The organism is Acinetobacter sp. R933-2 (assembly GCF_030325485.1).
Taxonomy (GTDB): Bacteria; Pseudomonadota; Gammaproteobacteria; order Pseudomonadales; family Moraxellaceae; genus Acinetobacter; species Acinetobacter sichuanensis.
This window is the reverse complement of record NZ_JACAIJ010000020.1, coordinates 1-57,671: the sequence shown is the minus strand read 5'-3', so window position 1 is coordinate 57,671 and position 57,671 is coordinate 1. Positions and strand designations below refer to the sequence as shown.

Annotated in this window: 56 protein-coding genes, 4 tRNA genes and 1 riboswitch; of the genes, 38 read left to right on the top strand and 22 right to left on the bottom strand. The window is 37.7% G+C overall.

The genetic code is table 11. The features are described 5' to 3' along the window. The first annotated feature begins 47 nt into the window (after window positions 1-47). The 6 genes from HX005_RS17575 (at window position 48) to HX005_RS17550 (ending at window position 5,866) form a co-directional block, all read left to right on the top strand. A complete protein-coding gene (locus HX005_RS17575; protein ID WP_286378336.1) occupies window positions 48-1,442 on the top strand; it encodes an ammonium transporter in 1,395 nt (464 codons plus the stop codon). 137 nt (window positions 1,443-1,579) lie between these two features. Then, window positions 1,580-2,050, top strand: a complete 471-nt coding sequence (gene nrdR / locus HX005_RS17570; protein WP_107008544.1) for a transcriptional regulator NrdR — start codon at window positions 1,580-1,582, stop codon at window positions 2,048-2,050. A 21-nt stretch (window positions 2,051-2,071) separates the two neighbouring features. After that, entirely contained in the window at window positions 2,072-3,166 is a 1,095-nt protein-coding gene (gene ribD / locus HX005_RS17565) for a bifunctional diaminohydroxyphosphoribosylaminopyrimidine deaminase/5-amino-6-(5-phosphoribosylamino)uracil reductase RibD (RefSeq protein ID WP_286378335.1), read from the top strand. Further along, window positions 3,163-4,461: a DNA adenine methylase gene (locus HX005_RS17560; RefSeq protein WP_286378334.1), complete on the top strand. Its 1,299-nt coding sequence runs from the start codon at window positions 3,163-3,165 to the stop codon at window positions 4,459-4,461. Before ribD ends, HX005_RS17560 begins: the two co-directional genes overlap by 4 nt. Before the next feature lie 86 nt (window positions 4,462-4,547). Continuing rightward, window positions 4,548-5,207: a riboflavin synthase gene (locus tag HX005_RS17555; RefSeq protein ID WP_107008541.1), complete on the top strand. Its 660-nt coding sequence runs from the start codon at window positions 4,548-4,550 to the stop codon at window positions 5,205-5,207. Between the two features lie 113 nt (window positions 5,208-5,320). Next, a complete protein-coding gene (locus HX005_RS17550; RefSeq protein WP_286378333.1) occupies window positions 5,321-5,866 on the top strand; it encodes a VTT domain-containing protein in 546 nt (181 codons plus the stop codon). Window positions 5,867-5,931: 65 nt separating this feature from the next. Here the strand turns inward: HX005_RS17550 and HX005_RS17545 are convergent, their stop codons facing one another. From HX005_RS17545 to HX005_RS17530, 4 genes are all read right to left on the bottom strand, one after another. Continuing rightward, on the bottom strand, window positions 5,932-6,150 hold the full coding sequence (locus HX005_RS17545) for a hypothetical protein (RefSeq protein WP_286378332.1): 219 nt from the start codon (window positions 6,148-6,150) through the stop codon (window positions 5,932-5,934). A gap of 136 nt (window positions 6,151-6,286) precedes the next feature. Then, window positions 6,287-6,910 (bottom strand): cell division protein BlhA, encoded by a 624-nt coding sequence (gene blhA, locus HX005_RS17540; RefSeq protein WP_107008538.1) that lies wholly within the window; start codon window positions 6,908-6,910, stop codon window positions 6,287-6,289. A 37-nt stretch (window positions 6,911-6,947) separates the two neighbouring features. Then, window positions 6,948-7,355 (bottom strand): DNA polymerase III subunit chi, encoded by a 408-nt coding sequence (locus HX005_RS17535; protein WP_107008537.1) that lies wholly within the window; start codon window positions 7,353-7,355, stop codon window positions 6,948-6,950. Then, window positions 7,348-8,802, bottom strand: a complete 1,455-nt coding sequence (locus HX005_RS17530) for a leucyl aminopeptidase (protein ID WP_107008536.1) — start codon at window positions 8,800-8,802, stop codon at window positions 7,348-7,350. The genes HX005_RS17535 and HX005_RS17530 overlap by 8 nt, the downstream gene beginning before the upstream one ends. A gap of 147 nt (window positions 8,803-8,949) precedes the next feature. On the opposite strand from HX005_RS17530, the gene lptF reads away from it, so the two are divergent. From lptF to HX005_RS17510, 4 genes are all read left to right on the top strand, one after another. After that, window positions 8,950-10,050 carry an LPS export ABC transporter permease LptF gene (gene lptF, locus HX005_RS17525; protein WP_107008535.1) on the top strand — a complete coding sequence of 367 codons (1,101 nt, stop codon included), beginning with the start codon at window positions 8,950-8,952 and terminating at the stop codon, window positions 10,048-10,050. Continuing rightward, on the top strand, window positions 10,050-11,120 hold the full coding sequence (gene lptG, locus HX005_RS17520; RefSeq protein ID WP_286378331.1) for an LPS export ABC transporter permease LptG: 1,071 nt from the start codon (window positions 10,050-10,052) through the stop codon (window positions 11,118-11,120). Before lptF ends, lptG begins: the two co-directional genes overlap by 1 nt. A gap of 124 nt (window positions 11,121-11,244) precedes the next feature. Continuing rightward, entirely contained in the window at window positions 11,245-12,792 is a 1,548-nt protein-coding gene (gene gpmI, locus HX005_RS17515) for a 2,3-bisphosphoglycerate-independent phosphoglycerate mutase (RefSeq protein ID WP_286378330.1), read from the top strand. Between the two features lie 19 nt (window positions 12,793-12,811). Continuing rightward, a complete protein-coding gene (locus HX005_RS17510; protein ID WP_107008532.1) occupies window positions 12,812-13,984 on the top strand; it encodes a S41 family peptidase in 1,173 nt (390 codons plus the stop codon). 7 nt (window positions 13,985-13,991) lie between these two features. Here the strand turns inward: HX005_RS17510 and HX005_RS17505 are convergent, their stop codons facing one another. The 3 genes from HX005_RS17505 to gacA are packed head-to-tail and all read right to left on the bottom strand — an operon-like array spanning window position 13,992 to window position 17,654. Next, window positions 13,992-15,401, bottom strand: a complete 1,410-nt coding sequence (locus HX005_RS17505) for a sigma-54-dependent transcriptional regulator (protein ID WP_286378329.1) — start codon at window positions 15,399-15,401, stop codon at window positions 13,992-13,994. A gap of 17 nt (window positions 15,402-15,418) precedes the next feature. After that, window positions 15,419-16,996 carry a sensor histidine kinase gene (locus tag HX005_RS17500; RefSeq protein ID WP_286378344.1) on the bottom strand — a complete coding sequence of 526 codons (1,578 nt, stop codon included), beginning with the start codon at window positions 16,994-16,996 and terminating at the stop codon, window positions 15,419-15,421. 22 nt (window positions 16,997-17,018) lie between these two features. After that, window positions 17,019-17,654 carry a response regulator transcription factor GacA gene (gene gacA, locus HX005_RS17495; protein WP_107008530.1) on the bottom strand — a complete coding sequence of 212 codons (636 nt, stop codon included), beginning with the start codon at window positions 17,652-17,654 and terminating at the stop codon, window positions 17,019-17,021. 255 nt (window positions 17,655-17,909) lie between these two features. Between gacA and HX005_RS17490 the strand changes: the two genes are divergently transcribed. Both HX005_RS17490 and HX005_RS17485 read left to right on the top strand, forming a co-directional pair. Next, window positions 17,910-18,953 (top strand): serine hydrolase family protein, encoded by a 1,044-nt coding sequence (locus HX005_RS17490; RefSeq protein ID WP_373431887.1) that lies wholly within the window; start codon window positions 17,910-17,912, stop codon window positions 18,951-18,953. A 104-nt stretch (window positions 18,954-19,057) separates the two neighbouring features. Continuing rightward, window positions 19,058-19,816: a hypothetical protein gene (locus tag HX005_RS17485; RefSeq protein WP_286378328.1), complete on the top strand. Its 759-nt coding sequence runs from the start codon at window positions 19,058-19,060 to the stop codon at window positions 19,814-19,816. 115 nt (window positions 19,817-19,931) lie between these two features. Here the strand turns inward: HX005_RS17485 and thrC are convergent, their stop codons facing one another. The 4 genes from thrC to xerD form a co-directional block, all read right to left on the bottom strand. Then, on the bottom strand, window positions 19,932-21,071 hold the full coding sequence (gene thrC / locus HX005_RS17480; RefSeq protein WP_107008527.1) for a threonine synthase: 1,140 nt from the start codon (window positions 21,069-21,071) through the stop codon (window positions 19,932-19,934). A gap of 132 nt (window positions 21,072-21,203) precedes the next feature. Beyond that, window positions 21,204-22,508 carry a homoserine dehydrogenase gene (locus tag HX005_RS17475; protein WP_107008526.1) on the bottom strand — a complete coding sequence of 435 codons (1,305 nt, stop codon included), beginning with the start codon at window positions 22,506-22,508 and terminating at the stop codon, window positions 21,204-21,206. Window positions 22,509-22,637: 129 nt separating this feature from the next. Continuing rightward, window positions 22,638-23,447, bottom strand: a complete 810-nt coding sequence (locus HX005_RS17470) for a DsbC family protein (RefSeq protein ID WP_286378327.1) — start codon at window positions 23,445-23,447, stop codon at window positions 22,638-22,640. Window positions 23,448-23,568: 121 nt separating this feature from the next. Continuing rightward, a complete protein-coding gene (gene xerD / locus HX005_RS17465; RefSeq protein WP_107008524.1) occupies window positions 23,569-24,486 on the bottom strand; it encodes a site-specific tyrosine recombinase XerD in 918 nt (305 codons plus the stop codon). A 172-nt stretch (window positions 24,487-24,658) separates the two neighbouring features. Between xerD and HX005_RS17460 the strand changes: the two genes are divergently transcribed. The 6 genes from HX005_RS17460 (at window position 24,659) to ftsW (ending at window position 30,287) form a co-directional block, all read left to right on the top strand. Next, window positions 24,659-24,928: a FeoA family protein gene (locus HX005_RS17460; RefSeq protein ID WP_107008523.1), complete on the top strand. Its 270-nt coding sequence runs from the start codon at window positions 24,659-24,661 to the stop codon at window positions 24,926-24,928. Continuing rightward, window positions 24,925-26,784: a ferrous iron transporter B gene (gene feoB / locus HX005_RS17455; RefSeq protein ID WP_286378326.1), complete on the top strand. Its 1,860-nt coding sequence runs from the start codon at window positions 24,925-24,927 to the stop codon at window positions 26,782-26,784. The genes HX005_RS17460 and feoB overlap by 4 nt, the downstream gene beginning before the upstream one ends. A gap of 30 nt (window positions 26,785-26,814) precedes the next feature. Next, window positions 26,815-27,066 carry a DUF6587 family protein gene (locus HX005_RS17450; protein WP_107008521.1) on the top strand — a complete coding sequence of 84 codons (252 nt, stop codon included), beginning with the start codon at window positions 26,815-26,817 and terminating at the stop codon, window positions 27,064-27,066. 76 nt (window positions 27,067-27,142) lie between these two features. After that, complete coding sequence (locus tag HX005_RS17445) at window positions 27,143-27,526, top strand: hypothetical protein (RefSeq protein WP_286378325.1); 384 nt, start codon at window positions 27,143-27,145, stop codon at window positions 27,524-27,526. Between the two features lie 196 nt (window positions 27,527-27,722). Continuing rightward, entirely contained in the window at window positions 27,723-29,069 is a 1,347-nt protein-coding gene (gene murD / locus HX005_RS17440) for a UDP-N-acetylmuramoyl-L-alanine--D-glutamate ligase (RefSeq protein ID WP_286378324.1), read from the top strand. 21 nt (window positions 29,070-29,090) lie between these two features. Beyond that, the gene (gene ftsW / locus HX005_RS17435) at window positions 29,091-30,287 is read left to right on the top strand and encodes a putative lipid II flippase FtsW (RefSeq protein WP_286378323.1); all 1,197 of its coding nucleotides are present in this window, start codon (window positions 29,091-29,093) and stop codon (window positions 30,285-30,287) included. 39 nt (window positions 30,288-30,326) lie between these two features. Here the strand turns inward: ftsW and HX005_RS17430 are convergent, their stop codons facing one another. The 9 genes from HX005_RS17430 to HX005_RS17390 all read right to left on the bottom strand — a co-directional run bounded on the left by HX005_RS17430 (window position 30,327) and on the right by HX005_RS17390 (window position 39,402). Further along, a complete protein-coding gene (locus HX005_RS17430; RefSeq protein WP_286378343.1) occupies window positions 30,327-30,554 on the bottom strand; it encodes a zinc-ribbon domain-containing protein in 228 nt (75 codons plus the stop codon). Window positions 30,555-30,626: 72 nt separating this feature from the next. After that, on the bottom strand, window positions 30,627-31,547 hold the full coding sequence (gluQRS, locus tag HX005_RS17425; RefSeq protein ID WP_286378322.1) for a tRNA glutamyl-Q(34) synthetase GluQRS: 921 nt from the start codon (window positions 31,545-31,547) through the stop codon (window positions 30,627-30,629). A 3-nt stretch (window positions 31,548-31,550) separates the two neighbouring features. Beyond that, window positions 31,551-32,078, bottom strand: coding sequence for an RNA polymerase-binding protein DksA (dksA, locus tag HX005_RS17420; RefSeq protein ID WP_107008516.1), 528 nt, complete (start codon window positions 32,076-32,078; stop codon window positions 31,551-31,553). 208 nt (window positions 32,079-32,286) lie between these two features. Then, window positions 32,287-33,096, bottom strand: a complete 810-nt coding sequence (cpdA, locus tag HX005_RS17415) for a 3',5'-cyclic-AMP phosphodiesterase (RefSeq protein WP_286378321.1) — start codon at window positions 33,094-33,096, stop codon at window positions 32,287-32,289. Window positions 33,097-33,106: 10 nt separating this feature from the next. Continuing rightward, window positions 33,107-33,727: an NUDIX domain-containing protein gene (locus HX005_RS17410; protein ID WP_107008514.1), complete on the bottom strand. Its 621-nt coding sequence runs from the start codon at window positions 33,725-33,727 to the stop codon at window positions 33,107-33,109. Between the two features lie 79 nt (window positions 33,728-33,806). Continuing rightward, window positions 33,807-35,693, bottom strand: a complete 1,887-nt coding sequence (thiC, locus tag HX005_RS17405; RefSeq protein WP_286378320.1) for a phosphomethylpyrimidine synthase ThiC — start codon at window positions 35,691-35,693, stop codon at window positions 33,807-33,809. A gap of 141 nt (window positions 35,694-35,834) precedes the next feature. Further along, window positions 35,835-35,944, bottom strand: a riboswitch (TPP riboswitch). A 110-nt stretch (window positions 35,945-36,054) separates the two neighbouring features. Next, window positions 36,055-37,095, bottom strand: a complete 1,041-nt coding sequence (locus tag HX005_RS17400) for a hypothetical protein (protein WP_286378319.1) — start codon at window positions 37,093-37,095, stop codon at window positions 36,055-36,057. Window positions 37,096-37,150: 55 nt separating this feature from the next. After that, window positions 37,151-38,182, bottom strand: coding sequence for a hypothetical protein (locus tag HX005_RS17395; RefSeq protein ID WP_286378318.1), 1,032 nt, complete (start codon window positions 38,180-38,182; stop codon window positions 37,151-37,153). Window positions 38,183-38,322: 140 nt separating this feature from the next. Further along, on the bottom strand, window positions 38,323-39,402 hold the full coding sequence (locus HX005_RS17390; RefSeq protein WP_286378317.1) for a hypothetical protein: 1,080 nt from the start codon (window positions 39,400-39,402) through the stop codon (window positions 38,323-38,325). A 421-nt stretch (window positions 39,403-39,823) separates the two neighbouring features. Between HX005_RS17390 and phoU the strand changes: the two genes are divergently transcribed. After that, the gene (gene phoU, locus HX005_RS17385; RefSeq protein ID WP_107008510.1) at window positions 39,824-40,546 is read left to right on the top strand and encodes a phosphate signaling complex protein PhoU; all 723 of its coding nucleotides are present in this window, start codon (window positions 39,824-39,826) and stop codon (window positions 40,544-40,546) included. 601 nt (window positions 40,547-41,147) lie between these two features. Here phoU and HX005_RS17380 read toward each other — a convergent pair. Next, window positions 41,148-41,423: an oxidative damage protection protein gene (locus HX005_RS17380; RefSeq protein ID WP_107008559.1), complete on the bottom strand. Its 276-nt coding sequence runs from the start codon at window positions 41,421-41,423 to the stop codon at window positions 41,148-41,150. A gap of 29 nt (window positions 41,424-41,452) precedes the next feature. Continuing rightward, window positions 41,453-42,883, bottom strand: a complete 1,431-nt coding sequence (argH, locus tag HX005_RS17375; protein WP_286378316.1) for an argininosuccinate lyase — start codon at window positions 42,881-42,883, stop codon at window positions 41,453-41,455. A 94-nt stretch (window positions 42,884-42,977) separates the two neighbouring features. Here argH and HX005_RS17370 point away from each other — a divergent pair, with 94 nt between their 5' ends. The 19 genes from HX005_RS17370 to HX005_RS17280 form a co-directional block, all read left to right on the top strand. Next, entirely contained in the window at window positions 42,978-44,027 is a 1,050-nt protein-coding gene (locus HX005_RS17370; RefSeq protein WP_286378315.1) for a sensor histidine kinase, read from the top strand. Between the two features lie 43 nt (window positions 44,028-44,070). Continuing rightward, window positions 44,071-44,808: a LytR/AlgR family response regulator transcription factor gene (locus tag HX005_RS17365; RefSeq protein WP_107008509.1), complete on the top strand. Its 738-nt coding sequence runs from the start codon at window positions 44,071-44,073 to the stop codon at window positions 44,806-44,808. Between the two features lie 93 nt (window positions 44,809-44,901). Continuing rightward, window positions 44,902-45,825 carry a hydroxymethylbilane synthase gene (gene hemC / locus HX005_RS17360; RefSeq protein ID WP_107008556.1) on the top strand — a complete coding sequence of 308 codons (924 nt, stop codon included), beginning with the start codon at window positions 44,902-44,904 and terminating at the stop codon, window positions 45,823-45,825. Then, window positions 45,825-46,604 (top strand): uroporphyrinogen-III synthase, encoded by a 780-nt coding sequence (locus tag HX005_RS17355; protein ID WP_286378314.1) that lies wholly within the window; start codon window positions 45,825-45,827, stop codon window positions 46,602-46,604. Before hemC ends, HX005_RS17355 begins: the two co-directional genes overlap by 1 nt. Beyond that, window positions 46,601-47,443, top strand: a complete 843-nt coding sequence (locus HX005_RS17350; RefSeq protein ID WP_286378313.1) for a hypothetical protein — start codon at window positions 46,601-46,603, stop codon at window positions 47,441-47,443. The genes HX005_RS17355 and HX005_RS17350 overlap by 4 nt, the downstream gene beginning before the upstream one ends. A gap of 3 nt (window positions 47,444-47,446) precedes the next feature. After that, window positions 47,447-48,643 carry an SPFH domain-containing protein gene (locus tag HX005_RS17345; protein WP_286378312.1) on the top strand — a complete coding sequence of 399 codons (1,197 nt, stop codon included), beginning with the start codon at window positions 47,447-47,449 and terminating at the stop codon, window positions 48,641-48,643. A 9-nt stretch (window positions 48,644-48,652) separates the two neighbouring features. Then, window positions 48,653-49,084 carry an acyl-CoA thioesterase gene (locus HX005_RS17340; protein ID WP_107008505.1) on the top strand — a complete coding sequence of 144 codons (432 nt, stop codon included), beginning with the start codon at window positions 48,653-48,655 and terminating at the stop codon, window positions 49,082-49,084. A gap of 250 nt (window positions 49,085-49,334) precedes the next feature. Next, window positions 49,335-49,661 (top strand): H-NS histone family protein, encoded by a 327-nt coding sequence (locus HX005_RS17335; protein WP_107008504.1) that lies wholly within the window; start codon window positions 49,335-49,337, stop codon window positions 49,659-49,661. A gap of 162 nt (window positions 49,662-49,823) precedes the next feature. After that, window positions 49,824-50,567: a type II secretion system protein N gene (gene gspN / locus HX005_RS17330; RefSeq protein WP_107008503.1), complete on the top strand. Its 744-nt coding sequence runs from the start codon at window positions 49,824-49,826 to the stop codon at window positions 50,565-50,567. 2 nt (window positions 50,568-50,569) lie between these two features. Further along, window positions 50,570-51,430, top strand: a complete 861-nt coding sequence (locus tag HX005_RS17325) for a type II secretion system protein N (RefSeq protein ID WP_286378311.1) — start codon at window positions 50,570-50,572, stop codon at window positions 51,428-51,430. A gap of 41 nt (window positions 51,431-51,471) precedes the next feature. Beyond that, window positions 51,472-53,685 carry a type II secretion system secretin GspD gene (gene gspD / locus HX005_RS17320; protein WP_286378310.1) on the top strand — a complete coding sequence of 738 codons (2,214 nt, stop codon included), beginning with the start codon at window positions 51,472-51,474 and terminating at the stop codon, window positions 53,683-53,685. Between the two features lie 118 nt (window positions 53,686-53,803). Next, a complete protein-coding gene (locus HX005_RS17315; protein ID WP_286378309.1) occupies window positions 53,804-54,526 on the top strand; it encodes an FHA domain-containing protein in 723 nt (240 codons plus the stop codon). Window positions 54,527-54,625: 99 nt separating this feature from the next. Then, on the top strand, window positions 54,626-55,294 hold the full coding sequence (locus HX005_RS17310) for an HAD-IA family hydrolase (protein WP_286378308.1): 669 nt from the start codon (window positions 54,626-54,628) through the stop codon (window positions 55,292-55,294). A gap of 121 nt (window positions 55,295-55,415) precedes the next feature. Further along, complete coding sequence (gene trpE, locus HX005_RS17305) at window positions 55,416-56,909, top strand: anthranilate synthase component I (protein ID WP_286378307.1); 1,494 nt, start codon at window positions 55,416-55,418, stop codon at window positions 56,907-56,909. 98 nt (window positions 56,910-57,007) lie between these two features. After that, window positions 57,008-57,083 (top strand) — tRNA-Thr (locus HX005_RS17300). 54 nt (window positions 57,084-57,137) lie between these two features. Then, window positions 57,138-57,221: transfer RNA gene (locus HX005_RS17295), tRNA-Tyr, on the top strand. 36 nt (window positions 57,222-57,257) lie between these two features. Beyond that, a tRNA-Gly gene (locus HX005_RS17290) sits at window positions 57,258-57,333 on the top strand. A gap of 12 nt (window positions 57,334-57,345) precedes the next feature. Then, window positions 57,346-57,420, top strand: a tRNA-Thr gene (locus HX005_RS17285). Between the two features lie 144 nt (window positions 57,421-57,564). Beyond that, window positions 57,565-57,671, top strand: a 107-nt coding sequence (locus tag HX005_RS17280) for a GTP-binding protein (protein WP_087553676.1), incomplete at its 3' end; no start/stop codon positions are given.

Sequence of the window (57,671 nt, the reverse complement as noted above, 5' to 3'; positions counted from 1 at the left end):
TTTGCTGAGTAACACATAACTCAGAAAAACTTGGTTGGGGGATACGAATGAAAAAAATGCTACTTGCGCTCAGCCTGTCTGGCGCACTCCTTGGTGGATCAGTTGCGTGGGCTGAAGAAAACGTAACTGAACCCACTTCTACAGCAGTGGCTGAACCAAGTTCAAATGCTGCAACAACAACGATATCAACAACGACAGCAGAAATTACACCTGTTGCACCTGTAGAAGCAACCGCAGAACCTACTTTAAATACAGGTGATACTGCTTGGATTTTGGTTTCTACAGCACTTGTTTTACTCATGACTATTCCGGGCTTAGCACTCTTTTATGGTGGTATGGTTCGTAAAAAAAATGTTTTGAGTACAATGGCACATAGTTTAATGGCGGCAGCAATTGTCAGTCTGGTTTGGGTCGTTGTAGGCTATTCATTGGCTTTTAGTGGCGGCAATGCTTTCATTGGGAACTTAGATAAAGCCATGCTTTCAGGCATTACAACTGATGCGTTAAGTGGCTCTATTCCTGAAATTCTTTTTGTTATTTTCCAAATGACTTTTGCAATTATTACCGTGGCAATTATTAGCGGTTCAATTGCAGAACGTATGAAGTTTAGTGCTTATATTGCATTTATTACGGTGTGGGTCATTATTGTGTACGCACCAATTGCCCATTGGGTTTGGGGTGGTGGTTGGTTAATGAATGATGGCGCGCTTGATTTTGCAGGCGGTACTGTGGTTCATATTAACTCAGGTGTTGCAGGTTTAGTGACGGCTTATCTACTGGGTAAACGTATTGGACTGGGCAAAGAGTCTATGGCTCCCCATAACTTGACTTTAACTGTACTTGGTGCAAGTTTGATTTGGGTTGGTTGGTTTGGTTTCAATGGTGGTTCAGCATTAGGTGCAAATGGTTCAGCAGCTTATGCTTTAGTGACAACTCAAGTCGCCGCAGCCGCAGCAGCAATCTCATGGTTATTGGTTGAAAAAATCGTTCGTGGTAAAGCATCTGTTTTAGGTGGTGCATCTGGTGCAGTTGCAGGTCTTGTGGTGATTACACCAGCAGCAGGTTTTGTGACAGTAAGCGGTGCTTTGATCATGGGTTTAATTGGTGGTGTTGTTTGTTTCTGGGGAATTTCAGGACTGAAACGTTTACTCAAAGCAGATGACTCTTTAGACGCATTTGGCTTACATGGCGTTGGTGGTATTGTGGGTGCAATTTTAACCGCAGTTTTTGCCAGTGAATTTATCATGGGCGAAAAAGTCCCTACCAATATGTTGCATCAACTTTGGGTACAAGTTGAGGGTGTTTTAGCAACGATTGTATATTCAGCAGTGATGACATTCATTATCTTAAAAGTCATTGACTTGGTGATTGGAATCCGTGTTGGTACAGATGATGAACGTATGGGACTTGATTTAAGTCAACATGGCGAACGTATTGAATAGTTTAAAAAGTTATACTATATATTGTGTAAAACAGCTCATTTGAGCTGTTTTTTTTCTATATATTGAGGAAAGCTCAACAAAATTCCTATTTTTTGATACACTAAATAAAATTTTAAAATGTGTTCAATTAAACCACTATGCATTGTCCATTTTGCAACGCTGCTGATAGTAAAGTGATCGATTCGCGTTTGGCGGCTGAAGGCTGTCAGATTCGTAGACGTCGTGAATGTATCAAATGTGCAGAACGTTTTACCACTTTCGAAACGTATGAAGTGGTGATGCCGCGTGTTATTAAATCTGATGGTAAAAGTGAACCTTTTGATGAGTTAAAATTACGTCGCTCATTGATGCATGCATTACAAAAGCGTCCAGTAACTCAAGAGCAAATTGAAACGGTACTCAGTGACATTCAACTCAAAATTCGTAGATTGGGTGAGCGTGATGTGCGTTCACGTACGATTGGTGAAATTGTCATGCAGTCTTTATTTTCCTTAGACCATGTTGCTTATGTACGTTTTGCATCGGTTTATCAAGATTTCCAAGATGTCGAAGCTTTTCGCCAACAAATAGAATTGATGCAGCATCGCGATCAAGAAAAATCTGATTGATCAGGCAGACATGAGAAGATTATGAATACAACGGTTGAAGCATTACAACAACATCAATATTGGATGCAAAAAGCGATTGCATTAGCACAACAAGGTCAATATTCAACCCGTCCAAACCCTAATGTAGGTTGTGTCATTGTCAAAGATGGGCAAATGGTCGGAGCAGGCTTTCATCCTCAAGCAGGTCAGCCACATGCTGAAGTTTTCGCTTTACGTCAGGCAGGAGATTTGGCACGAGGTGCAACAGCTTATGTCACCTTAGAGCCTTGTGCACATTATGGACGTACACCACCATGTGCTAAAGGTTTGGTTGAAGCGGGTGTGGCAAAAGTTATTGTGGCTTGTTCAGACCCAAATCCTTTGGTGGCAGGCAAAGGTGTTCAAATTTTAAAAGATGCAGGAATAGAGGTTGAAGTCGGCATTTGTGAGAAAGAAGCTGCTGTTTTAAATCGTGGATTTTTAAAAGCAATGTCTACAGGCATGCCTTATGTACGTTTAAAAGTAGCATCTAGTTTAGATGGGCGTACTGCAATGGCATCAGGTGAGTCCAAATGGATTACGGGCAGTGAGGCACGTCAAGATGTACAACATTGGCGTGCGATTTCTGGGGCAGTGATTACGGGAATTGATACGATTTTGGCAGATGACCCACAAATTAATGTGCGTCATTTACCCGATATTGAAATTGATAGTATTGTTCAGCCTCAACGTATCATTTTAGATCGACAAGGTCGTTTACCTTTGACTGCCCAAATTTTGCAACAACCTGATACTGTGATGGTCATGGGACCATTTCGTGAGGAATTGGCTCAACTGGGTGTGGTACAATTAGAGATTCAATCTTTATTCAATTTATTGAAAACTTTAAAAGATTTTCACATTTATGATGTCATGATTGAGGCAGGCGCGACTTTATCGACTGCTTTTTTACAAGCGCATCTTGTCGATGAAGTCATTAGCTATGTTGCACCGACATTTTTAGGTCAATCTGCACGTGCGATGTTCAATGCTTCTTTTGAGCAGATGGCACAACAACTCCGCTTTAAACTTGAGGATGTCACTCAGTTGGGTCAAGACATTCGCTTAAGATTAATTCCTTTGCAAGAGTCAGTATGAATTCAGAGTCTTCGATATATCACAAACGTCGTCATGCTGCACGTACGACGGATGAATATCTTTTCAATCAGCTCGTCCCTTATTTAGGTAATAAACGCCGATTGTTACATCTGATTTTAGAGGCACTTGAGCAAACAGGAACTTTAAATCAAAAAGGTAAAAGAGCCCCAATTTTTGCTGACTTTTTTGCTGGTAGCGGTGTTGTTTCGCGTTTAGCAAGACAAAATGGTTATCGTGTGATCGCAAATGATTGGGAGCCTTATAGTCATGCACTTAATCATGCAATTTTGGCATGTACTGATGCACCCGCATTTAAAGAGTTAGGTGGCTATCAAAAAGCCATTGATTATTTAAATCGGTTACCTGAAGTGAAAGGCTGGGTGACACATAACTTATGTCCACGCAATGATGAAATTTATGATCCTGCGCGTGATCGTTTGTTCTTTAAACGCCGTAATGGGATGCGTATAGATGCCATTCGCCAACAAATAGCCACTTGGCAAGCACAAGGTGCGATTGATGATGTAGAAATGAGTGCTTTGCTTGCACCTTTGCTTTATTCGGCAAGTTTTGTTAGTAATACCAGTGGTGTATTTAAAAGTTTCCATCATGGTTGGGGGGGTAAAACCCAAACCGCTTTAGAACGGATTGAGTCTTTATTGTGGTTAACGCCAAGCCGTTTTAGTGAAGTAGGTGACAATAAGCAAAAAACACCAATGGCAGAAATGTGGTGTGTAGATGCACAGCATTTGGCAAATCAAATGAGTGGCTTTGAGGTGGATGTTGCATATTTAGATCCACCTTATAACCAACATGCTTATAGTAGTAATTATCATGTGTTAAATTCTTTAACATTATGGGATCAGGTCGATTTACCTACACCAGATACCAAAGGTTTTAAGAGTGGTATTGACCGTGCTTGGCGTAAAGAACGTCCAAGTCAGTATAATTCTTCAAAGCATGCACAAGACGCATATGAAAAATTATTATCTACGATTAATGCACGCTATATTTTAACCAGTTATTCAACTGATGGTAATATCGAAGCCAAAGACTTACTCAAAGCCAATTTGGCACGAGGAAAGGTGACATTACTGACCCAAGATGTACCGCGTTATCGGGTGAGTAAGCAGCGCCAGTCAGAACGCGCACGTGTGTTAGAATTTATTGTAATTACAGATACACACGCAAAATCTGGTCCACCATTACGTCAATTGTTAAGTCAGCTTTATCATTTTGCTGAATTAGGTGGTGTCGATACATCAGGTGTTAGTACTCAGTTAGCACTTTGGTAAATTTCTACTTTTAACAAGTCGGAAAATACATAGTGTGAAACGCGATAGATTAAAAACTTAATGATGAAAAGTTTAGGGTAGTATTTATGTTCACAGGCATTATTGAAAGTTTAGGAAAAGTAGAAAGTCTGCAAAATGTAGGTGGTGATGTACGTTTACGTATTCATACTGACTTAGATATGTCTGATGTTCATTTAGGTGATTCTATCGCGACCAATGGAATTTGCTTAACTGTGATTGATTGGGGCGAAAATTGGTATGCTGCGGATGTTTCGCGTGAAAGCCTAAATCGTTCAACCTTAGCCCAGTGGAAAGTTGGGCAAGCTGTAAATGTTGAAAAGGCGATGCTACCAACAACACGTTTTGGGGGGCATATCGTCAGTGGTCATGTGGATGTTGTTGGTGAAATTACAGTGGTGCGTTCAGATGCACGTTCATTGTATTTTGAAGTGACCACACCTGTTGAAATTGCAAAATATTTAGCTGAAAAAGGTTCAATTACTGTAGATGGAATTAGCCTAACCATTAATCATTTACGTGGTAATATTTTGAGCCTTAACCTTATTCCACATACAGCAGAACGTACCAACATTGGGACATGGAAAGTCGGTACTAAAGTGAACTTAGAAGTAGATGTTTTAGCACGTTATATTGAACGTTTATTGTTAGGCGATAAAGCTGCTGAAGTAAAAACTGAATCAAAATTGAGCATGGAGTTTTTGGCTCAAAATGGCTTTTTAAAATAATCAAATACGCCCTCATAAATCAGAAGTCTAATTTATTTTAGGCTTTTTTTTTATTTACATCGTGAAACTAGACGAATATATTGCAATTACTTTATTGAGAAGAGAATTGAGTATTGCTTGATTTTTTAATGCATATAGAACAATTATTGCCTGTATTGCTTGATCAATATGGTTTGTGGATTTACGCCATTTTGTTCCTGATTATTTTTGCAGAAACAGGCTCCGTATTTATGTTTTTTTTGCCGGGAGACAGTTTACTGATCGCCATAGGTGCTTTGTGTTCAACAGCAGAAGCTGTGCATTTAAGTTATATGGGGGTTTTGTTGATTATTGCTTCAATTCTTGGCTATATCGTCAATTACTATACAGGTAAAGCATTAGGTTTTCGTTTTTTTAAAAAGCACCCTAAAATTTTTAAACCTGAATATATAGAAAAAACCAATCAATATTTTTTAAAACATGGTGGAAAAACCATCATGATGGCACGTTTTATTCCCTTTGTTCGTTCATTTGCACCGTTTGCCGCAGGTGCGGGGCATATGAAAATGAGTAATTTTATGTTTTATAACGTGGTTGGTGGTTTTATTTGGATTGGACTATTATTGGGGATAGGTTATGGTGCAGGTAATCTAATTTCCTATACTGTTGATTTATTTTAATTATTTATTATATAAAATGAGAAAAATAGCCAAGCTCAAATTTGTATTGAACTTGGTTAAAATCATTAATGTTTGGTGATGGTGAGTGTTGTTTGTTCAAACCAAGAGTTTTTTGCTTGGATTTGATCAATTGAAAAAATACCTTTTTGAGATTCACGTACTAAATATACAGAGATCGAATGAAAATCTGCGCGGCTAATCAGTAAGTCTTGAGCAGAAACAGTCCATTTCTCACCTGAACTGAGTACCGCAATTTGCTTCGAGATTTGGTTGAGCATGTCCATATTCTTTTCCTCGTTATTCAGTTTTGAGATATTCAAAAACTGTTTTTATCGTAAAGAGATTTAAAACATGACTATGATGTGACATTAATATGTCAATTTAGTGACATTGAAAATAAAAATAATGAACATGCGATGTTTAAACTTGATCTGAAAAATGAGTATTTTTTAAAATATACGCAATTTCTTCATCTGAAGCTGCTTTTAACTTTGCTCTAAAGTCGTTGACGGCTTGTTCGATAAAGGTTTCAGCTTCTAGTTCCAAACGTAAGCGCACACTTTCAAGTTCAGACATCATCTCTTGATCAGCGACTTTAAAATGATTATTGGCATAATCAGTTGCAGGTGTTTTTGGGTTTTCAGTATAACGTTCAGTATATAGCTCTGTTTCAATTTGAATTTGTTCTTGAATTGAAGCAAGTGTTTGAATTTGTTGTTGTGTTTGTTTTAGTTCATCTTGAATTAATTGTTGATTATATTGCTCTTGTTGCGCACGTTTTTCAGCTAAAGATTGCTCTAAAGCCAATTGCTTACGAATACGTGCTTCTTCGATCAGTTGTGCTTTGAGGTCAGCATAGGCTTGTTCAACTTTAAGCTGAGCGACTTGCATCGCACGTTTATCATTGTCCATCCATGCTTGAATTGGGGACTCAGGAGTGAGTAAATCACAGACACGACTGAGGTCATCTAAATACGTTTGGCGCACGACTTCAGGGGTATCTAGCCAACGTTTTTTAAAATCTTGACCAACATTTAATGCCACAACGCATCTCCTTTTCGGCGCTTTAAAATGACTTTCTTTATAATTTAAATGTTTGAGGAGCAAAGCCTAAACGTCGATAAGTTTTATACTTTTCACGTCCTATCTGCTTAGCAGGCTCATCATTTTCAATTATTTCAATAATGTGACTAAATTGTCCAACTTGATCAAGTGCTTGATTGTTAAAATTAAACACTATCCATTCAGCTTGGGTTGGCAAATGTGCAGAAATACAAATCGGTGCATCTTTTTGGTCAATGCCATGTGCTAGAAAACTAGCAGGGTCAAATGTCCAAAGTAGCTCATCAAGTTGCTGTTGAACCTCAGGATCTGGACAATAAATCCAAATTTTTGCATGCTGTTTTGAGATCTTGCGGCAGAGACGACAAGTGCTTTGCACTCGTCGTTCTGGGCTTTTTTCAAAAAGATAAAAGCTAATTTTAGCCATTGGCTTTAACACGATTGGCAATGAATTGCATTAATAGCGGTACAGGACGACCTGTTGAGCCTTTTGCTGCACCAGATAGCCATGCAGTTCCTGCAACATCTAAATGTGCCCAACGGTATTCACGTGTAAAACGTTGTAAGAAACATGCCGCTAAAATTGCACCTGCTTGTGGACCTGCACCACTGATATTACCGATATCAGCAAAGTTTGAATCTAGCATATCTTGATAATCATCAATGACAGGTAAACGCCAAACACGGTCAAAGCTTTCTTCACCTGCAAGATTAATTTCTTGAGCAAGTTCATTATCTGGGGTAAATAAACCACTGAGTACTTTACCCAAAGCAACGACACATGCACCTGTTAACGTTGCGATATCAATCACCACCGCAGGATTAAAGCGTTTTACATAGGTTAAAGCATCACATAACACTAAACGACCTTCAGCATCAGTGTTAAGAATTTCAACAGTTTGCCCACTCATTGTTGTCACGATATCGCCTGGGCGAGTTGCATGACCTGATGGCATATTTTCTGCCGCAGCAATCGTACCGACAACATGAATTGGAAGATTTGCTTCACATAAGGCACGTAATGTCCCAAGCACAGATGCAGCACCACACATGTCATATTTCATTTCATCCATGCCAACGCCTGGTTTAAGTGAAATACCACCTGTATCAAAAGTAATCCCTTTACCCACTAAAACAATAGGTGCTTGATCTGGATTGGCTTTATATTCAAGGGTAATGACACGTCCTGGACGTTCCGAACCTTTACTTACAGCAAGGAAAGAGTGCATGCCTAAATCAGCTAACTGCTGTTCTTCAAGTACAGTAACTTTTAAAACATCAGGGAACTCAGCAGCAAGCGCACGTGCTTGATCTGCTAAATATTCAGGAAAACAAATATTGGCAGGACAGTTACCCAAGTCACGAGCAAGATTTTGACCTTGTTGTACTGCCTCAATTAAACTAATTTGTGCTGCATCAAGACTGGTATGTGTCGAAACAAGCTCAATATCAGTTAATGAAAATTCATTTTTTTTACTTTTGAATTCATCATAAGCATAAGCTGCTTGAGTTAAATTTAATGCAAAAAGATAATGTAATTCATTTGGCAAAACAGAAATATCAATACTGATTTGTTTGAATTTTTTTTGTGATGCTTTGATAATGATTTGTGCGATTTTTGCTAATTTTGCAGCTTTTAATTCACTCGCTTGATCAACTCCGACTAAAATGCTGTAAGCATTCTGTGTGACTTGACCAACCAAGGTTAAAGTTTCTGCAACACTTGCTTTAAATTGTGCCGCGCTAATTGCAGTATCTAAATCTTTGATTTGATAGTTAGATTTTACTTCTGATAAGTTGTCTGAACTTGCCAAAATAAAAAGTGCTTGGCTTGATGCACTGCTTGTTACTGAAGTATTAATGCTTAATTTCATATGCGATCTATATGCCTTTAGAGACGTTTGAAAACATTAAACCATTGAAACACTACCAATGATAGAATTTCAATGTGGTTTTATATTTTTAACATTCGGGTAAAATACTAAAACGCATATTCACCCAACTCACTTTGGAAGATTCCCTTGATTATAAGACGTTATCTCGTCAAACAAGTTGTTTCAACATCTTTAGTTGTTGTCGCACTGCTCACACTCATTATGATGGGTGGACGTTTGATCAAGTATTTTGGTGTTGCAGCACAAGGGCGCTTAGATGCCACAATTTTATTTAGTATCATTGGCTACCGTTTACCTGAATTTTTAACCCTTATTTTACCACTGGGATTTTTCATTGGTTTAATGCTGGTTTTTGGTCGTTTATATGTAGATCATGAAATGGCGGTACTCAATGGGAGTGGTGTCAGTAAAATTCAGCTTGCGCGCTTATTGATTCCTTTAACGATCATTTATTTATTTGTACAAAGTGTACTGATGATCTGGATGTCACCATGGGGCATTCGTGAATATGAAAAACTGGTTTCAACACAAGCTGTTCGTACAGGTTTCGATCTCGTCCGACCCAAAGAATTTATTTCATCAGGTCCTTATACCATCTATGCAGGTTCATTATCTGACGATCGTAAAAATTTAAAAGATATTTTCTTTTATCAACGTGCTCAAAAAGAGGGTAAACCTGATGTCATGATTTTGGCAAAAGAAGCAACGCGTGTTGAAGTTGCTGATGATACGGCAAACGTTGTGGATTTATTGCAAGGTCGTCGTTACGAGATTTTCCCAGGTACAGCAAAATATACACAAGCTGAATTTCAGTCCTATCGTCTACGTTTAGAAAATGACAAAGAAGCTAAGTTTGAAAGTAACGAAGTCGAAGCTTTATCTTTCTCTAAACTGCTCAAAAATACCGATGATCCTGTTGTTGCGAGTGAGTTGGGGTGGCGGATTTTTGTACCATTTAGCATGATTGTGGCATTGATGTTAGCCACAGCGTTGTCTGAAGTGAGTCCACGACAAGGGCGCTATTTAAAGTTATTTCCTGCTTTGCTGATTTTTGCGAGTTTAATTGTTGCACTCATGGCAATCAAAACCCGTATGAGTAAAGGTGAAATTGGAATTTGGGCATATCCTGCTGTTTTACTATTTTATGCAATTGGCGCAGCACTATTTTCCCGTAAGCAAAAATTAGCACCTAAGATTAAGAAACAAATTCAGCGAGTGAAATCATAATGTTAGCACGTAAAATTGTCGCCAAGCATGTGGTCAATACAACAGCGCTCGCAATGTTGGGTGCAACAGCTGTATTGTCAGTCTTACAGGTTTTATTTACTTATTTAGGCGAATTAGGTGATTTAAAAGAAGGCTATAATGCTTGGAATGCGTTGCAATATGTCTTGTGGGGCGCACCCAAATACCTATATGAAATTTTACCTATTTCAGCGCTGATTGGTGCAGTACTTGGACTGGGTTCAATGGCATCAAATAGCGAATTGATTGTGATGCGTGCCTCAGGAATTAGCCTATGGCGTATTGTGGGCTGGGTCATGCGATCAGCCATGCTATTGGTGGTACTGTCTTTTATTCTCAGCCAATTTGTTGTGCCTTATACCAACGAACAAGCTAAAAGTATCAAAAGTAAACAAAGTGTTGCAGCTTTAGGTGAAGTTAAAGGCTATTGGACACGTGAAGGGCAGCGCTTTATTTATATTGATTATGCCAATTCAAAAGGTAATCTAAAGCAAGTACAAGTTGTTGACTTCGATCAAGATTATCGCATGAAGTCGCTTTTGAATGCTGAGCAAGGTAATTTTGTTGAAAATGGTCAATGGAACCTCAGTCAAGCGACACAAGTCAACTTACAAACAGATGGGCGAGCAACCCTTAACCGTGATAGCCAGCATAATTTAGCTTTAGCATTACAACCAAAATATGTGCATATGGTGACAATTGACCCTGAAGATTTAGCACCAAGTCAATTGGTAAGCTTTATGCGCTATATGGATCAATATAGCCAAGTACCCAAAACATATGCATTGGCATTTTGGCAAAATGTTGGTTCGCCATTTGCTTTATTAGCGTTGGTCTTGATTGCCTGTTCATTTATTTTTGGACCATTGCGTCAACAGTCTATGGGCTTTCGTTTAGTGATTGCTCTATTTGTTGGACTTGGTTTTTACTATATTCAAGACTTTTTAGGCTATGCGAGTTTGGTTTATTCACCATCTCCTGCATGGTTTGTATTTGTACCTATTGCATTGATGTTTGGTGTCGGTAGTTATTTATTATATCGAGCGAGATAGTAATTTTTCTCATTTAAAATACTGATGGTACTTATAAATGAATACCATCAGCTTCACATAGAGTCTGCCGTAAAAAAACGGTAAGATATGACGATTAATTTGTAAACAGTAAAGAGTGAAAATTATGACGGATGCAACTGCTGGCAAAATCCCTCACGTTCTAGTGATCATGGACGGTGTGGGTCATCGTGAAGCGGTCGAAGATAATGCGTTTTTAGCAGCAAAAACGCCAAATCTAACCATGATGCAAGACAAGCATCCGCATAGTTTAATTTCAGGTTCTGGTGAAGATGTCGGTCTACCTGATGGTCAAATGGGTAACTCAGAAGTCGGTCACATGAACTTGGGCGCAGGTCGTGTGCTATATCAAGACTTTACTCGTATTACCAAAGATATTCGTGATGGCGCTTTTTTTGAGCATGAAGTTCTCGTCGATGCTGTAGAAAAAGCCAAAGCGGCAAATGGCGCAGTTCACATCATGGGTTTATTGTCACAAGGTGGTGTACATTCACATGAAGATCATATCGTGGCAATGTGTGAGTTGGCATTGAAACGTGGTGCTAAAGTCTATTTACATGCTTTCCTTGACGGACGTGATACACCACCACGTAGTGCACAACCTTCATTAGAAAAGTTGGATGCTTTATTTGCACAATATCCAAATCAAGGTCGTATTGCGACGATGATTGGTCGTTATTTTGCGATGGATCGTGACAATCGTTGGGATCGAGTGGAGCAAGCTTACAGTTTAATGACCGAAGGCGAAGCGCTTCGTGTTGTTGACTCTGCGGTTGAAGGCTTGGAACAAGCATATGCAGCCAATGAAAATGATGAGTTTGTAAAAGCGACTCGCATCGGTGAGATTGCTAAAGTTTCAGATGGTGACAGCATTGTGTTTATGAATTTCCGTGCAGACCGTGCACGTGAAATCACCAAAGCTTTTGTTGAAAAAGACTTTGCAGGCTTTGAACGTAAAGTTGTACCAAATCTGTCTAAATTTGTCATGTTGACACGCTATCAGGCAACGATTGATGCACCTGTTGCGTATATGCCTGAAGAACTTAAAAATTCAATTGGTGAATACTTATCTTCATTGGGCAAAACTCAGTTACGTATTGCCGAAACTGAAAAATATGCACATGTGACATTCTTCTTTAGTGGTGGTCGTGAAGATGAATATGTAGGTGAAAAGCGTATTTTGATTCCATCACCAAAAGTTGCAACCTATGACTTACAGCCAGAAATGAGTGCACCAGAAGTCACTGAACAATTGGTTGCTGCGGTGAACTCTGGTGAATATGACTTATTGGTGGTGAACTATGCCAATGGTGATATGGTCGGTCATACAGGTGTTTTTGATGCCGCAGTCAAAGCTGTTGAAGCTGTAGATACAGGTTTAGGTCGCCTATATGAAGCAGTGATGGCAAAACATGGGCATATGATTATTACTGCCGATCATGGTAATGTAGAACAAATGCAAGACTATGTCAGCGGTCAGGTTCATACTCAACATACCACTGAATTAGTGCCATTTATCTATGTTGGTCCAACTTCAGCAACCATTGCAGAAGGTGGTGTATTGGCCGATGTTGCTCCAACATTGTTGAATCTCATGAATATTCCTGCACCAAAAGAAATGCAGGGACGTAATTTAATTACGCTAAATCCATAAAATCAAAAAAGGTGAGTGAATGGCTCAAGCTTGGAAATACATTGCTGTTTTAACAGGGTTAATTGCCAGTGGAAGCCATTCTCTTTGGGCTGCGGAGCAATCCGTAGTCCTAGACTTTGATAATGAAATAGAACAAGGGACTACAGAAGTTCCGATTGAGTCCATTGAACAATTTGTACAGATTTATGGCTTAGTGAAAGACAACTATGTACAAGAAAAACCAGATGACACATTATTTTTACAAGCAATCAAAGGGCTTGTTGGTGGACTAGACCGTTACTCGCGTTATTTAAGCCCAGAAGAATATAAACAATTAATACAATATACAGAGGCAGATTTAGCGACTGTCGATTTTAAACTGATCTTTGATACACATATGCATCAGTGGCAAATTAGTCAATTAAAAGAAAACTCAGATGCAGCGAAACAAGGATTAAAAGAAGGTTTTACGGTTTTTAAAATTGATAATCAAGAGTTAAAAAATTTAAATGCCGAACAAGTTGAAGATCTACTACATGGTTCAATCGGTTCTAGTTTTCAACTACAGTTAAACCCTAAAAGCACTGCCATTACGTTATTGCGTAATAAAAAATTAGAAATCGCTGATATTGAACCTATGTTATTACATAATCAGGTTCTGCTTTTAAAAGTAAAAGTTTTTCAACAAGATACCGCAAATGAAATTAAACGTATTTTAGAAGAATATAATTCGCCTCGTTTAAAAGCTGTCCTTATTGATTTGCGTAATAATCCTGGTGGACTGTTGTCTGCTGCGGTTGAAACAGCCGATTTATTTTTAAATCAAGGAACGATTGTTTCAACTAAAAGTCGTTCAGAAGGCAATCAACAATTTCAAGCTTTGCCTGGAAATGAGTTCCCAAATATTAAAATGGGGATCTTAATTAATCATCGTTCGGCATCTGCTGCAGAAGTTTTTACTGCTGCAATGAAAGAACATCAACGTGCTTGGGTCATTGGTGAGAAAAGCTATGGCAAAGGCGTTGTACAAAAGCTTTTTCCATTGCCTAATGGTGCGGCATTGCAAATGACAGTGTCACATTATTTTACCCCGAAAGACAGCATGATTGATGGTACAGGCATTGCTCCAAATCAAGAATATACGTGGTCTTTAGATATGAAAGAAGACACATATTTAAATAATGTGTCTGAACTTTTGTTAAAGCATCACTAGCCTAACTTTAGTCTTCTTCGCTATCTAAACCAAACTTTTTTAAACGATAACGCAAAGATCGAAAGGTCATACCGAGTTTTTTCGCAGCCAAAGTTCTATTCCAATGGGTTTGATTGAGAGCGTTTAGAAGAACCTCTTTTTCTACATTTTCTAAAAACTGCTCTAAACCTTCTGAAGGAATATTATTGGAAATGGGCTGCGTGGCTAAACGTGGCTCGATATTCATTTGTTCTTCAGTTTTCTCAACGTTAAAATTACGTTTCTGTGAATACTGAAGGTGTTCAATACCGATCACATGTTCATCACATAAGGTGATGGCACGTTCAATCATGTTGCGTAGTTCACGAACATTGCCTGCAAAAGGCTGCACTTGTAAAAAACGTTTTGCATCTTCATTTAAAACTTTACTTGGAATATCCCATTCCAAACAAATATTTTTAATAAAATGATGTGCCAAGATAAGAATATCTTTGCCACGTTCCCTTAAAGGTGGTAAGTGTAAGTCCATGACATGAATACGGAAAAATAAATCTTGACGAAATTTTCCTTGTTGTACACGTTCTTCTAAGTTTTGATTTGTTGCGCTAATAATCCGAAAATCAACATCAACTTCTTGATCACTGCCTAAAGGACGAATTTTCTTTTCTTGTAACGCACGTAATAACTTGGTTTGAGTGGTCAACGAAAGTTCAGCAATCTCATCTAAAAATAAGCATCCACCATTTGCAGATTGGATTAAACCTAGTTTATCAGGTGTCGTTCCTGCACTTGTTGCAGTCACAGAACCAAATAATTCACGTTCGATTAACTCTTCTGAAATTGCCCCACAATTAATCGCGACAAATGCACTATCACTGCGGTTACTTAATTTATGAATTAAGTGGGCAACAACTTCTTTTCCTGTACCCGATTCACCAGAAATAAAAACAGGGGCTTGTGAGCGAGCTACTTTCTTGATGGTTTCTTTCAATTTCAACATTGGTTTAGATTCACCAATAAGAAGTTGATGCTCAAGCTGTAAATTATCTTCACTAAAATCCACTAAAGGCACATGTAAAGCTTTCGTTAAAAGTTGGTGCAAATGCTGTTGATTAATGGGCTTATTGACAAAATCAAAGGCACCTGCCTTTAAGGAAGCAATCGCAATTTCCATATTTCCATAAGCGGTGAGTACCGCAATAGGAACTTTAGGATAATGCTGTGTAACATGTTTAACCAAGTCTAAACCACTCCCATCAGGAAGATTTAAATCGGTAATACATGCATTGTATTTGTGTTCACTAAAGAACAATTTTGCCTGTTGTAGATGATGTGCAATATGTGTTTTGATCCCCATTCGTGCCAAAGTCATTTGCATTAGCACGCACAAGTCATGCTCATCGTCCACAAGTAGAACTAATGGTTGTCGTGTGGTCATATCCCCAATAACCTAAATTAAGTTTTAAATGGGCACTCTATTCGGAAGCATGCCCCTTGTTGTTTTTTCTGCTCTATGTAAATGAGCTTTGCTTGATTTGCTTCACAGATACTCTGCGATAAATATAAACCTAAACCTGTACCATTAATTTCAGTCGTAAAAAATGGTTGAAATAATTGCGCTAGGTTTTGATGTGTAATACCTTGACCGAAGTCTATCACATCAATAAACAGATGTTGAGCCTCAGTATGCACTAGAATTTGGATAAAATCAGCATCATGTGAATTATGTCTTATCGCATTACGAATGAGATTAATCAAAACTTGTCTTAACTGTGAATCATCAAACTGAATTACATAGTTTTGCGGCAGACTTAACGCAATTTTATTTTTTACATCTGCTAAGTCATTGATGAATAAATCTTTAAAAAATACTTCAAGTTGAATGTCTGATATGGTGGTTTTTTTATTTTTTGCCATATCTAAAGTTTGTTGAATAATATGGTTAATACGATGCGTCTGCTTTTGAATCATTTGATTGAGCATGAGGCGTTGCTCTTCATCAGCATCTAAATTTAACTCATTGGCTTGCGAAATTGCGGCAAGTGGGTTGCGAATTTCATGGGCAATACTCGCTGAAAGTTGCCCTAAAGATGCCAATTTGAGCTGTTGTGCTTTTTGATTAATTTTCTGTGCATCTTCTAAAGTTAAAAGGCTTAAAGCTTGATGTGGAACGAGAAGCTTTTGTACACGAATATCAATCGTATAATGACTTTGCACTGACTCAAATTGAAAACGTTGCCCATCCTCTAAAGGTCGTTTTTGTAATAAATCAAATAACTCTTTTTGAAATTTGATCAATGAATATTGTTCATGTGAATAGGCATATAAAGGTGCAATTCCTAATAAAGAACATGCCGCAGGGTTGCATACCACAATGCGATAATTTTCGTCTAAAACCAAATAGCCGAGTTCAATTTGTTCTAAAATATAACGATTAATATTTTGTAATTTTAAAAGTTCTAAAGACTGTAGAGAATTAATCGTTTCTAAAACTCTAAAGCGTTGAATTGAAATTTGTCCTATGCCATACACAATAAAAAATAGAAAAGCCAAAAGGGCACTATTACTAATATTATTGAGATTAGAAATGTCTAAAAAACTACCAACAAATTGTTGATAAATTACGGCAATGACTGAAATAAGAGTAACAATTAAAGCTTCATTTTTTTGCAGTAAAAAATTGGCTGAAAATACCATAATCACAAAAAGCAGACTGATCGAAAGATTTGGTCCACCTAAGGAAAAGGTTAAAGTACTTAAAAATAAAATATCAACAATAAAAATAGCAAAGAGCTGCTGTGCAATAAATTGATGGATAAATCTAAGCGCAAGTAACTGGATTAGACTCATCACAGCAAAAATAATTAAGCTGTCAAAATACAATTTGCTATGTAGATAATTGAGTCCATTATGTTCAGATGTGAACAAAAAAATGCTGATGAGACAGAAAGATAAAGTGAGTCTATAAACTGAATATAATGTGCCTAAACGGTAAATGGTTTGTTGAAGTGAGTTTGCTACCGCAGGCCACATAGTATTCATTTTTATGCCAAATTTATGGTTTGATTAAACCATAGCGTATTGCTAAATGGGTTAATTTAACATCGCTATCAATGCCTAACTTTTCAAAAATACGATAACGATAAGTATTGACCGTTTTGACACTAACAAAAAGTTTATCAGAAATTTCTTGTGCGCTAATACAATTGACAACCATCATCGCCACTTGCATTTCACGTTCAGATAACGCATCGAAAGGAGAGCTTTGGTTGTCCGACAAATAAGAACTTGCAAGTTGTTCGGCAATATCAGCACTAAAATATTTACCACCTTGCATCACTTTATTAATTGCACGAACCATTTCAGAGATCGGAGCACCTTTCGTGATATAACCACGCGCACCTGCTTTTAATAATAAAGAAGGATAAGGTTCTTCTGCTAAACCACTCACAGCTAATACTTTAGTGTCAGGGGCGGTCTGTAATAAACGACGTGTTGTTTCAACGCCACCAATACCGGGCATATTAACATCAAGTAAAACAATATTAGGGTGTTGTTGGCGGACAATGGCGATGGCTTCTTCACCTGATTCAGCTTGACCAATGACTTGAATATCAGCTTGATCTTCAAGCATACGACAAATGCCCGTACGTACTAATTCATGGTCATCTACCACTAAAACCGTGATCACTAAGACCTCCTTATATTTTCAAAAAAGCAACTTTTTTGTTACACAAAGCAAAAAGTACTTGCAATGTCATAACAAAATTAGCAATGCTATTCGTAATCTTTCTTAAACTTTTATGCACAATGACGTAGCTAATTTGATTATTCAATATTAGTCATGTTTGAGTATAAATGTAAGTCATAATTGAGGTAATTAGCAATAGTGCAAAAAGCCTCCCTGAATGAGTAAGTTACCGTGATAAAGTCAAAAAAAACGTTAATGCATGCCCTGTCTGCAGCAGTGCTACTCAGTTTGAGTTCGGCAAGCTTTGCAGATCTTGTAAATGTTTCAGGGGGGACACAACATGCTTCTATGAGCTGGTCAGCCGATGATGCGAGCCAGTTACTCAATGGCGATATGTCAGTCAGTGAAGATGACGACGAACCATCTCCACCAGGTTCTGTGACCTATTTATCTGCGCCACCAACTAAAACATATACAACAACGACAACAGCCGCAGCACCAATTCAGCAATCTGTTCAAATTTCAGATACTAACCGATATTTAAACCAGCCTTCTGTAAGCGCACGTGCTGCTTTGGTCATGGATGCAAATACTGGTGAGGTGCTTTATAGTAAAAATACCAATACTGCTTTACCTATCGCGTCTATTACCAAGTTAATGACGGCTGTGGTCACAGCAGATGCTCGTTTAAATATGTCTGAAGACATTATGTTGCAATCAATTGATTTTGCTGGAGCTGGTGGTAAAAATTCAAGCTCAACTCTAAAAGTTGGCGATACCATGAACCGTGCAGAAATGTTACTGGTTGCATTAATGAAATCTGAAAATCCAGCAGCAGCCGCTTTAGCACGGACTTATCCAGGTGGACGCCCTGCCTTTGTTGCTGCAATGAATGCAAAAGCACGTCAATTGGGAATGAGTTCAACTTATTATACTGAGTCTACAGGTTTAGACCCACATAACATTTCTTCAGCACGTGATTTAGGAATTTTAGTGAGTGCTGCATCTCAGTATGGTTTGATTCGTCAATTCTCTACTACAGCACATTATGACTTTAATCTTGGTTATCGTATTTTAAAATCTAACAATACCAATGCAATGGTGCGTAATGGTGGTTGGAACATTAATATTTCAAAAACAGGTTATATTAATGAAGCAGGGCGTTGTGTTGTGATGCACACGACTGTAAATAACCGTCCTGCCGTTGTTGTATTATTGGGTGCAAGTACTTCGCAATCTCGTACTAACGATGCAACCAATCTATTAAATTGGGTGAGTAATTTACCAAAACGTATCTAATAAATATGATGTGAAAATAACCCTTCCATTGTGAAGGGTTTCTTATATTGGTCAATAATAACGAAGAAAAAACAATCAAGAAAATACTAATCAGGAAAACAACAATGACGACTTATGTGATTCGTGAAAACAGCTTCTTTTATGATGATAGCTATGATGCTTATGAAGGCTCTAGAATTGCCAGTTATTTTACAGATCGTGCAGCAGCAGAGGCAGAATATAAACGACTGGAAGTTGAGGCGACACGCTATATTATTTTGTGGAATCAAGAAACTTTATGGAATGCACAAGAAGCCTTTGAACCTGAATTAAAATTTTTAAAAGAGTTGGATGCTTTTGTTTTTTCTTGCTGTGGGCAACATCTTTTAGAAGATGGTAGAGTAAAAATAGAATTACCTGAAAATATGCAAGATGATGATATTTTTGAATTTGTACAGCGAGCAGGGATTCAAAAATACGAAATTTTTGAGTTTGAAGAAGAATCGATGTTTTATGCGATTTGGTTAAATTATGAAGAAGAATGGGTACAGAATGAAAGAGAGACAGGAACTTATCTTATTTATGGAATAAGTGAGGAAGCTATATGGCAGGAAGCGAATTGTGGTTATTGTATTAATAATCCAGAAGATTTTATTTTTAATGGTCAACTTGAATGTATAAGTGATGCGCCTATTTTATTACATTCAGTTTTACAGCAGCGAAAATCTATTCAATATGATGAAAAAAACCAAAAAATAACAATAGGTAAGTATGATATTGATGATATTTTAGCGATTAATCCATTGCTAAAAAAACCAATTTTTGAAGTAAAAGCATTGTCTTTACAACAAGTGTTAGAGATTGAACAGAAAATTGCACAGTAGGAATATGAACAATGGGAAGCCGAATATCGTGCTCGATTAGCAAAAAACAATCCACCACTTGAGAGTTAAAATAAAAAACCTGCACTTGGCAGGTTTTTTTACATCTATTCAAATTTTACATATTTGAAAGGATAGAATCACGAACTTGGTTAAGCTCAGCATCAATAGATAACATCACTGCATCAGCACATTGTTTGATTGCAGTATCAGGGTCTTTTAAGCCGTTACCTGTTACAGTACATACGATCACAGAACCTTCAGCAATTTTACCTGCTTTAATGTCACGGATCGCACCACCAATAGACGCAGCAGAAGCAGGTTCAACAAATACACCTTCATACATAGAAAGTAAACGTTGCGCTTCTAAAATTTCAGCATCTGTTAATTCATCAAACCAACCATTTGAATCACGAACGACTGCTTTAGCATGGTTAAAGCTTTGTGGATTACCGATACGAATTGCAGTAGCAACAGTTTCAGGGTTTTCTACAGGACCGCCACGTAAGAATGGTGCAGCGCCAGATGCTTGGTAACCGACCATGATTGGACGACCTTCTGGGTTTGGACCTGTGAATTTGTCAGTTTCAGCGTCATAAACCACTTGCTCAAACTCTTCTGCTGGCTGGTCAGCAACTGCTTCGGTATAACCCATCCAGTGTGCAGTGATGTTCCCTGCGTTACCAACTGGCAAGCAGTGATAATCAGGTGCACGACCCAAAGCTTCTACGATTTCGTAAGCAATGGTTTTTTGACCTTGTAAACGATAAGGGTTGATTGAGTTTACAATTGTTACAGGTGCTTGGTCTGCAACTTCTTTAACAAGACGCATACCATCATCGAAGTTACCATGAATTTGTAAAGTCACAGCACCATACATCATTGACTGCGCCATTTTACCCATAGCAATTTTGCCTTCTGGGATTAAAACAAACGCTTTGATGCCTGCACGTGCAGCATAAGCGGCAGCAGCAGCAGAGGTATTACCTGTAGATGCACAGATGATTGCTTTAGAGCCTTCTTCTACAGCTTTTGTTACAGCCATGGTCATACCACGGTCTTTAAATGAACCAGTCGGGTTTAAGCCCTCATACTTCACATAAATTTCAACATTTTTACCAATAAGACGTGGGATATTATCTAATTTAATGAGTGGAGTATTCCCTTCATTTAAAGAGATAGCACGTGTAGTTTTAGATACTGGTAAGCGGTCACGATAGCGATCAACAAGTCCTGTATAGCGATTTGCATTAGACATGAGGGTGTTCCAAGTGTTATGTAGAGCAAATAGAGATATTTGTTAATTGTCCTAAGATCGGCATATTCAATGAATTGAGTTGCATGATCACTCCTCTTCAAATCAGAGGAGTTTAGGACAATTTAAACCCGATTAGTTATCAAGCAATTCTAAACGAATTCGTACGATTTCGCCATGAATCACAGGTAAAGCTTGAATTTGAGATAAAGCTTCGTTCATTTTTGATTCAACGACTGGATCAGTTAAAATCACAATAGGAATCAAATCTTTTAAGCGCGGTTGCTGCATGATGGCATCAATACTGATCCCTGCACGGCTGAGAATAGTCGTCACATCAGCAAGTACACCTGTTTGGTCTTCAGCATTGATACGGATATAGTAACCCGTTGTCATTTCGTCACTTTCTAAAATAGGAAGGTCTGAAAGTGCCTCAAATGCCAACTGTGGAATCGTTCCTGCACCATCTTCTGTATAAATAATGTCACGAACAATATCAACCACGTCAGCAATGACCGCAGATGCAGTAGGACCCGCACCCGCACCTGCGCCGTAATACAATGTTGGACCAACAGCATTGGCTTGAACCAAGACAGCGTTTTTCACACCATTAACATTGGCGATTAATTCTTCTTCAGGAATTAAGGTTGGGTGAACACGCAGTTCAATGCCTTTTGCTGAACGGCGAGCAATACCTAAATGTTTAATACGATAGCCGAGCTCTTCAGCATATTTGACATCTTGTGCTGTGATTTTGGTAATACCTTCGGTATACACTTTGTCAAATTGTAATGGAATACCAAATGCACAAGACGCAAGAATAGTCAGTTTGTGTGCAGCATCGATTCCTTCAACATCAAATGTTGGATCTGCTTCAGCATAACCGAGCTCTTGTGCTTCTTTAAGTACATCATCAAATGCACGACCTTTTTCACTCATTTCAGTCAGAATGAAGTTGCCTGTACCGTTAATAATGCCTGCGAGCCAGTCAATTTTGTTGGCTGCCAAACCTTCACGAATCACTTTGATAATTGGAATACCGCCAGCAACCGCAGCTTCATATGCGATTTGTACATGATGGTCATCGGCTGCTTTAAACAGTTCATTACCATGTTCAGCAAGCAAGGCTTTGTTGGCAGTGACCACTTGTTTGCCATGTTTGATGGCTTCCATAATCACTTCATAAGCAGGATGAATGCCGCCCATGACTTCAACAACAACATCGACATCAGGTTGACGAACGATATCAAGAAGATCTGAGCTTTGTTTGACACTCGCAGGTAAATTTAGATCTGGACGTGGGCGACGTGTTCCCACATAGGTAATTTCAATTTCACGACCGGTGCGACGTCTAATTTCAGCAGCGTTTTCTTGTAATAGTTTAAGGGCACCACCACCTACGGTTCCAAGACCGAGTATTGCCAGACGTACTGGTTTCACGTCACACTCCAAAATATATAAAAAATTTTATTCGCATTAGATCATAGCTAAAAAATGCGCCAGACTCTAGAGGCTGACGCATCTTTATATTTTTCTATAAAAAATAGTAAATTAACTTATAAATATTGGTTATTTAAGGCGTGCAACAAGCTCTTCAGCAGTCATATATGCACCAATATGTTCACCATTTGCATTATAAATTGCAGGTGTACCATTTACGCCCATTTTTAAACCTAACTCATATTGAGCACGAACAGGGTTTTTACAGCTTGCAGGTGGAAGTTGTATACCTGAAATTGCTTGATCAAAGGCGGTTTGACGGTCTGCACTACACCATACACTTTCCATTGCAGGCATAAATTGCTCGCCACGTGGCCATGCGATATAACGTACTTCTATGCCTTTGGCAGTAATTGCAGGAATTTGCTCATGTAGTTTATGGCAATACGGACAACTTGCATCAGTAAATACGTAAATGACATGTTTGGTTTTGCCTTGAGCAGGGTAGACCAACAAATCTTCGGTTTTTAATTGTGTTAAATACTTTTTATTTTCTTCAGCCTGAAGTGAATCACCAATGCTGCTGAGCTCTTTATCACCCAAACGGATCACATCACCTTGAATAAGGTATTTGCCATCACCTGTAGCATAGACAGAACTCATGCCTTCTAAACTCACCCAATATAAATTAGGCATTTCAGTTGGTTTTACATCTAAAATTTTAGCATTAATATTTGCTTTTTTTAGATGTCCTTGCAATGTCTGAATAAGTCGTTGCTGCGCATTACGTTCAGTCAAATTTGATGCTTCGCCCGTCGCAGGTGCAGTCGCTGTCAAAGTATCATCTTTTTTAGTGTCGGGAGATTTTGAGCAAGCACTGAGTGCAAGTCCACTCGCAAGCATACAAGCAATCATCAATTTTGAACGTTTTAATTGCATAAATAACTCTTTGTGTTTTTCAGCTTTATTGTGAGCAAATAAGCATAGCAAAAAAATCGGGGCAGTTCGTTAAAACTTGATTAAGGGATGGAAATTAACGACATTTGCATTTCGTCTTTGATTAGGCTCTAGGATGATATTGTTGATGTAATTGTTGCATACGAACTTGTGCCACATGGGTATAAATTTGTGTGGTAGACAAATCACTATGCCCTAGCAACATTTGAACTACGCGTAGGTCTGCACCATGATTGATGAGGTGCGTAGCAAAAGCATGTCTTAATGTATGTGGAGATAATTCTATTTGAATATTGGCTTGTAAGGCATAACGTTTAATGGCATACCAAAAATTTTGTCGACTCATGATGCCGCCATGTTGGGTTAAAAATAAATAATCCGTGCTGCTTTTATAAAGCTGAGAGCGTGCTTCATTGAGGTATTGTTCCACCCATTCACAGGCAACTTGTCCTAAGGGAACTAAACGTTCTTTATTGCCTTTACCTACAATGCGTAAATAACCTTGTTTTAAATTGATTAAATCTAGACGTAAATTGAGTAGTTCTGATACACGTAGACCACAAGCATAGAGTACCTCTAACATAGCGCGATCACGCAAACCCAGTGCTGTTGTTAGATCAGGGGCTTGCAGTAAATCCTCTATATCTTGTTCTGATAAATCTTTAGGGAGCGCACGCCCAATTTTTGGAGTTTTATGCGCAACCATAGGGTTGTCTAAGCGAATTTTTTGTTCACGTAAAAATTTATAAAAAGAACGCAGCGCAGATAAACTACGGGCAATGGAACGAGGGCTTTTACCTTGTTTGGTCAGTGTAATCATGACATCTGAAATATCATCATGTGACCATGTTGGCAGATATTGCGTAGAACATTCACTGCATTGAATGAGATCTGACAAATACGCATTACGCGTATGTGGGCTGACTGTTTGTGCGATTAAATAGTCTTTATAACCATTTAAAAAGCTAAGTGATTCAGGAATCGTAACAGCCGTAGGAATACGAGGTTTTTTATTGAGCATAATGAACAGAAAACTTGAAATTTTTAATCTATTTTTAAAATGTAGACTAAAAAAATAAATAAGTCGAATAAGATAAAGTGGATGAGAATTGTAATCAAACCTTACTTGGTAATTATTCTCATTTGTATGTATAATCGACACAAATATCGTTTCTTTTTTAGGGTCAGTTGCAGTGCGTTTGTCAGAATTGAAAGTGAAGCAGACTGCTATTATTACTAAAGTTAATCGAACATTAGCTGATAATTCAGGTCAACCCGATCTCGTAGCGAGTCGTTTAGAAACCTTAGGTTTTGTACCTGGTACAACGGTGCAAGTGATTACCAAAGGTATTTTTGGTGGCGATCCGATTTTAATTCAAGTTGGATTTACCCGTTTTGCATTACGTAAAATAGAAGCTGCTCGTATTGAAATTCAGCAAGAAATGCAAGGAGCTTCCGCATGAGCGAAACTTTAAGAGTCGCTTTAGTCGGAAATCCTAACTGCGGTAAAACATCACTTTTCAATCATTTAACAGGTACACGCCAAAAAGTTGCCAACTATGCAGGTGTTACTGTTGAGCGTAAGGTTGGTTCATTTACTTTAGCATCTGGACGTGCTGTTCGTGTTTTAGATTTGCCTGGTGCTTATAGTTTAGATGCTACAAGTCCAGATGAAGCGATTACACGTGATGTGGTCTTAGGAAAAATTGCTGAAGAGCAAGATCAACATGCATTTTTATGTGTGGTCGATGCAACAAACTTAAAATTACATTTAGGTTTAGTGCTTGAAATTATTGCGCAAGGTAAGCCAATTCTTTTAGTGCTTAACATGATGGATGAAGCACGTCGTCGTGGCATGCAAATTAATACTGAAAAATTATCACAGCGTTTAGGTGTTCCTATCGTGGAAACTGTCGCAGTGCGTAATGCAGGTATTGAAAACCTCATGGGAGCGTTAGATCAGGAAAAATTCCGTACACCGAATTTTGAGTTAAGTGATGTCATTTTGACAGGTTCAAATCATGACAAAGTTTCTCAAATTTTAAGAGATGTGGTGATTTTTGTTGATCAAGAAGATAAACGTACTGACTTCCTCGATAAAATATTCTTGCATCCTATTTTAGGTTTAGCGAGCTTAGCCTTGATGATGTTCGTGGTTTTCCAAGCTGTTTTTGCTTGGGCAGAACCGATTATGACCCGAATAGAAGATAGTTTTGCATGGCTTGGTGAGTTTGTTGGGCAATTTATTTCTCATCCTTTGCTCAATAGTTTGGTGGTGGACGGCATTATTGCAGGTGCTGGTGGTGTGGTGGTGTTCTTACCACAAATCTTGATTTTATTCTTTTTTATTCTGGTGCTTGAAGAATCTGGTTATTTACCACGTGCTGCATTTCTGCTTGATAAACTCATGTTTAAAGCGGGTTTAAGTGGTCGTTCATTTATTCCTTTGCTGTCTAGTTTTGCCTGTGCTGTACCTGGGATTATGGCGACACGAAGCATTAGTGATCCACGAGATCGTTTGACCACGATTTTTGTGGCACCGCTCATGACCTGTTCGGCACGTTTGCCTGTATATGCTCTACTTATTGCTGCGTTTATTCCATCACAAACAGTATGGGGCTTTTTAAATTTACAAGGTTTGGTGCTGTTTGGCTTGTATATGTCAGGCATTGTCAGTGCCCTGATCGTTGCAACGGTATTGAAGTTCTTCCAAAAAGATAAATCAGAACATGCGTTATTGATGGAACTTCCAAGCTATCGTATTCCTGATATTAAAAGTGTTTGGATTGGCTTACTTGACCGTGCCAAAATTTTCTTAAAACGTGTGGGCGGCATTATTTTTGCCTTATCAATTTTGTTATGGTTCTTGTGTACGTTCCCACAACCGCCAGAAGATGGCACTTTACCAGCGATCGATTATTCTTTTGCAGGTATGTTAGGACATTTGATGCAACCGATTTTTGCACCACTGGGTTTTAACTGGCAAATTTGTATCGCTCTTATTCCTGCGATGGCAGCACGTGAAGTTCTCGTTGCATCTTTAGGTGTAGTTTATGCACTTTCTGCAACGGATGAAGATGCTGTCACACAAGGCTTATCACAGATCATCAGCCAAGGTGATTTAAGTTGGTCATTGGCAACAGGTTTATCTTTATTGGTTTGGTTTATCTATGCACCGCATTGTTTAGCAACTTTAGCAACTGTAAAACGTGAAACAGGTTCATGGAAAACAGTTGCAGGTATGACAGCATATTTATTTGGTTTGGCTTACTTGATGTCTTTTCTGACCTACCAAATTGCAACTCATTATTTTGGTTGATAAGACCTCACAAAACTTAAGGAGTTTGAGATGGTTGAAGTATTGATTATTACAGCATTAGTGATTTGGAGTGCGATCTTTGTTTTTAAGAAGGTCTTTCCAAAATCAGCGTATTCGGTATTTTCAAAACTGGCTCAGTTGTGTCGATCGCGTGGCTGGAATGGTCTAGCAAAATGGTTGCAACCTGCGATGGTTGCAGGCTGTGGCGGTGGATGTGGTTGTTCAACTGATACATCTGAAGCACCGAAAAAAGTTGAAGTCCAAGCCGTAAAATGGAAATAAAAACTTAAAATATATCGAAAGCCATTCTAATATTAGGGTGGCTTTTTTTATGGGCTAAATAAAAATGAAAAATAAAATGCGAAAAGTGACTGTCAAAGAAAATGTGTATTTTTACAAGGTGATTTCAGGGCATTGCGATGATGATCGGGCGATTGCCATTTTAGAAATTTATTTAGAAGGTTATCGTCATACACCTTATGTGATTAATTTTCATTGTCGTGGTGATTTTTATGGGGGGACGTCACTCTCTGAAGGGGTTTTATTATTCAATACACAAACGCATCTGACTGAGTTGGTAAATTTACATCGTCCTTATTTTGTACGGCTTTGTATTTTAAAAGCTTTAGAGGAGGAGTGGGATGCCTCAACAAGGCAAGTGAATGATTTTGGGATGCAATTTTTAACGGAGTTAAATTTAGATATAGCACCGATTACGCCGAAAGCACTTCAGCATAAATAAAAAATAAAGCGATTTAAACATATTGATTTGTGATGCATGCAGATCGATGCTGAACAGGTCTGATTCAATAAAATATGACAGTTTTTTTACGCACTGACACAAAAAATCATAGATAAAGTGAAAACATAAAAAGCTTTCAAATCTGCAAAGTGCTAACATTTTGCAAGTTTCAAAATTTACTCTGAGTGGGACAAAAATGTTAATTCAACGTGGTGGCTTAAAAGTCGTTGCTGGTCTAGGTATTTCGGGTGTTTCAGCAGTTAATTTTTTACATGAAAAAGGCTACCGCGTTGCAGTAACGGATTCACGTGAGGTTCCACCAGGGCACGATCAAATCCCGACAGATGTACAAACCAGTTTTGGACAGTTTGACCAAGATTTATTATTACAAGCTGACGAAATTATTATCAGTCCAGGATTAGACCCTAAGCTGCCAGAAATTCAAGCTGCAATTGCCAAAGGCATTCCTGTGGTCAGTGAAATTCAAATCTTACGCCGTGCAACTGATAAGCCGATTATGGCAATTACAGGCTCAAATGCGAAAAGCACTGTGACGACTTTGATGGGTTTAATGGCACAAGATGCAGGTGTAAAAGCTGCGATTGGTGGAAATCTTGGTCGTCCAGCTTTAGATTTAACGCATGATGATCCAGATCTTTATATTTTAGAACTGTCGAGTTTTCAGCTCGAAACTACATCAAATTTAAATGCAGAAGTGGCTGTTGTCCTCAATATGAGTGAAGATCATTTAGATCGTCATGGTGATATGGCAGGTTATCATGCAGCAAAACATCGTATTTTTCAGGGCGTGAAAAAAGTGGTTCATAACCGTGATGATTCTCTCACACGTCCGCTTGTACCCGATGTAACACCGATGCAAAGTTTTGGTTTAAATGCACCTGATTTAAATCAGTACGGCATTTTAAGAGAAGACAACGGCACCATTTGGTTGGCGCGTGGTCGTGAACGTTTGTTGAAAAGTTCTGAGATGTATATTCAGGGGACTCACAACGTTGCCAATGCGTTGGCTTGTCTGGCTTTGGGTGAGGCGATTGGCTTGCCTATGGATAAAATGTTAGAGACGCTAAAAACGTTTAAAGGTCTTGAGCATCGCTGTGAGTTTGTCAAAGAGGTCAATGCTGTACGTTATTATAATGATTCTAAAGGCACTAATATTGGTGCGACCTTAGCTGCATTAGATGGTTTAGGCGCTGCAATTGAGGCACAAGGTGGCAAAGTTGCCATCATTTTGGGTGGTCAGGGTAAAGGACAAGATTTCACAGCATTACGTGATTCATTACAAAAGTATGCCAAAGTTGCAGTGTTGATTGGTGAAGATCGCTCGATCATTGAAAAAGCCATTGAAGGCACAACAACGTTATTACACGCCGCATCTTTACAAGAAGCTGTTGCATTATGTCAGCACAATACGCAGCCCAATGATGTGGTGTTATTATCTCCTGCTTGTGCGAGTTTTGATATGTTTACAGGTTATCCTCAGCGTGGTCATCACTTCGTTGAATATGTAAATGCTTTAAACTAAAAGAATCATAAGGAAATAAGTATGGCTGGGTTTGCTCAGACAACGGTCAGTAAGATTAACCAAATGCTTGAACGCTGGATGCCAAAAATTCCAGCAGAAATTACGCCACGTAATGTCCTCATTTTCTGTGTAATTTCCTTATTGTGTTTAGGTACAGTGATGGTGGCTTCAGCTTCTATGCCGTATGCAGAGCGTATGCATGAAGCACCATTTCACTATGTCATTCGGCATACGATATCTATCATTGTTGCTGCTGTGGCTGCATTTTGTGTGTATAAGGTTTCTCTCAATATATGGTTTAAAAATACCTTTCCACTCTGGTTAATTACCATTGCGCTTTTGCTGGCTGTTTTATTGGTCGGGCGAGAGGTGAATGGTTCAACACGTTGGATCAGTATTGGTGGTTTTAGTTTGCAAGCCACAGAAATTGCTAAAGTGATGATGGCAATTTTTACCGCAGATTATGTGGTACGACGTGCCGAAGAAGTCCGAAGTAATATCAAAGGTTTGGTACGCCTAGGCGTGATTATGCTACTGACGGTAGGACTCATTATTGCTGAACCAGATTTAGGCGCAACAGTCGTTATTGCGGTTTCTATGTTAGGTGTATTCTTTCTTGCAGGAGCACCTTTAATTCAATTTGGTATTGCATTTGGGGCGATTTTAGCTGCATTTGTATTTTTAATTGTATTTGAACCCTATCGTTATGAACGGTTAATGTCCTTTTCTAATCCATGGGCAGATCCACTTGGAACAGGTTACCAACTTTCAAATGCACTGATGGCTTTTGGGCGTGGTGAATGGACAGGCGTAGGCTTAGGGCACAGTATTCAAAAAATGTCTTATTTACCTGAAGCACATACTGACTTTATGTTAGCAATTTTAGGTGAAGAGTTTGGCTTTTTTGGTATTGCGACAGTCTTAATTTTATCTTTTGGGATGTTATTTTGCTGTATTCGTATTGCTCATCGTGCTTTAAAACATCAATACTTACGTGCAGGTTATCTCGCATATGGCATTAGTATCATTTTCTTATTACAGATTTTGGTTAATGCAGGTATGAACATGGGAATGTTGCCTACTAAAGGTTTAACCCTGCCTTTTATTAGTTATGGTGGTTCATCGCTCATTATGTGCGCTGTAATGATCAGCTTAATTTTAAAAATTGATGCAACAACTCAGCAAGCGAACCCTGCAAGAGAACAATCTAGTTTTTAAAAAGCTTTTTGTTTACTGATTTTTTCACTGAAAATGGTGCTATGAATGATGTTCTAGCACCATTTTTGGCATATGTGTACCACAGTTTAAGCAAACAACGGCACTTTCTTTGGGTTTGGAAATGGGAAATAATGAAATAAAAAAGACAGAAAAATAACGTCGTTGAACTTTGATTTCATATGCACTACGTGTTTTACAAACAGGACATAAAAATTGCCCTTGATCACTTTTTACAGTTTTTGCTGAAATTCCAAAAATAAAAAACATAATCATTCTTTTCCATAAAAAGAAAAAATTAGATTTAAATATAAACTATTTTATTGAAAATATGACGAAGCTTTATTGAAAGATCCCTTGAATCTCAGTACCCGTAGGAATACGCTGAACTTGCCATTGTGCGACTGCTTGAGCGAGCATCTTGTGAGGGGAGTCAAGGTCTACAGCAGCCTGCCCAAGTGCTGCAATTGCTTGCTGGAGCAATTGAGAAGCATTGTTAGGGTCAAGCGCCTGTGCCAGATTTTGCTTAGAGAGTTTTTGCCCTTGATCATTCATGGCAAGAGGAAGATGCATATATGTTAATTCAGGATAGCCAAGTAATCGACCAAGCCAGATTTGACGTTCAGTGTTATCCAGCAGATCTGCACCACGCACCACATGAGTGATACCTTGCAAATAATCATCTACAACCACAGCCAATTGATAATTAATGATGCCATCACGGCGTTTTAAGACAAAATCACCTAAATCCATTTGCAGATTAGAACAGTGCTGACCTTGAAGACGATCTTGAAAACAAATGGTTTCATCTGCTACTTTGATGCGAATGGCTTGTTGATGAAAGTCTAAGTTTTTTTCTCGACAAGTCCCTGTATAGATATGATTTGAACCCAAGATTTTACGGGTACATTCACAAGCATAGACTAATTTTTTTTGTCTTAGCTGTTCAATGATAGATTCATAATATTCTAAACGGTCTTTTTGATAAATGATTTCAACATCAGATTCAAATTCAAATGCATCTAAGCATTGCAGAATATGTTGTTCACTATTGGGATAGATTCGAGGAATATCGGTGTCTTCGATCCGTACAATCCAGCGACCATGTTGAGCTTTAGCATCACAATAACTCGCAACTGCGGTAATCAAAGACCCAAAATGCAAAGGACCGGTTGGCGATGGCGCGAACCGACCTGAATGCACCTGCCTTTTATCCCCCTCCTTTTCAAAAGGAGGGGTTAGGGGAGGATTATGCAATAACATGAATTAACCGTTATTCTGCTTCTCTTTGATCTCTGCAAGTGTTTTACAGTCGATACATAAAGTTGCTGTTGGACGTGCTTCTAAGCGACGCAAGCCAATTTCAATACCACAAGTTTCACAGAAACCGTAATCATCGTTTTTAATCGCTTCAATTGACTGCTCAATTTTACGAATCAATTTACGTTCACGATCACGAGTACGTAGTTCAATTGCGAACTCTTCCTCTTGAGTAGCACGGTCGTTGACATCAGGTAGAGAAGAAGACTCATCTTGCATCGTATTTAAAGTACGATCCACTTCAGACATTAACTCTGCTTTCCATGCAAGTAGAATCTTGCGGAAATGCTCAAGTTGCCCCTCAGACATGTATTCTTCATTTTTTTTCGGCTGATAAGGCTCAATACCAAAAAGACTAGCAGTGCTGCCACCCTCAGTCGCTTTTGGCTTGGTTTTACGTACACGTTTTACAGACTTGTCGTCCAAAGCGTCAATTTGCTCGTCCAAGATTTGGTTTTGGTTGTCATTCGCCATAAAGGGCATTCCTCATCATATACGTATGGTTTATACGTAAAAAATATGGTGATATGCAAGTATTTTTATCGCTACCGATAGAATGCTGCTATCGGGGGTCGTCATCATATAGACTTTTTCCCAAAGATGAAAGCAGTGAATTTTTCAATTTTGCTTTCAAACTTTTTCTAAGGGCAATAACTTAATGCAAAAAAAACAAAATGAAAAGCTAATAACCTGAAATTTCTTTATTTATTGTCGGTATATATCCTTCTAAACGGTAAATCGATGTTTCAAATTGCCCATCTGATTTTAAATGTAAATAACGGTAACCAGGTGCAGCCTCATCTAAAGCAAAATCTTCACTTAAAGGTTTAAACTGAGCACAAGTTGCGGGTGTAGATAAAAATTCAGTTTCTTGCCAAAGTGTATTTGATTCTTGATGTACATGACCAAATAAAACGATTTTAATATTCTTAAATTTGGCTAATACATCCGTTAATTGGTCTGTATTTTTAAGTTTATGCTGATCAATCCATTTTGATTTCATCGCAAAAGGATGATGGTGGCATGCTAAAAGTACAAACTTATCTTGTATTGAATATAACAATTCTTCTAAAAGCTGCAACTGTTCTGTTTGAATCCAACCATCTACCTGATTTGGAACAGCACTATTGAGCAAAATTAAGCGCCAAGGATCAAGGTCAATGACCGCAGGTACAAGTGCAGAAGCTGCAAATGGAAAATATTCTAAATTATCATGATTGCCTGGAATTTGAAAAAATGGAATATTCAAACGCTGCATATAAGCTTGATAGCGTTGATAAGTTGTTGGATTTGCCTCTTGTGCAACATCGCCTGTATGTATGATTGTATCAATCTGTGAATGCTGTTGTTGAATTTGTGCAATGACTTGATGAAAGTTTTGCTCAGGATTAATCCCAATAAAACCATCATTTGGGTCAGTCATCAAATGTGTATCTGAGATTTGAATCAAAATATGATCTTTGGGCTTTGAGATAACGTGATGTATTGACATGTCTACCTCCTTATCCAATTTTGAGCGCTAAGAGATGTTGTTTAAGCCATTGTAAAGCGATGATAATTGCTGCATTACATAGGCGTCCACTCTGTAATAATTCGTCCAATGCCGCATAATCAAAAATATGCAATTGGATATTTTCTCCTTCATCAGGCATACCAAAAACACCACCTGTTTCAGGCAGTATTGCTTGAGCTGTATAAAGATGAAAAATTTCATCACATGCGCCCGCTGAAGGATAAAAACTAAAGATATGTTGTAGATCGTTTAATTCACAGCCTGACTCTTCAAGGCTTTCTCTTTTTATACATGTTTCAGGGGATTCATCACCATCAAGTACACCTGCAATAATTTCAAGTTGCCAAGGTGAAACAGGGTCATCCATTGCACCAATACGAAATTGTTCAATTAAAGCGAATTTTTTTTGTTGGTCGTTATAAATGAGAACACCAGCAGCCTCTTTACGTTGAATCAATTCTCGTTGAATTGTTGGTGTATATTCAGTTTGATTAAACAAACGATGACGCAAGCTGACTTTTTCTACACGCAAAAAACCAGAGTAGAGTGTTTCACGAGATTGTATTTCAACATCTTGATGCGAATAGGTTGCGTGTTTAGTTATATTCATGAATGCGGAGGGTTAGGATGAAACATGTTCATTCCATCCTAACGGAGAATTGTTCAAAGACAAATCATTTTTTGCCTGTTTAAACTTTATGGTACAACTTTTGCCCATGTTCCTGATAAGCGGTTTTCATTGCATTCAGACCAGCCTCAACTTCATTGTTGTTTGACTTATCATTTTGTTGATTTTGTGCATAATATCGCACATTTTGGGTGATTTTCATCGAGCAGAATTTTGGACCACACATTGAACAAAAGTGAGCAGATTTATGTGCTTCTTTCGGCATAGTTTCATCATGCATTGAACGTGCAGTGTCTGGGTCTAAGCTCAAATTAAACTGATCTTCCCAACGGAACTCGAAACGTGCCTTAGATAAAGCATTGTCACGCACCTGCGCACCCGGATGACCTTTGGCAAGGTCGGCAGCATGTGCTGCAATTTTATAAGTGATGATGCCATCTTTCACATCTTTCTTATTTGGTAAACCTAAATGCTCTTTAGGTGTCACATAGCAGAGCATTGCTGTGCCATACCAACCAATCATGGCTGCACCAATTGCCGAAGTGATGTGATCATAACCCGGTGCAATATCCGTCGTGAGTGGACCGAGTGTATAGAAAGGTGCTTCCTGACAGACTTCAAGTTGCAAGTCCATATTTTCCTTCACCATGTGCATAGGCACATGTCCCGGACCTTCGATCATCACCTGTACGTCATGTTTCCAAGCACGATGCGTCAGCTCACCTAAAGTACGCAGCTCTGAAAATTGAGCTTCATCATTGGCATCCTGAATACAACCCGGGCGTAAACCATCGCCCAGACTGAACGATACGTCATAAGCTTTCATGATTTCACAAATTTCATCAAAATGCGTATAAAGGAAGTTTTCCTCATGATGTGCCAAACACCACTGTGCCATGATTGAACCGCCACGAGACACGATGCCTGTTAAGCGATTTGCTGTCATCGGTACATAACGCAATAACACACCTGCATGAATAGTAAAGTAGTCCACACCTTGCTCAGCTTGTTCAATCAGCGTGTCTTTGAAAATTTCCCAAGTCAGGTCTTCTGCTACACCATCGACTTTTTCCAAAGCTTGATAAATCGGTACTGTTCCAATCGGTACGGGTGAGTTACGGATAATCCATTCACGGGTTTCATGAATATTTTTACCTGTCGACAAATCCATGATGGTGTCTGCGCCCCAACGGGTTGCCCATGTCATTTTCGACACTTCTTCATCAATCGATGAACCGAGTGCAGAGTTGCCAATGTTGGCATTAATTTTCACCAAGAAATTACGACCAATAATCATCGGTTCACATTCAGGATGGTTAATGTTGGCAGGAATGATGGCACGACCTTCGGCAACTTCTTTACGCACAAACTCAGGCGTGATTTCCATTAGGTTACGTGCGCCAAAATTTTGTCCTGCATGCTGACGCATATCTACGCCTTCACGTTGACGCTGATTTTCACGAATCGCGATGTATTCCATTTCAGGGGTAATAATGCCTTGTTTGGCATAGTGCATTTGCGAGACGTTCTGACCTGTTTTAGCACGACGTGGCTTTTGAATGTGGGCAAAACGGATATTGGCTGTGCGGATATCTTTAAGGCGTTCCTGACCAAAAGCAGAAGTTAAGGTATCGAGGCGTTCTGTATCTGCACGTTCCTCAATCCATGTTTCACGGACATTGGGTAAACCTTTATTCAGGTCAATCTGTACATTTGGGTCGGTATATACGCCTGAAGTGTCATAGACCATGATTGGTGGATTTTTCTCACCACCTAAACCTGTTGGGGTATCGGTCAGTTCAATTTCACGCATTGGAACTTGAATGTCAGGGCGTGAACCTTGGATATAGACTTTTTTAGATGCAGGTAAAATACGAGTCAGATCTTTGGCTTCTTGCTCATGTTGTGCAAGTTGATCGACAGGGGATAGATTCGTTAATTGGTTCATTGCAATGATCCTTATGAATGACATCAACGAATCAAGCACGACCAAAAACAGTGGCAGTCACCTCTATTTTTTGGCTGTAATTTACATTTATGTGTGTAAATTCAGGTATTTCTACAAAAATAGCGCAACTTTAGGCTGCAGTTTTCAGATGGGCTTGATTCCTACGCAGGTTTTAACCTGATCAGGTTCAACGGTACTCATCTTCATTAGATGATCTCAGCGAGGGGTTACTCGCGCTCCGTCAAGCGATGCCACGATACTAACATGATCATCAGAAAATAGCTGATATGTTGTATAATTTTTATCTTTATTTTAAAAGTTGTGACCTTAAAAGATAAATTAAAAAGATAAAAGAAGTGCTTTAACTTTTGTTTAAAATCGCATCAACTTCGGTTTCCACCTGTTTTTGTAAAACTTGTCGTTGCTCACGAATATCTTTTTGTTCAACAGAATCATACTCAGCCTCATCTTCTGAAGATTTAGGCAGTTGTTGCCACTGTGCTTCACTTGATGTAATTAAATTTAAAAAAGCTTGTGCTGTTTTATGACTGGCAGAGTCACTTGCTGCAAGTTTACGAATCGCTTTTAAGGCATCTTGATCTGCAATTTTGTCATGATCAAACCAAAGTGTACGGGTATTTTCATGCCCATGAAATAAATCATTTTTATAGTTTTTAATGAGTTCAGAAACTTGACTTTGATAATGTGCTTTTGGATAGTTTTTGAGATAACTTTCCCAAAATATTAACCGATTTTTAACCTCATCAAAACTAATCGCCAATCCTGCATCTAAAATATAATCAGAGCCTGTGTATTCTTTACGGAGCTGTTTAAAATAGACTTGATCTGCTTTTTCAAGATGCGGCACAAAAAGATCGATATAGTATTGTGGGTGTTGTACAACCGTATATTCGCCTTCACCTAGATAATATTTTTCTAAATATAAAGCTTTGGCATGATCAACTAAGTACTGCTCCTCAGGTTTTAGTTCCGCATATAACGCTTTTTTGGCTTGGGCTGTTAATTCTTCATGATCACCTGTTGAATTGGTCATGTATTGATAGAATTCAATAGAAGATTTTTCTAGTAAATTTTGATAAACCTGTTCACTGTCTTTGATCCATTGATAACGTTTTTCCAAAGGTACTTCAGCAATACATAGTTGTAGTAAATGATTGAGATCTGAAAGTTTTTTGGGTGAAGATTTGTTTGCTAAGGCTTTGATTTTTAAATCAACACTTTGGCATTTTGCTTTTAATTTTTTCTGTGCATCATTTTCCACTGCTTTGAGTGTTTCAGCATTTTTGCTTTGAGTATTTTGTGGATTGGTATCACTTTTTTGACAAGCGATGAGTAAGCAACTTATGGTCAATAAACCAATTAAACGCAGTTTACTTTTCATTTTTTATCTTCCATTTGCGTTTAAAAAATGATGTGGTAGGAGCATTTTGCTCTGCTTACATCAGGGATTTTTTTTTACAAAGAGCATCAGTATGACAATCGACTTCATAATTTGATGGTGTCAACTTGAGTAATTTGATCAGCGATTCATGTTGTTTGTCATAATCTTGGTCACCAATCGTGGCATAATTTTTTGCAGTATAATCGAGGAAAATATGTGCTTTTTCCGCAATTTTTGAATGAGGTTGTTTGGCTAACCATTTTAAAGCAGGTAGCACTTCTTCACTTTCAACCACGTAGTGACCATTTGAAAAACCAAAAGTATCACTATTATCTGAACCCATGAAGCTGAGATATTCATATTCATGAAACAAATTTTTTGCATCTTGATTGAAGCGACTATTTGGGTACTTTTCAAGATATTTTTCCCAAAATAAAGCACGTTCTACTAAGGTTTGCCAAGGAATACTAATAGCGGCATCGGAATACAAAATATCGCTATTGTCTTGTGCCATGCGACGAATAAAAACTGCTTCTGCTTCAGGTAGATAAGGTGCAAAAAGATCAGCAACATAAAGTGGGTGGCGTTTAAGGTCAAAATAACCCTCACCAATATCTAAAAATTGAATATATTCTTTGCCAATTTGATCCATTAGATATTGATCACGTTTAGGCAATGTTTTCTTAATACTTTCAGCGTTGTTATAACCTAGGTCTTGTGCATTTTCGGGATAAAATTTTGCATAACCATAGGCATTTAGCCCTGTTAAAGAATCATCACCTGAAGTTGTCGTTAAAAAGCGTGCATACATCTTGTCCGTCGTTGCTAATAATGTATAAAGTTGCGCATGATTGAGTGTTTTTATGCACTTTTTTAAGACGAAATTAGCAGAAGAAAGTTGTTGGATTGAACTTTTTTGATCAATTTTAGACAAAATTTCTTGAGTATCCGTGAGGCAATCCGCTGTTGTTTCAATAATCGGTTTAGCTTTAGTTTGCGTTTGTGTATTTTGTTGAGATGAGCTTGTATTTTGATTGCAAGCCGCTAAGGTAAAACAACTCAAAAATAAAAAAAGCATTTTTTTCATAGAAATATCTTAAGATTTTTTAAATGAATATTTGAACAATAAATCATTAATAAATAAAAAAAGGATTTTAAATTTGATAAAAAACAACATTTACTCAGATAAGTATAGAACTTTATTCAAAAAATGCTGTATCTAGAAGATTAACTTTGATGAGTAAGACAAATAGAATCACTAAAACAATCACGATTTGTTGATTTTAGATCAATTGTCGTTAAATTTAAATATTGATTCAGTTGAGTGGTGGCTAATAATTGTGGATTATTTTCAATTTTCTTAAGTTGTGTTGATTTTAGAGGGATTTTCACTAAACGTTCTGCAGGTGACATATGAACAAATTGGATAAATTTGTCAGCTTGTGCAGCGAGTTGACTATTTTTTTGCTGTGCAAGCGTTTCTATTTCTAACCAAACAGGGGTTTGAATGTCATTTTGATCGCTATATTGTGTCGTGATTGGTGAGTTATCTAAACCTTTAAATAATAAGGCACTATATGTCTTTTGTAGATATTGTGCATCTGCTAAATAGGTGCTATTTGGATAATTTTTGATATAACTTTCCCAGAAAATTGCACGTTCTACAATCTCATTTGGATTGATATTGAGTTTTTGATTTTGTAGTAAAGGTTGACTATTTTGCTGTGCCAGTTCTTCAATGAAAACACGTTCAGCTTCAGGTAAATAAGGTGCGAAAACCTTAGCTAAATATTGTGGATGGCGACGATAAAAAATATGTGCTGGACCTTCGTCAACCAATTCAATATAAGCTTGACCTTGATGGCGAATCAAATACTGATCACGAAGATTAAGCTGTTCAAAATGATTTTGCTGAATGGTCGGATATTCTGATTTATCTAAAGCATAATTTTCAAAAGCCATTTGTTGCAATGGTGTTCTGTCAATTGCTAAAAATTGTTTATACATTTGATTAGATAAATCAATCAGTTGCTTTTGTTCAGCCCACTCCATTAAAGGAAGGCACACACGTATATCTTGATTCACTTGTTCAATGGCAAGTGTGGTGCGTTGAGCATTCATCTCTGTCATTTCTTTTTTGAGATTTTCACAAATAAGGGCTAAATCAGGTTGAGCGACTTGAGATGCAGGAGTTTCTTTTGTTTCAGCAACAATTTCAGGTTCAGGTTTTTGGCATGCCGAAAGCACAGCGCAAAGGCTGACAATGATACTCAGTGATTTTAGATTATCAAATAAATTTAAATTCATTTAGATCATTAGAAACAGGGAGTGGGAGAGTGTTAATGCTGCTATTGTTACCTAAATCACATGGAGAAAATGCAATATTTTGTAGTTTTGTGAAGTGAATACGTTACACAACTGTATATTCAAATTTGATTTTGCTTTTTGTCTGGCTATAAATAGGATATTTGACTGAAAAATAATAATTAAATTTTTAAAAATAACTCATAAATGAAACCTTATAAATCGGGTTTTTTAGCTTATTTCCCAATAATATTTTTAAATTCATAGATAAATTTTTGCTTAAAATAACGTGAAAAGTCACGAAAAACATCATTTGAGTGATAAAGATCAGATCTTTGCTGATTGTCATCAAAGTTTCATAATAAATGTGTTTAAATATGTCTAATTAGTCTATCTCATTTCACTTGTTGTGGAGTAAAACACTTTGAGCCTAAATAATCCTGTATTAGGACACCATATTTCTTCACAATTTAATGAGGATTTACAGGCTGTAAATACTAAATTTATGACCATGGGTGGTTTAGTTGAACAACAAGTGGGAAATGCCATTCATGCTTTGTTAGATACCAATGCTAATTTAGCTATAGATGTTCAATTTCAAGATAATGCAGTCAATCAATATGAACGAGAAATTGATGAAGCATTAACATTGATTTTGGCACGTCGCCATCCTGCCGCAATTGATTTGCGTATGGTAATCGCGATGAGTAAAGCCAATACTGATCTTGAGCGTATTGGTGATGAAGCAGCAAAAATAGCACGTATTGCACAAACATTATGTGAAGAAGGTGAATCACCACGTGGTTATATGGAAACACGCCATATTGGTAATCAAGTTCGTGTGATGATTCATGATGCACTCGATGCTTTTGCGCGTATTGATGCAGAACAAGCGTTAAAAGTGCTATTGGCAGATGCTGATATTGATCGTGAATATCAGTCAGCAACACGTACATTGATGACCTATATGATTGAAGATCCAAGACATATTAGTCGAGTCATTAATGTGATGTGGGTCTTACGTTCTTTGGAGCGTATAGGTGATCATGCACGAAACATTTCTGAGCAAGTGATTTATATGGCAAAAGGTTATGATGTTCGTCATACCAATATCGAAGAAATTGAAGAAAAAGTACAAGGTAAATAAATTTTTAAGTTGAGTACGACTGTACACAAGCTCTAGAACTTTCTAGAGCTTTTTTTATGTAAATATCAAATGAAATATATTTTATGCATAAAAAAATTCCTAGATTTTGGGGGAAATCTAGGAATAAAATCGAAATATTCTGGAGAATATTTACACTAATGTTGCTGTCTTGGGGAAAATAGTTTCATTAGCTGATGTAGTTATTCTATGCAAAAATAATGAAACAGTCATGATATATCCTGTGTGTTCCATGTAAAATTGCATTTCATCATGTAATTAAATTGGCTAAATTTACTTTACAGTTATATTTTATAATTTGTTTTTTTATAAATATTATTAAAAATGAAGTACTTATTTTCTTTAAAAAGAAAACTTGCATTTACTTAATAATAAAAAAATATTTGAATGTTATTTAATTAATTGTTTTATATATATTAATTTTTTATTTGAAGTTTTTTTTTGAATGAAATTTTCTTCAGACAGCTTCAATATTAAAAGTGTGTACAGTTGAGTTGTATTAAAAAAAGGAGTCTTTTTAGACTCCTTCTTTGTATTGAAAACTACACGCTTCGCGTGTCTTGCAGCAAAATAAGGCTTCGCCTTATTTTTCTTCAGGCTTTAGACCTTCCGCTTTTTCCAATGATTCATCATTGTTCAAGAACTTCTCACGTTGTTCTTCTAAGAACTTCTTTGCATCAGGTTCAAACACATTTAAACGCTTTTCATTGATCAGCGTCGTTTGATGTTTTAACCATTCTTGCCAAGCTTGTTTAGACACAGTATCAAATAATTCTTGACCCTTTGCACCAGGAAATGGTGCAAAATCTAAACCTTCTAACTCTTTTTGATATTTACGGCAAAGTACTTGTCGAGTCATATCAATCATCTCCAATATGAGCGTTGCAATTATGCATAAAGTTTTTCTAAACGTGTATAAGCGCGTTCAATCGCAGCTTCAACCTGTGCAGGTGCAGTACCACCAATATGATTACGTGCATTGACAGATGCTTCTAAAGTTAATGCTTTTTCAAAGACATCAGCTTGGATCAAGTCGGAGAATTGCTGTAATTGCTCAAGTGTTAATTCAGATAAGTCCTTAGACTCTTGAACACCTAGAGCAACTGCTTTACCCACAATTTCATGTGCATCACGGAATGCAACGCCATTTTTCACCAAATAATCTGCAAGGTCAGTTGCTGTAGAGAAACCACGTAAAGCTGCTTCACGCATGATTTCAATATTTGGAACCAAAGCAGGGATCATATCAGCAAATGCCATCAGTGAACCACGCACAGTATCAATCGCATCAAACAAAGGCTCTTTGTCTTCTTGGTTGTCTTTGTTGTATGCCAATGGCTGACCTTTCATGAGTGTCAACAAGCTCATCAAATCACCATAAACACGACCCGTTTTACCACGGATCAACTCAGGCACATCTGGGTTTTTCTTTTGTGGCATGATCGAAGAACCTGTACAGAAACGATCAGGAATATTCACAAATTTAAATTGTGCAGAAGTCCATAAAATCATTTCTTCTGACATACGTGACAAATGCATCATGATGAGTGATGCAGCAGCATTGAACTCAATACCAAAGTCACGGTCAGACACCGCATCCAGTGAGTTTTCAGCAACAGCTTCAAAACCTAAAAGCTCAGCCGTATAAGCACGATCGATTGGGTAAGTTGTCCCTGCAAGTGCAGCAGAACCTAAAGGCATACGATTGGTGCGTTTACGGCAGTCAATCAGACGTTCTGAATCACGAACCAGCATTTCAAACCATGCCATTAAATGGTGACCAAAAGTCACAGGCTGTGCAGTTTGTAAATGGGTGAAACCAGGCATAATGGTATTGGTGTTTTTAGCAGCAAGGCTCAAAATACCTTTTTGTAATTTTTCGAGTAATTGTAAAATTGCATCAATTTCGTCACGAACATAAAGACGAATATCGGTTGCAACTTGGTCATTACGACTACGACCCGTGTGTAGTTTTTTACCTGTAATTCCAATACGTTGAGTCAAGCGTGACTCAATATTCATGTGCACATCTTCTAAATCGATGCGCCATTCGAAGTTACCTGCCTCAATTTCAGCTTTAATGGTGTTCAAACCATTGATAATGTCATCACGTTCTTGTTCTGTTAGTACACCAACTTTTGCTAACATAGTGGCATGTGCGATTGAGCCAGCAATATCTTGTTTATAAAAGCGTTGGTCAAATTGAACAGATGCAGTAAATTCAGCAACAAAGGCATCAGTAGCTTCAGAGAAACGACCGCCCCACATACCCGATGTTTGGGCTTGTGACGGATTTGAGGAATTAGAAGATGTGGTCATGTCGGCTCATTTTAAAAAAAGCAGTAGAACTAAAAAGAGTATAGCAAATTCAAGCTTACTTTCCGCAGCGCAGTAACATGAATCTGGTTTAAATATGCAAAATGCCCTAAATCGCTCACATTTTTTTAGTAAAATCAGTCATTGGCAGTATTTTTTTGAATTATTTATTGCGAGTAATGTTCTCGCATTGCTTTTAGCTTTAGCTGAAGCACAGTCATGGTCAAACTTGCAATTTGGTCATGTCATACAATATATTTTGTATATTAATTGGGTGCTCTTAGCTTTTACGGCTTGGGTCGATATTTTTCAAAATAAACTCAAAAAATATACAGACGTTCAAGCCATGATTTTTGGTTTTATTTTATTAGAAGTCATAGTCTTGGTGACGACATGTGTTTTGAATGTCATTTTCCATTGGGGATTTAATTTTTCTTTTAAAAATTTAAATACACATATTGTTTTTGAAAATGTCAGTTTACATTTGAGCTATGGTGCATTATTAGGGGCTTTTTGCTTGCGTTATATTTATATGCGTGGGCAATGGTTTAAGCAGCAAAATAGTGAATTAAATGCACGTGTACAAGCGATGCAGGCACGTATTCATCCTCATTTTTTATTTAATAGTTTAAATAGTGTGGTAAGTTTAATTAGTCTAGATCCTGACAAAGCTGAACAAATGTTGATTGATTTGTCTAAGCTTTTTCGTGTGAGCATGCAAGAGCTTAAATTGGTGACATTGGCAGAAGAAATCGAATTATCTAAAAAATATATCAGTATTGAAAAAATTCGACTGGGAGATCGTTTAAATGTGGAATGGAATATTCAACAACCTGAACTCTTGCATAAGGTCAAAATTCCTTTACTGACCTTACAGCCACTGATAGAAAATAGTATTTTTCATGGCGTTGAGAAAAAACATATCAATGCTAAAATAGGTATACTGGTTGAAATATTGCAAAATCAAGTCACTATAGTCATTACTAACCCATTTATACAGGATAGAATAAATTTAAGAGAAGGACATGGTATTGCATTAGAAAATGTCAAACAGCGTTTAAAAGCTCATTTTGGAACTTCTGTTCAATTTCGAAGTTTTGCAGGTGATGAGCGGTTTACTACATTACTACAGTACCATTATAAGTAATACAGAAGACATTAAAATAATGATGATGTGATAAGGAGGGAGAATGGACATCCTAATTTGTGATGATGAGCCACTCGCGGTTGAGCGATTATCACGATTAGTATCGCAATTGGGGCATCATGTTATTGCAACTGCGCAACATGGGCAGGAAGCTTTAGAGCTTGCAGAGCTTTATATGCCTGATGTTGTTTTATTGGATATTCAAATGCCAGAAATGGATGGTTTGGAGTGTGCTCGACATTTAAGTCAACTTGAGCCTATGCCAGCAGTTATTTTTTGCACAGCATATGATGAGCATGCGTTACAAGCGATCCGATCGCAAGCAAAAGGATATTTGTTAAAACCTATAGCAAAAGAAGACTTAGAGACAGTATTAGCGAGTTTAACCAAGTTAACTCAAGCCCAAATGACTAACCTAGAAAAAAAAGAACTCATGGAAGAAAAAGTGCAAAGACAGCAAATTGCTGCAAAAACTTATCGTGGTTTAGAATTGATTCCGCTTGAAAATATTTATTACTTTTTAGCCGATCAAAAATATGTCACAGTGCGCCATAAGCATGGCAGTGTATTGATTGATGAAACTTTGAAGGATTTAGAACAAGAATTTTCCGATAAGTTTATTCGTATTCATCGTAATGCACTCATTTCTCTAGACTATTTGGATGGTTTAGAAATGGTTGCTTCTGGGCAATATCAAGTGCGTTGTCGTGAATTAGATGAAAAACTTGCTGTAAGTCGTCGCCACTTACCAAGTTTAAGAGAGCGTATGCAAAACTTATAAGCAGTTTCACATCACATTTGATGATAATTTGCTTGCATTTTCAGAACAGCAGGTTAAGTTTAGAGTGTTTAAACGTTTGGCAAAGCTGAAATGATGAAAACCCTGAAAATAGCGACAAGACAAAGCCCACTTGCAATGTGGCAAGCGGAACATATTCGTGATCGCTTAGAGCAATTGCATCCACAAGTGAAGGTGGAGCTGGTTACGTTTGTCACTCAAGGTGACAAAATTTTAGATACTCCTTTGGCAAAAATTGGCGGTAAAGGCTTATTTGTTAAAGAGTTAGAGGCGGCTTTGTTGGATGGTCGTGCTGATTTAGCAGTACATTCAATGAAAGATGTACCTATGCACTTACCTGAAGGTTTAGAACTTGCTGTAATTTGTGAGCGAGAAGACCCATTCGATGCTTTTGTATCTAACCAATATGAAAAATTCGAAGACTTGCCACAAGGTGCAAAACTTGGAACTTCGAGTTTACGTCGTAAATGCCAAGTACTAAAACAGCGTCCTGATCTAGATGTCATTGATTTACGGGGTAATGTGGGTACACGTTTATCTAAGTTAGATGCGGGTCAATACGATGCGATTATTTTGGCAAGTTCAGGTTTAAAGCGCTTAGGTTTACATGAGCGTATTCGCCATACACTTGACGCTCAAGTGAGTTTACCTGCTGTCGGGCAAGGTGCTCTAGGTTTAGAGTGTCGCTCAAACGACCAAGAAATTTTAGATTTAATTATGCCTTTGATGCATCAAGAAACGGATGTGTGTGTACGTGCTGAGCGCGCTTTTAATGCCTATTTAGAAGGTGGTTGCCAAGTGCCAATTGCAGGTTATGCCACACTAGAAGGTCAGACGATTTCTTTAGAAGGACGTGTCGGTAGTCCTGATGGTCAAACGTTATTGATACAGCAAGTTCAAGGGACAACAGCCCAAGCCGAAGAGCTAGGGGTAACTTTGGCTAAAGCTTTGCTCGATTTAGGCGCAGGCGATTTGCTTAAAGCGCTTTATCAAGATTAATGCAATTTATTAATACTCGACCTGTAGAGCGTGCTCAGACATTAACACAATGTTTGAGACAAGCAGGAATAGATGTGGTGGAGCTGCCCTTGTTAGAGTTGGTGGCTCGTCCATTTTCTATGCCGTTACAAGCGCTGTATAGTCAATTATTCGATACGCAAGTGATTGTAGTGGTTAGCCCTACAGCAGTACAGTTCGGGATGAAGTATTTACAAGAAAGTGGCATAAAATTATCTCAACTACAACATATAAAATGGGTTGCTGTGGGACAAACAACGGCTCAATTATTACAAACATATGGCTGTGAGAGTTTAGTGCCTGAAGTGGAAACTTCAGAAGGTATGCTGAGTTTAGCTATTTTTAACAATAATAAAAACTTAAAAAAGATTGCATTTTGGCGTGGTGAAGGTGGTCGTCAATTTATGATGCAACAATGTGCCTCGGATCAGCTTGAAGTACTCAATTTTGTATTATATGAACGTCAGCTACCTCAACAAACATTTACAGAATATCAAAAATTTATGCATTCTTATCAGCATAATCAGACTTATATAAACTGTATCAGTAGTGAAGCGAGTTGGTTGAATTGGTTGCTACTCAATCAGCAAAATTTTGAATTGATTAATCAATGTCATTATTTAGTTTTAGGCGAACGTTTGTATCAAATTTTACAAGAATATAAGAAAAAAAATGTAATGTGCTTTAATATCAGCATACTTGAAAGTCTAAAAGCGAGTACTGTTTTGCAGCATGTGACAGAATTACAAAGGAATGTATGAAGAAGTTTATCTCTCTCCTGTTCATTATCATGTTGGCATGGCTAATAAAATTAAGCTATGACTTCTATCATGTTTCTCAGCAGCTCACCGAAATTCAAAGTAATTTACATCAAAGTGAACAAAAGAATGCGGTTTTAAATGATCAAGTGGTGGCACTACAGCGTACGCCTGAAATGAATCATAGTACGCCTGCGAAAAATGTACAAAAGAATGCTGTTGTCAAAGAAACAACGATTCATCATATTCAGCCTTCGGCAATGATTAAACAACATTTAGAATTAGTTAAATTTGCCTTGCAGCAGCAACAATTTGTTTTTGCTTTAGATCAACTGATTCATTTAAATCAGAGTATTGAAAAATATGATTTAGCGGATACCTTAAAGACCAGTTTGCATCAAGCGATTCAGCAAGATATGCAGAGTATTCAAAAGTTTATCCAAGCAAGACATGCACAACAAGAACAATTAAATGATGCTTTACAGCAAGTTGATCAAGCAATACAAAGTGAAATAAAACATTCAAATTTAACTCCAGCCAAACAAAATACCGAATATTTTTGGCAGCGTTGGTTTCAAATCAAACGTGTTGATGAGCAAAGCACAGCATTAATTAGCCGAAAGCTTATTTTAAAAGAAACCCAGTTACGTATTTTGTCAGCACAACAAGCCTTAGGGCGTGGGGAATATGCTGAATATCAAAATATTTTAAATTTGGTGATTCAACAATTGGATCAATTACCTGATGCAAATAGTGAAAAATTAAAGCAGCAGTTGATTAAAATCAAACAAATGCCAATTTTAACAATTCCAAAACTCAACACCGCAACAGTGCTGGGGTAGTGCATGAAGCAAATACTATGGGTTTATGGCTTAATCGCATTGATTACTTTAGCTTTGCTGAGTGTATTAAGTTATCGCTCAGGAGCGGGTTATATTTATGCATATTGGAATAATATCCAAATTCAAACTAATGTTTGGATTTTAGTTTATTTTTTTGTGGCTTTGAGTTTTTTAGGTCATAGTACTTGGTACATTTTAAAACGGTATTTTAATCAAGAGCGTCGCAAAATAGAAACGACTTTTAGTTTTAATCGTTTACATCCTTATGAGCAATTAGGTGTGATTTGGTTATTAGAAGGCGCACAAGAAAAAAAAGATTTTGTACAAGAAGTTTTTAATCAGTCAGGTTTATTAAAACAAATTATTCAAGCACGGCTGTTATTTTCTCAGCAACATTATGCAGAAGCTTTAAATATATTAGAAAGTAGTTCTACATCGGCTTTTGAATTGGCAGAAATACAACGTATTGAGATTTATTTAGCACAAAATCAAGCACAACAAGCATTAACACATTTAGAGTTTTTAAATGGACATGAGTTATCTCCTTGGTTGAATCAAGTCAGTCAAGCTTATAAAAATAAATTACAAGTATTGTGGGGGGAGTTTGCAATTCAATTTCCTTTTCAATATTTGCATTCAACTCAATTTGGACAGTTATTAACTTTAGATACAAAACAAAAATGGTTAACTGCACTTTTAAGCCAGCTTGATACAGCAAGTTTAGAAGAGCATGAGCTTGTTCAAAAACGTTATTTAAATATAGAAAATCATTTAGATGTATTGCCGTATGAAATAAAAGTTTTATGGTTAAAACTATTAACGCATTATCCTGAAATGAGTCAGCAGCATCAGCATTTAGCCTTGCAATTATTAAATGAAAAATTTGATCAAGATGTATTTTATTTGCTATTTCAGCAGCATTTATTACGTCAAAACCCAGATTATGATGCGATAGAACAGCAAATAGAAACTTTAGAAAAGAAATACTTAGGAATACCTGTGTTTACTTTTGCAAAATGGCATATTTATAATGCAACAGGAAAAACACAACAAGCAGAACAGCTCCTGTCTTTATATCCCGATGATGCATTAATGAATTATTTGAGAATTAAATCAACATTGAAGGGGAATGATGAGTTGATTATGCAATTAAATTCTATTTTTGAAAATGATGCAAACTTTGTTAAATTTAAAATTTAAGGCTTAATAATGAATCAGTTCTCTGAATACCCAGTCATTTATAAACAAAATGTTGCATGGGGAGATATGGATGCATTTGGGCATGTAAATAATGTTCAATATTATCGTTATATAGAAAGTGCGCGTATTGCTTATTTTGATGCACTTCAGGTATTTACTGAAGATGCTTTAACTGTTGTGGCATCAAGCCAATGTAAATATTTAAAGCCTGTTTTTTATCCAGATCAATTAACCATTTATACGCGTATAGATGAAATGCGTAATAGTGCAATTCGCATGCATTATATTTTATGGAGCGAACAGCAAAATCAAGTCGTTGCTGAGGGAGAAGCTGTTGTCGTATTTGTTGATAAAATTGAGATGAAAAAAATGAATATACCAACAGTTTTAAGAGAAAGAATAATTAATTTAGAGAATAGCGTACAACATGATTTAAAATAGAATGATTTTTCATGTAATGAAAAGTTATTTTTTATACTTAAACAGTATTTGATTTTTTAAATACTTTAAAATGTTTTTAAGAATTATACTGTTTAATTCTTTATGCTATAAATTAAGCCCTTAATATTATATATTTTTGTTTTTTTATGTGAATGTCATGGGGTTTTACTATTGCTAATCAATAATATTAAAAATATTATAATGGCGAAATGTTTTAAAAAATTATTTAAGAATTAACAACGGAGTTAATATGATGCAGGATATTAGTGGTCTTTCAGTAGAAGAGTTAGAGCGTTTAACAGCGCAAGCTGAAGCATTGATTGAATCAAAAAAAGATCAAAAGATCGAAGATGCTTATAATAAAATTATGGAAATTGCTGAAGCTGTTGGTCTAACTTTAGAACAGTTCATTGAATATGGTTCACATAAACGTAAAAAAACCACGCGTAAAGCAGTAGAGCCACGTTATCGTAATAAAAACAATGCTTCAGACACTTGGACAGGGCGTGGTAAACAACCTCGTTGGTTGGTTGCTGAAATTGAAAAAGGCGCTAAATTAGAAGATTTCTTGATCTAACCTTCATCTAAGTGTCATTCAAAGTCCCTAAAATTTAAAAACCAAGCAAAACTGCTTGGTTTTTTTATCAGAGTCAATTGGAGATATTCAAAAATTATGCATAATGTGTAGTTTGCGCATCATCTTGCATGGAAGAATAAATGAATATGTTGGTATGGCTAGATGAATAAAAAATCAAAACAGATAACATGGTGGATTGTTGGCGTTGTTGCCTTTTTAATTTTTGTTTTATTGCAAGTTCCAGCGACATGGTTGATTTCAAAATTTTATAAAAATAATCAAACTTTACAAAATGTCAGTGGCAATATTTGGCAAGGACAAGCAGATTGGCACAAAGATAATCTACGTGGTTCAGTGACATGGCGCACTCGACCATTTGATTTAATTTTATTACGTGCTGGGGCAAACGTCGAAATCCATAGTGGACAGACCCAATTAGCAGGTGTTGTGGCTTATGGTTTAGGGCAGCGTTTGACTGTTAAAAATATGACAGGACAAATTGCGCCTGAAACACTAAAAACAATAGTCGATTGGCAATGGCCGACAAATGCAATTCAACTCAAAGATGTTGGTTTTAAATTTAAAAAAGATGCAGGCTTTAGTGAAAGTGATGGTCAGTTACAGTGGGCAGGTGGTGAGCTGATTTATACCTATGCACAACGTCAAGACCGCATGAATATGCCTTCTCTGAATGGTCAATTAAAAGATGAATCAGGCAAGCTTATTTTTGATATTCAAGATCAGCGTAGCCAAAAAATGGTCAATATCACCTTAGACCCAAGTATGATGTTAGATGTGCAACTTACTCAGCGCTTTTTGCTAAATGTACCTTCTTATGATGGTAAAGCAGGACTAGATACGTATGTCATTAGTAGTCGTCAGCCTTTATTACAAGGAGGGTCGTAACGGTGAATATACAAGAGCGCTTAGAACAAATTTCTTGGAAAAAATTAGATAAACTTGCACCTGTTGTTTTGTTATTACTTATTTTAGCCTTATGCTGGAAATTAGCTGCAATGTTTTGGTGGACGATTGCCCCACCACAAACCATGCAACCAGAAAATGTACAATTAGGATCACAACAACCACAAGTACCTAATATTTCAAGTTTTGCATTGTTTTATGAGGCAAATAAAGCTGATTCTCAGGTAGATGAAAGTATGCCAATGCAATTGCAAGGTGTAGTTGTTGGTTACCCAAGTAGAAACTCATCGGCTGTCATTAAAGTGAATGAAACAGCAGATCGTTTTATTGTTGGGCAAAACATTGAAAATAGCGGTTATCAACTTTCTGAAGTTTATTGGGATCGAGTGGTTTTACGACAAGCAAATGGTGCGATACGTGAGTTAAAATTTGCAAGTTTAGGAAATCTATATCAACCCATAGAGCCAAACCAAACGGGTTCATCGAATATTCCTCCTGCGCAAGTTGCACCAGAAATGTCCCAAGAAGCAGCGCAACCAAACAATAGTCAAACGGCTCTGAGTCAAGCAATTGAAAAAATGAGTCAAGACAAAGACCAATATTTAAAAAATCTGGGTGTAAATACTCAAGGTGGTCAGGGCTATGAAGTGACTGATCAAACGCCACCCGCGTTAAGGAATAAACTTGGACTCCGCTCAGGTGATCGCATTATTTCACTGAATGGACAAGCAGTAGGTCAAGGACAAAGTGATATACAACTGTTAGAACAAGCAAAACGTGACGGTAAAGTAAGAATTGAAATTAAGCGTGGTGATCAGGTGATGACCATTCAGCAAAGTTTGTAAGTGATGAGAGCTACAAATAAAATTAGGAAAGATAATAAGTTATGGCTTTTTTGAATCATCGACCAGTTTGGGCACTCGTTGCAGCAGCTCCTTTAATGACGGTTATTAGTACAGCAACCTATGCACAGACATGGAAAATTAATTTACGTGATGCTGATTTAACAGCTTTTATTAATGAAGTTGCCGATATTACAGGTAAAAATTTTGCTGTTGATCCCCGTGTGCGTGGCAATGTAACCGTGATTTCAAATAAGCCACTCAATAAAAATGAAGTATATGACTTATTTTTAGGTGTTTTAAATGTAAATGGCGTGGTGGCGATTCCCTCTGGAAATTCGATTCGTTTAGTTCCAGACAGTAATGTACGAAGTTCAGGTGTTGCTTATGATCCACGTAATAATGCACGTGGTGATCAGGTCGTAACACGCGTAATTTGGCTAGAAAATACCAATCCAAATGATTTAATTCCTGCTTTGCGCCCGCTCATGCCTCAATTTGCACATATGGCAGCAATTCAGGGAACCAATGCCCTGATTGTTTCTGACCGTGCTGCGAATATTTATCAGCTTGAAACGATTATTCGTAATTTAGATGGTACAGGTCAAAATGATATTGAGGCGATCACATTACAGTCAAGCCAAGCTGAAGAAATCATTACGTTATTAGACTCTATGGCTGCAACGGGTGCATCAAAGGACTTTGCAGGTTCACGAGTCAGAATTATTGCGGATAAGCGTACTAATCGTATTTTGCTTAAAGGTGATCCAACGTCACGTAAACGTTTACGTCAAATGGTAGAAATGTTAGATGTACCATCGGCAGATCGTTTGGGTGGCTTAAAAGTCTTTAAATTAAAATATGCCAGTGCCAAAAATTTATCAGAAATTTTACAAGGCTTAGTGACTGGACAGGCGGTTAATTCAACATCAAATAACAGTAGTTCAAGCAACAGTAATAATTCAATGAGTAGTTTAATCAATAATAACTCAAATACTTCAAGCAGCTCGAGTAACTCCTCAGCTTCAGGTTCTTCAATTAATTTAAGTGGTAATTCATCTAATAATAATCAAGATAATATCACCAGTTTTAATGCTAATGGGGTCAGTATTATTGCTGATAGCTCACAAAATGCATTAGTCGTGAAAGCTGACCCACAATTAATGCGTGAAATAGATGCTGCAATTCAGCAACTTGATGTGCGTCGCCAACAAGTTTTAATTGAGGCAACTATTATCGAGGTCGAGGGGAACGATACAGATCAATTGGGCGTGCAATGGGCAATGGGTGATCTAAGTAGTGGCATTGGTCTGATGAGTTTTGATAATATTGGCTCAAGTTTATCCAAGATTGCTGCAGGTTATTTAACAGGCGGTGCAGCAGGTGCAGCGGGTGCATTGGGGAGTTCTGGTACTTCTTTGGTTTTAGGTGATTATAAAGAAGGGGCGAATGGCTCTCGTAGATTATATGGTGCTTTGATTCAAGCATTAAAAGAGCGCACCAAATCAAACTTATTGTCTACGCCTTCTATTTTGACGATGGATAACGAAGAAGCTTATATTGTTGTGGGTCAAAATGTACCTTTTGTCACAGGTTCAGTATCTACAACGGGTGGTACAGCCAACCCATATACTTCTATTGAACGTAAAGATGTGGGTGTAACCCTGAAAGTCATTCCGCATATTGGGGAAGGTGGTTCTATTCGCCTTGAGGTGGAACAAGAGGTTTCTGCTGTGGCTGATAAAGGTCAAGCACAAGATCTTGTGACAAGTAAACGCTCAATAAAAACCTCAGTATTGGCGGATCATGGTCAAACTGTGGTTTTGGGAGGGTTAATTTCTGACGACACTGTACACTCACGTCAATCCGTACCATTTTTGGGAGATATTCCTGGTTTAGGGCGTTTATTTAGATCAGATGGTAAATCGAATGTTAAGCGTAATCTTTTAGTATTTATTCATCCAACTATTGTCAGTGATAGTGGTGATATGCGTAGAGTGGGTCAGCAACGTTATGACCAACTGTATAGTTTACAATTAGCAATGGATAAAGATGGTAATTTTGCCAAACTGCCTGCCAATGTTGATGACGTTTTTCAACAGCGTTTGCCTTTAACCTCTAATCCACAAAATCAGCCAAAAATTATTCAGCCTACTGTGCAAAACTATCAGCAAGTGCCATCAGGTGGTCAAAACCAAGTGATTACAACACCAATGGCAGTGGATGAACCTGCGATTCAGAAAAAATCAGTAAATTAAAATTTGGGTGCATATTCATTATATGTTGAAAAATGGTTTTTACAGACAAAGCGTTAAAATTATTAAAAACTGATTTTGACATGTTAATATGCTTTCGAATCAGAATGAGAAGATCATCATGACTTGGAAATTAAAGGCAATAACCGCAGAACTTGGCGAAAATGAAATCTCAATTGACCGAGATATGCTTGTTGGTCGTCATCAAGATGCTGATATTTTATTGCAATCGGCAGAGATTTCTCGTCGACACGCAGCTTTTTTAATAAAAGATGATGCACTTTGGGTTCAAGATTTAAAATCATCGAATGGTACATTTGTAAATGATATCCGTGTTGATGATCAAAAATTACTGAAAGATAATGATGTTGTACAATTTGCCAGTATTAAGTTTCACGTTTATGCCTCGGAAGCACAGCCACAACAGGCAGAAAAAGTTTCTGAACCAGTAGAATCTCCTGCTGTTCAGCAAAAAGAGACTGTAATCGTGCAACCTGCTGAAGCAATCGCGACATCTGAGATTGAAAAAACAATAGATGTTGTGAAAGAAAAAACACCTGCACAACAAATGAGTGAGCAGGGAATGCCTGAGCTGTCTGCACGTGATGCAGGTGTGCAATTAACTCGTGATGGTATGCCAACCAGTGTAGGTGTACCAAAACCTGCACCTATTCCACAAGGGATTGATGTTCATGCTCAACCAGAGCCTGCACCAGTTGCTATTCCAGAAACTCAATCAGTTGCAGATCAGCAGACAGAAGAAAAGAAAAATGCTTCGGTTGGATTGTTTACGATTATTACTTTGGTGATTTTGGCGGTTATTGCTTGGCTATTCTTTAAATAAGCCTTGTTTGCACCTACAATCAAGGCATGCCACTCGCATGCCTTTGTTTTATGTGTTTTAAATGATAAATGATCAAAGTTAATGATAAAGAGGGAAGTCATGAATGTAGCAAAACTGGATCAGCGTGACCTGATTTTATTTGATTTGGATGGAACATTGGTCGATTCGGCATTTGATTTATATCGTGCCATGAATTTAAGCCTTGCTCGTTTAAATTTACCTCAAGTGACCGAAGCGCAGGTTCGTGTCTGGATTGGTAAAGGCACGGCATTATTCTGTGAAAGCACATTGAAATATTTAAAAGGTGAGGTCGATCCCGAACTGCATCAGCAATTATTAAGTACATTTTTAGAAATTTATAATGCTGAACCTTGTGTTGATACGCGACCATTTCAAGGCATTCTTGAGTTTTTGGATTGGGGAATCGCAAATGACAAGAAGCTGATTTGTGTGACCAATAAACCCGAACAGCCTGCACGAAAAATTTTACAAGAATTAAATATGGATCATTATTTTGTTGATGTGATTGGTGGAGATCGTTTTGAAAAACGTAAGCCCGATCCAATTCAGTTAAATTATTGTGTTGAACACTATCAATCTTCTATTGAAAAAACTTTAATGATTGGTGACTCGAGCAATGATGTGGAAGCCGCACGTCGTGCCGAGATTGATTGTATTGTGGTCAGCTATGGCTATAATCACGGTGAAGATATTCAGCTTTGTCAACCGCAGCAAGTGGTGGATGATCTGACTGAATTATTGGCTTAATTTGAATATATTGAAATCATTGCAAAAGAAGGAACAGGAATGAACAGTAAGTGTGTTTTTCGATGGCGTCGCTAAGTCAACTTTTAAAAACTTAGCTTAATCGAAAATAAAGAGATTCCTTATGACAACTGCAATGCAATTTGAACAACTGAAAAATAACGGCTATAACCTGATCCCGGTTTATCGCCAGCGTCTTGCCGATACAGATACGCCACTGTCGGTTTTTGCACGTTTAAAAGATCACAAACAGGCTTATCTATTTGAGTCTGTGGAAGGTGGAGAGAATTGGGCGCGCTATTCCATTATTGGTTTGGGTGAGTCTATTGTTTTTTCCTGCAATGAAGGGCAACTGACGATTCAGGCGGCAGATGGCAGTCTGAGTACACAACACTGCGCTGACCCTTTTCAATATATTCGTGATTTTCAGGCACAATTTAAAGTTCCGCCACATGCGCTTACACCCGATCTGCCGCAGTTTACAGGTGGTTTGGTAGGGTACTTTGGCTATGACTCAGTACGCTATATTGAACCACGGCTGAAAAATGTGCCTGAAGCTGATCCTGTGGGATTACCAGACCTTTGGATGATGCTGTCCAAAACAGTGATTGTTTTTGATAATTTAAAAGATACGCTGTTTTTGATTGTACATGCTGATGTTAATAATGCGGACGCTTATCATCAGGCTCAACAGCAACTCGATGAATTAGAAGCGCTATTGGCAACACCGATTAGTTTACAAGCGCATAAGCATACTGCACCACATTTTGAATCATTAACAGGTAAAGAAAACTATCTGGCATCGATTGAAACGGTGAAAGAATACATTCGGGCAGGGGATGTGATGCAGGTTGTACCAGGGCATCGTATGGTATCTGATTTTGATGGTGAAGCTTTACAAGTGTATCGTGCTTTACGTCATCTTAACCCATCGCCCTATTTGTTCCTTGTGCAAGGGCAAACCCTGACCGATCAAAAGCCGTTTCATATTGTCGGTTCATCACCTGAAATTCTTTCTCGATTGGAAAATGGTATTGCCACAGTGCGTCCATTGGCAGGTACACGACCACGAGGCAAAACCAAAGAAGAAGATTTGGCACTTGAAAAAGACTTATTGTCCGATGAAAAAGAAATTGCTGAACATTTAATGCTGATCGATTTAGGTCGTAATGATATTGGTCGTGTTTCTAAAATTGGTAAAGTACAAGTGACTGATCAAATGGTGATCGAACGTTATTCGCATGTTATGCATATTGTTTCCAATGTGCAGGGTGAAGTTTTAGATGATATTGATGCTTTGGATGTTTTTAAAGCAACTTTCCCTGCTGGAACACTTTCTGGTGCGCCAAAAATTCGTGCTATGGAAATTATTGACGAAGTTGAACCTGTAAAACGTGGAATTTTTGGTGGTGCTGTTGGTTATTTAGGCTGGCATGGCGAAATGGACATGTCAATTGCGATTCGAACCTGTGTAATTCGTGAAAATAAGGTTTATGTTCAGGCTGGAGCAGGTCTAGTTTATGACTCAAATCCTGAATCTGAGTGGAATGAAACCCAAATAAAAGCTCGCGCAGTGATCAAAGCGGTTGAATTATCATCAAATGGATTGATTTTATAGGTTTTTAACGATTTTTTTTAAAAAAACACTTGCAAGGTTTTGAGTTTTTGCTAAACTGCACACCGTTCCGATACGAAACGTACGAAACACTAAGAAACGCCGGCATAGCTCAGTTGGTAGAGCAACTGACTTGTAATCAGTAGGTCCACAGTTCGAATCCGTGTGCCGGCACCATCTTAAGATTGTAGGTTAAAGTAGTAAAGGTTCAACACTGAAAGTAAGTGTAAAGGTGGGATTCCCGAGCGGTCAAAGGGAGCAGACTGTAACTCTGCCACGAAAGTTTCGAAGGTTCGAATCCTTCTCCCACCACCATTAACTTCGATTGAAGTGGTTAATTACCAACATTAAGCGGGAGTAGCTCAGTTGGTAGAGCGGTAGCCTTCCAAGCTACATGTCGCGAGTTCGACCCTCGTCTCCCGCTCCATCGAAGATGATTGCTCTTATAGCTCAGTGGTAGAGCACTCCCTTGGTAAGGGAGAGGTCTCGAGTTCAAATCTCGATAAGAGCTCCAGATACAGTTTAGTAGAGTAATCTACACCAGTTATTAAAAAGCAGGCTTATTAGTCTGCTTTTCAAGTATTAGGTGTCTAATTTTTTAGATGATTGTCGATGCTGAGTTGTTTAACTCGTGTTCGGCATAAACGAGGAAGAACAAATGGCTAAGGCTAAGTTTGAACGTAATAAGCCACACGTAAACGTGGGCACAATTGGTCACGTTGACCATGGTAAAACAACTTTAACTGCTGCGATTGCAACTGTATG

What these genes read in the sequence shown, in the direction of transcription:
- HX005_RS17575 (WP_286378336.1), top strand. Translation starts at nt 48, where the DNA reads ATGAAAAAAATGCTACTTGCGCTCAGCCTGTCTGGCGCACTCCTTGGT.
- nrdR (WP_107008544.1), top strand. Translation starts at nt 1,580, where the DNA reads ATGCATTGTCCATTTTGCAACGCTGCTGATAGTAAAGTGATCGATTCG.
- ribD (WP_286378335.1), top strand. Translation starts at nt 2,072, where the DNA reads ATGAATACAACGGTTGAAGCATTACAACAACATCAATATTGGATGCAA.
- HX005_RS17560 (WP_286378334.1), top strand. Translation starts at nt 3,163, where the DNA reads ATGAATTCAGAGTCTTCGATATATCACAAACGTCGTCATGCTGCACGT.
- HX005_RS17555 (WP_107008541.1), top strand. Translation starts at nt 4,548, where the DNA reads ATGTTCACAGGCATTATTGAAAGTTTAGGAAAAGTAGAAAGTCTGCAA.
- HX005_RS17545 (WP_286378332.1), bottom strand. Translation starts at nt 6,150, where the DNA reads ATGGACATGCTCAACCAAATCTCGAAGCAAATTGCGGTACTCAGTTCA.
- HX005_RS17535 (WP_107008537.1), bottom strand. Translation starts at nt 7,355, where the DNA reads ATGGCTAAAATTAGCTTTTATCTTTTTGAAAAAAGCCCAGAACGACGA.
- HX005_RS17530 (WP_107008536.1), bottom strand. Translation starts at nt 8,802, where the DNA reads ATGAAATTAAGCATTAATACTTCAGTAACAAGCAGTGCATCAAGCCAA.
- lptG (WP_286378331.1), top strand. Translation starts at nt 10,050, where the DNA reads ATGTTAGCACGTAAAATTGTCGCCAAGCATGTGGTCAATACAACAGCG.
- gpmI (WP_286378330.1), top strand. Translation starts at nt 11,245, where the DNA reads ATGACGGATGCAACTGCTGGCAAAATCCCTCACGTTCTAGTGATCATG.
- HX005_RS17510 (WP_107008532.1), top strand. Translation starts at nt 12,812, where the DNA reads ATGGCTCAAGCTTGGAAATACATTGCTGTTTTAACAGGGTTAATTGCC.
- HX005_RS17505 (WP_286378329.1), bottom strand. Translation starts at nt 15,401, where the DNA reads ATGACCACACGACAACCATTAGTTCTACTTGTGGACGATGAGCATGAC.
- HX005_RS17500 (WP_286378344.1), bottom strand. Translation starts at nt 16,996, where the DNA reads ATGTGGCCTGCGGTAGCAAACTCACTTCAACAAACCATTTACCGTTTA.
- HX005_RS17490 (WP_373431887.1), top strand. Translation starts at nt 17,910, where the DNA reads ATGCATGCCCTGTCTGCAGCAGTGCTACTCAGTTTGAGTTCGGCAAGC.
- HX005_RS17485 (WP_286378328.1), top strand. Translation starts at nt 19,058, where the DNA reads ATGACGACTTATGTGATTCGTGAAAACAGCTTCTTTTATGATGATAGC.
- thrC (WP_107008527.1), bottom strand. Translation starts at nt 21,071, where the DNA reads ATGTCTAATGCAAATCGCTATACAGGACTTGTTGATCGCTATCGTGAC.
- HX005_RS17470 (WP_286378327.1), bottom strand. Translation starts at nt 23,447, where the DNA reads ATGCAATTAAAACGTTCAAAATTGATGATTGCTTGTATGCTTGCGAGT.
- xerD (WP_107008524.1), bottom strand. Translation starts at nt 24,486, where the DNA reads ATGCTCAATAAAAAACCTCGTATTCCTACGGCTGTTACGATTCCTGAA.
- feoB (WP_286378326.1), top strand. Translation starts at nt 24,925, where the DNA reads ATGAGCGAAACTTTAAGAGTCGCTTTAGTCGGAAATCCTAACTGCGGT.
- HX005_RS17450 (WP_107008521.1), top strand. Translation starts at nt 26,815, where the DNA reads ATGGTTGAAGTATTGATTATTACAGCATTAGTGATTTGGAGTGCGATC.
- HX005_RS17445 (WP_286378325.1), top strand. Translation starts at nt 27,143, where the DNA reads ATGCGAAAAGTGACTGTCAAAGAAAATGTGTATTTTTACAAGGTGATT.
- murD (WP_286378324.1), top strand. Translation starts at nt 27,723, where the DNA reads ATGTTAATTCAACGTGGTGGCTTAAAAGTCGTTGCTGGTCTAGGTATT.
- ftsW (WP_286378323.1), top strand. Translation starts at nt 29,091, where the DNA reads ATGGCTGGGTTTGCTCAGACAACGGTCAGTAAGATTAACCAAATGCTT.
- HX005_RS17430 (WP_286378343.1), bottom strand. Translation starts at nt 30,554, where the DNA reads ATGTTTTTTATTTTTGGAATTTCAGCAAAAACTGTAAAAAGTGATCAA.
- gluQRS (WP_286378322.1), bottom strand. Translation starts at nt 31,547, where the DNA reads ATGTTATTGCATAATCCTCCCCTAACCCCTCCTTTTGAAAAGGAGGGG.
- dksA (WP_107008516.1), bottom strand. Translation starts at nt 32,078, where the DNA reads ATGGCGAATGACAACCAAAACCAAATCTTGGACGAGCAAATTGACGCT.
- cpdA (WP_286378321.1), bottom strand. Translation starts at nt 33,096, where the DNA reads ATGTCAATACATCACGTTATCTCAAAGCCCAAAGATCATATTTTGATT.
- HX005_RS17410 (WP_107008514.1), bottom strand. Translation starts at nt 33,727, where the DNA reads ATGAATATAACTAAACACGCAACCTATTCGCATCAAGATGTTGAAATA.
- thiC (WP_286378320.1), bottom strand. Translation starts at nt 35,693, where the DNA reads ATGAACCAATTAACGAATCTATCCCCTGTCGATCAACTTGCACAACAT.
- HX005_RS17400 (WP_286378319.1), bottom strand. Translation starts at nt 37,095, where the DNA reads ATGAAAAGTAAACTGCGTTTAATTGGTTTATTGACCATAAGTTGCTTA.
- HX005_RS17395 (WP_286378318.1), bottom strand. Translation starts at nt 38,182, where the DNA reads ATGAAAAAAATGCTTTTTTTATTTTTGAGTTGTTTTACCTTAGCGGCT.
- HX005_RS17390 (WP_286378317.1), bottom strand. Translation starts at nt 39,402, where the DNA reads ATGAATTTAAATTTATTTGATAATCTAAAATCACTGAGTATCATTGTC.
- HX005_RS17380 (WP_107008559.1), bottom strand. Translation starts at nt 41,423, where the DNA reads ATGACTCGACAAGTACTTTGCCGTAAATATCAAAAAGAGTTAGAAGGT.
- argH (WP_286378316.1), bottom strand. Translation starts at nt 42,883, where the DNA reads ATGACCACATCTTCTAATTCCTCAAATCCGTCACAAGCCCAAACATCG.
- HX005_RS17370 (WP_286378315.1), top strand. Translation starts at nt 42,978, where the DNA reads ATGCAAAATGCCCTAAATCGCTCACATTTTTTTAGTAAAATCAGTCAT.
- HX005_RS17365 (WP_107008509.1), top strand. Translation starts at nt 44,071, where the DNA reads ATGGACATCCTAATTTGTGATGATGAGCCACTCGCGGTTGAGCGATTA.
- hemC (WP_107008556.1), top strand. Translation starts at nt 44,902, where the DNA reads ATGAAAACCCTGAAAATAGCGACAAGACAAAGCCCACTTGCAATGTGG.
- HX005_RS17355 (WP_286378314.1), top strand. Translation starts at nt 45,825, where the DNA reads ATGCAATTTATTAATACTCGACCTGTAGAGCGTGCTCAGACATTAACA.
- HX005_RS17350 (WP_286378313.1), top strand. Translation starts at nt 46,601, where the DNA reads ATGAAGAAGTTTATCTCTCTCCTGTTCATTATCATGTTGGCATGGCTA.
- HX005_RS17345 (WP_286378312.1), top strand. Translation starts at nt 47,447, where the DNA reads ATGAAGCAAATACTATGGGTTTATGGCTTAATCGCATTGATTACTTTA.
- HX005_RS17340 (WP_107008505.1), top strand. Translation starts at nt 48,653, where the DNA reads ATGAATCAGTTCTCTGAATACCCAGTCATTTATAAACAAAATGTTGCA.
- HX005_RS17335 (WP_107008504.1), top strand. Translation starts at nt 49,335, where the DNA reads ATGATGCAGGATATTAGTGGTCTTTCAGTAGAAGAGTTAGAGCGTTTA.
- gspN (WP_107008503.1), top strand. Translation starts at nt 49,824, where the DNA reads ATGAATAAAAAATCAAAACAGATAACATGGTGGATTGTTGGCGTTGTT.
- gspD (WP_286378310.1), top strand. Translation starts at nt 51,472, where the DNA reads ATGGCTTTTTTGAATCATCGACCAGTTTGGGCACTCGTTGCAGCAGCT.
- HX005_RS17315 (WP_286378309.1), top strand. Translation starts at nt 53,804, where the DNA reads ATGACTTGGAAATTAAAGGCAATAACCGCAGAACTTGGCGAAAATGAA.
- HX005_RS17310 (WP_286378308.1), top strand. Translation starts at nt 54,626, where the DNA reads ATGAATGTAGCAAAACTGGATCAGCGTGACCTGATTTTATTTGATTTG.
- trpE (WP_286378307.1), top strand. Translation starts at nt 55,416, where the DNA reads ATGACAACTGCAATGCAATTTGAACAACTGAAAAATAACGGCTATAAC.